Raw genomic sequence first — 57,671 nt, 5'->3', positions numbered from 1 at the left:
ATATGAAAAAACTAATCATCATCAACGGCCCCAATTTAAATTTATTAGGAAAAAGAGAACCTGAAATTTATGGTAGTTTAACTTTTGAAGAATTTTTTAAGGACTTAAAAGAAAAATATCCAACAGTAAGCTTGGAGTATTATCAATCTAATATAGAAGGCGAACTTATTGATAAGTTGCATGAAGTCGGTTTTAGTTATGATGGCGTTATATTAAACGCTGGTGCTTATACGCATACTTCAATAGGTATTGGCGATGCTATAAAAGGTATTTCCACTCCTGTTGTAGAAGTGCATATTTCTAATACGTTTTCTAGAGAAGAATTCCGTCATCAATCTTACATTTCGCCAAATGCTAAAGGTGTTATTTTAGGTTTCGGAATGCCAAGTTATGGGTTAGCTATTCAGAGTTTTTTGTAAAAAAAATTAAGTTTAAATTATAAAACCGTTATGAAGGATTAACAAATATTAAAGCTAGCTTTGTGTTGTATTAAATTTACAACCAATTAGATATGAAGCAAGCTTTACTTATTTTATGTGTAATCTATCCAGCTTTTTTTATTTTAAATGCTCAAGAGAAAGAGAAAGAGAAAGAGAACTCATTTGTAATTAGTGATCAAGTTAATATAAATAATGAGGTTTTACCATTTTCAAACTACTTTTCAGAATATAGATTAAATGATAATTGGGTTGTTCGAGCTGAAAATATTGAAACTAACTTTGGAGGTTTTGGTGAGAGTTACCGTATTAAAGAATTTCCATTATTAGCAAAATATAGCTTTACTGAAAAGTTTAGTGTGCTCTTTGGGCCAACCACAAATTTACTTCTAAAAAATGGAACTGTTGAAGATGTTTCAGCATCAGGAACTCTTGGTGTTCAATATGATTTTACCGAGTCCTTTTTAATGGAAGCTCGGTTTAATTATAATTTAAGCAACGACAGTCCGTTTAAACAAAGTTTACCAAGTACAAACTCACTTTTTAAATTAGGAGCTAAATATAAGTTCTAAAAAAAAGTGCTATTCAATATTTATTGAATAGCACTTTTTATATTTCTAACGTGTAATAACGTTTTGTATTAGATATGAATTACTTCATCATAAGCAGCTGCAACAGCTTCCATAACGGCCTCACTCATTGTTGGGTGTGGATGTATAGTTTTTAATACTTCATGACCTGTAGTTTCTAATTTTCTACCTAAAACAGCCTCTGCAATCATATCGGTAACACCAGTACCAACCATGTGGCAGCCTAACCATTCGCCATATTTAGCATCGAAAATTACTTTTACAAAACCTTCTTTGTTTCCACCAGCACTAGCTTTTCCAGAAGCAGAGAAAGGAAATTTACCAATCTTAACGTCTAAACCTTGTGCTTTAGCTTGCTTTTCAGTTAAACCAACAGATGCAATTTCTGGAGTACAGTAAGTACAACCAGGAATGTTTCCGTAGTCTAGAGCTTCAACATGTTGTCCCGCTAATTTTTCTACACAAAGAATACCTTCAGCAGAAGCAACGTGTGCTAAAGCTGGTCCAGGAGTAATATCGCCAATAGCGAAATATCCAGGAATATTAGTTTGGTAAAAATCGTTTACAATAACTTTATCTCTATCAACAACAATTCCAACATCTTCTAATCCAATGTTTTCAATGTTTGTTTTAATACCAACAGCACTTAAAATAATATCAGCTTCAAGAACTTCTTCGCCTTTACTTGTTTTAACGGTAGCTTTTACACCTTCTCCAGATGTATCAACAGTAGTTACTTCGGCAGAAGTCATTACTTTAATACCTGCTTTTTTGAAAGAACGTTCTACTAATTTAGATACATCTTCATCTTCAACAGGAACAATGTTTGGTAAATATTCTACAATAGTTACATCAGTTCCCATAGAGTTGTAAAAGTATGCGAACTCAACACCAATAGCACCAGAACCAACCACAATCATCTTTTTAGGTTGTTTCTCTAAAGTTAAAGCTTGTCTGTATCCAATTACTTTTTTACCATCTTGTGGTAAATTTGGTAACTCACGAGAGCGAGCTCCTGTAGCAATAATAATATTATCGGCACTATATTCAGTACCTTCAACGTCTACCTTTTTTCCAGGTTTAAGTTTTCCGTAACCGTTAATAACGTCTACTTTATTTTTCTTCAATAAAAACTGAACACCTTTACTCATACCATCAGCAACACCACGGCTACGTTTTACAACAGCATCAAAATCGTGTTCTGCACCTGTTACTTTTAAACCGTAATCTTCAGCATGTTTAAGATATTCAAAAACTTGAGCAGATTTCAATAAGGCTTTAGTTGGGATACAACCCCAGTTTAAGCAAACCCCACCAAGATTTTCTTTTTCAACAATAGCAGTTTTAAAACCTAATTGTGAAGCTCGAATAGCTGTTACATAACCACCTGGGCCACTTCCAAGAACAATAATATCGTATTTACTCATTTGTTAAATTTTAGGTTACGAATTTACAAAATCGAAATGTAATAATGAATTAACTAAGCCTTAAATCGTAAAAAAATACTTTGTTAGCCTTCAGTAGGTTTCATTGTATTAGAAGTTTCAACCAATAACGGAATCTATCAATGTTTTACTACCTTTGCTTTGCAAGTTATTATTTATGAACATACCTAAAACAAGTTACCCACGAATTGTAATAATTGGTGGCGGTTTTGCAGGAGTTGCCTTAGCAAAAAAATTATCGAAGCAAGAAGTACAAGTGGTGCTTTTAGATAAACATAATTACCATACGTTTCAACCGTTGTTATACCAGGTTTCTACGGGTGGACTAGAGCCAGACTCGATTGCATACCCAATACGGAAAATTTTAAAAGATTTTCCAAACTTTCATTTTAGACTAGCAGAAGTTAACGAAATAGATACTACTTGTAATACCATAAAAACTAATATAGGCGATTTAAAGTTTGAATATTTAGTAGTCGCTTCCGGTTCTAAAACCAATTATTTTGGCAATACGGAAATAGAAAAACACAGTATGGCCATGAAAACCATACCGCAATCTTTAGATTTAAGAAGTTTAATTCTCGAAAATTTTGAGGAAGCACTGTTAACAACAGATTTACATGAGCGTATTGCTCTTATGAGCTTTGTAATTGTTGGCGGCGGGCCTACAGGAGTAGAGCTTGCTGGCGCATTAGCCGAAATAAAAAAAGGAATTCTACCTAAAGATTATCCCGATTTAGATACCCGTTTGGCGCAAATAAACATCATTCAATCTGGAGATTGTTTATTAAAAGGTATGAGTGCAAATGCATCTGCGAAAGCTGAAGATTTTCTCGAAAAATTAGGAGTTCATGTCTGGAAAAACGTACGAGTAACAAATTACGATGGCAAAACGGTAACTACAAATTCCGATTTAACTTTCGATACAGCAACCTTAGTTTGGGCAGCAGGTGTAGAAGGAGCTACAATAAAAGGCTTAGACGCTAAAGATTTTGTAACGCGTGGTAACCGTATTTTAGTAAACCAATGCAACCAAGTTAAAGGTTTTGATCATATTTTTGCCATTGGGGATATTGCCTGTATGGTAACAGATGAGTTTCCGCATGGCTTGCCCATGATGGCGCAACCAGCCATACAACAAGGTCAGCAATTGGGAGATAATATTCTTAAACTTATAGAAGAAAAACCCATGAAACCCTTCTCTTATAAAGATAAAGGAGCCATGGCAACTGTTGGTAGAAATAAAGCAGTGGTCGATTTAAAAAACATTAGATTTCAAGGCATTTTTGCTTGGTATGTTTGGATGTTTGTGCATTTGTTTTTTCTCATCGGTTTCCGAAACCGTATGGTTGTTTTTATAAACTGGGTTTACAATTACATACGTTTCGATCGCGAAGCACGCCTAATAATTCGTCCGTTTAAAAAGAAGTTTAAAACCTAAAAGTCCATTTGTGTTTTTATAGATGTTTAAATTGAAAATAGTTTTGGGCGAGTTGCCATGAAAAATGGCAAACAGGCTTTCCGCTATATCTTTTTCTTGTGCTCAAGTAACTTTAGTCTCGCCTTAAAATATAAGGATAACAATAAGTTTAGCACTAAACAGTAAAAAAATAGGCAAGCACAAAAAAAGGATGCCGCATCAATCCTTCTCGCAAGGCATATCCGCAAAAGTGTTTTTAGGTATTTATATTTGTGTGTGTTTGCAAAAGTAAGTTTGTCATGTCGATGCTAGAAACCATCGCATAGGAGTATAAACAATCGTTCAAAGTATTACGGAATTTCTTCTCACATCGAAATGACGTGGGCGATTTGTTTTTATAAGAGGAGAATTTTAAAACTGGGGCGTTTCAATATTCATTATAACACCAAAAAAAGTATTGTATCTTGAGTTCTTTGGACACTAGAATAAATCAAATAAGAGTAAGTTTTTCAAACTGAAATATCTATTTCAATACTCTTCACTATGAATAAATTACCATTACAAATCATCAGTGAAATATTTTCTAGACTTCTCTTCATTAAACTTTTTATCATTATATGTTTTAGATGCACCTTTAGCAATAGATAATGTTTGCCAATCTTTCCCTTTAAAAACTTTTCCTAAAAAAACAATTTGCCCAATATGATAAGAATAATGAGCTAGCTGACGGTTTATGGCTTCGGTAACCGTATGGCCTTCATTTCTAATATAGATAATGCGTTCTAAATCATCAGGTTTTAATGGTTTAATCGCATTAAATAAACAATACCAACCAGCATTCCAATTTTCTAATAATTGGTCTTTGGTTTCGTATGTATCATCAAATTCTCTGTTGCGGTGTCTCCATGGTTTTTCGCCATCTTCAGTTAGAAAGTTTGTCCAGCGACTCAACATATTTCCGGAAATATGTTTTACAATAATAGCTATAGAATTAGCGTCTTCAGCGATTTCATTTTGTAATTCTTCAAACGATAATTGCTCAAAAGTTTTATCTCCTAAACTTTTGTAATATTCAAACTGTTTAAATAATACTTTCTAAATAACTTTCCATGGTATAAAAATAGTTTAGAGCGTGTGAAAAAGCAAATTAAAAGTCTTTATTATAAACATGTATTTTGAATCTTATTTTTCAGGAACAAATGTTAAAGAAACACCATTAATACAATGGCGCATGCCGGTTGTGTTTTTTTGGTCCGTCGTTAAAAACATGACCTAAATGTCCGCCACAAGTGCCACAATGTTCTTCCGTTCTCGCATATCCTAAATCGTAATCGGTAGAAAAATCTACATTACCCTTAATGTCTTGATCAAAACTAGGCCATCCCGATCCAGAGTCAAATTTGTTTTCACTTTTAAACAAAGGCGTTTCGCAAGCTTTACAAACGTAAGTTCCTGCTTTTTTATTATTGTTTAAAGTGCTAGAAAAAGCGCGTTCTGTTCCAGCTTCACGCAATACATAATATTCGGTTGCCGATAACTGGGCTTTCCATTCGGTTTTTGTTTTTGTGATTTCAAAAATTTTCTTTGTTTCCGTTTTTTTCTTTTGTGCTGAGGAGTTGCAACTAAAAACTAAAAATATACTGAGTGCGACTAATATTTTGTTCATTATAAAGGATGTTTCTTATGTTTGTCGAACTAAAGGCATAAAAATAACAAGAGCCTAATTTTTAATAGAGTTAAATTTTTAATGAAAAAGCTATTTTATTCTATTCAAAGTTTGTTAATTTGGATGTGACAAATTAAAGAAAATTGTGTCTAATAACTAAAGATACAGTTTTTGTATTTTTGAGATCAAATAAAACCCAAGAAAATGAAACTAAAAACAACTTTTATATCACTAGGAATTTGTGCCATGATATTTTCGTGTGCAACGAACCCGTTTACCGGAAAAAAAACCCTAGCATTTGTATCTAACGATCAATTGTTTCCAACAGCCTTTGCTCAATACGATCAATTTTTAACGGATAATAATGTTGTAACAGGTACAAAAGATGCCGAAATGATAACTAGAGTAGGGCAGCGTATAGCTGTAGCCGCTGAACGTTGGTTAACAGCAAATGGAAACGCAGGTTATTTAAATGATTATAAATGGGAGTATAATTTAGTAAACGATGAAACCGTAAATGCTTGGTGTATGCCAGGAGGTAAAATTGTATTTTACACAGGTATTTTACCAATTGCGGCAAACGAAACTGGTGTTGCGGCTATTATGGGTCATGAGGTTGCACATGCATTAGCAAACCACGGACAGCAACGTATGAGTGCTGGATATGTACAACAAGGTTTAGCTGTAGCGGGTAATGTAGCTATACAAGATGAACAATCTAGAAATGCTTTTAATCAATATTATGGTGTTGGATCTCAAGTTTTAGGAATGTTACCTTTTAGTAGAAGTCATGAAACAGAAGCAGATAAAATAGGTTTGTATTTAATGGCTGTTGCAGGGTATAACCCAGATGAAGCTGCCGAATTATGGAAACGTATGAAAGCAAACAGTGGAGGAGATGCTCCAGCAGAATTTATGAGTACGCATCCATCAAATGATACTCGAATTAATAACTTAACGCAATGGGCTCCAGACGCAAAAAAGGAAGCTGCGAAATTTGGTGTAACATCGTTTAGAGCGATATAACATTATAATAAAAATATTTGTTTACTTTAGAAGCTGCTAATCAATAGCAGCTTTTTTTATTTAGCTATATTTTATATGATTCAACTTGAAAAAGGGAGTAAAAAACTCTTAAATGCTTGGGCTTTTTACGATTGGGCAAATTCGGTTTATACTTTAACCATTACGTCTTCAATTTTTCCGATATTTTATTCGGCATTATTTCTTTCAGAAGTTAAAATGGTTGAAGCTTTTGGTACCGTTTTTAAAAGTACAGCTTTAATCACTTTTGTTACAGCTTTCACCTTTTTAGTGGTTGCATTTACATCTCCAATATTATCAGGAATAGCTGATTATGTCGGTAATAAAAAGAATTTCTTGAAATTTTTCTGTTATGTTGGTAGCGCGGGTTGTATAGGTTTATATTGGTTTAGTTTAGATCAAATTCACCTTAGTTTATTATTCTATTTTATGGGTTTAATTGGTTATTGGGGAAGTTTGGTGTTTTATAATTCTTACTTACCAGATATTGCGTATCCCGAACAGCAAGATAGCGTTAGTGCTAAAGGTTTTTCTTTGGGATATTTAGGGAGTGTACTTTTGTTGGTGTTTAATTTAGTAATGGTTATGTTTCCTCAGTTTTTCGGGTTTGATTTAAGTATTGCAGAATCTATAAGAGAAACAGGAACAGATGCCGAAATCCAATTAGCTCTAGATACTGTTAAAGATGCCGCATCATTTAAAGCTATGAAAATATCTTTTATTACTGTTGGAGTTTGGTGGGCTTTGTTTAGTCAATATGCTTTTTACTTTTTACCAAAAGGAACTAAATCGGGGCATAAAGTAACTCGAGCTGTTGTTTTTAATGGTTTAAAAGAATTACGAGAAGTATGGAAAGAACTTAAACAGAATTTAAGATTGAAGCGCTATTTATATGCCTTTTTTGTATTTAGTATGTCGGTACAAACTATTATGCTTGTTGCTGTTTATTTTGGTGAAGAAGAAATTTCTTGGGGTACCGATAGTGATAAAACTTTTGGTTTAATTTTTAGTATACTGGTAATTCAGTTAGTTGCAATATTAGGAGCGTTTATAACATCGAAAGCGTCCTCTAAATTTGGAAACATTAAAACATTAATTGCAGTAAATATTATTTGGATGTTTTTGTGTTTTTATGCTTATTTAATGCATACACCAGTTCAATTTTATATAGCTGCTGGTATTGTAGGTTTAGTTATGGGAGGTGTGCAATCTCTTAGTCGATCTACTTATTCTAAGTTTTTACCAGAAACAGAAGATACTACATCGTATTTTAGTTTTTATGATGTTGCCGAGAAAATAGGTATTGTAATAGGTATGGTTATTTTTGCAACTGTCGATCAAATTACCGGAACCATGAGAAATGCAATCTTAGTACTTGTTGTCTTTTTTATTGGCGGAATTATTTTACTTTTTAGAGTTCCACAGGAAAAGAAAAAGATTAATTTAGAAGGTTAAATAATATAAAAACAACATTTTTTTTCTAGTCAATCTCATGTTTTTAGTTTGAAATTTGTATTTACCAAATGCTCTTTAAGTAAAATTTTTATTTCATTTTAGAAGGAACACAATGTGAAGATTTGCTTTTTAAGTTTATTATAGATATTAACGATCCAAGGTATTTAAATTATTATTACTTACAATCATATTAGACCAATTTATAGCTTCATCTAAATTTGTAAATGATTCAAAAGGTTTGTTTAAAAATAGTTTTTCAATTTCAGCATTGCTAAGAGCAACTCGATTTTTAGAGACTACGGCAAAACCAACTAAGTTTTTAATCAAAGAGGTTTTTTTATAAACAGCAGGGTCTACGGCATATGAGTTTAAGCGATGTGCGATGTAAACAAAGCTTCTTGACTTAAAGTATTTACTTGCTATTTCTTCAAGAATATTATTAGAATCCTTGGTAACTGTTTCACCTTCATCAATTATAGAAACTACAAAGTTCTCATAAATATGTATAAATCCAATGGGTATTTTTATGAGGTGTTTCATATCCTTAAGATAGTGAATATTTAAAACATAAAAAAGCTCGAAAAATTAATTTCGAGCTTTTAGTTTTATTCTAAATTAGAATTTATGATTCTGTAGATTTTTCAGCTTTTACAATCGAAATATTTAATTCTTCAGTTTTTGAATCAAGATCAATTTTTATATTATCGCCTTCTTGTAAATGTGATGATACAATTTCTTCAGCTAAAGCATCTTCAACATATTTTTGAATAGCTCTTTTTAAAGGTCTTGCACCATATTGTTTATCGAAACCTTTATCTGCAATATAATCTTTTGCGTTATCGGTTATTGTTAGGTTGTAGCCTAGCAATGTAATACGATCTAAAAGTTTTTCTAACTCAATATCTATAATTTTGTTGATGTCTTCTTTTTCTAAAGCATTGAAAACAACAACATCGTCAATTCTATTTAAAAACTCTGGTGCGAATGATTTTTTCAAAGCATTTTCAATCACACTTTTGGCATTGGCATCTTCTTGCGCTTTTTGCGAAGCAGTTCCAAAACCAATTCCTGTACCAAAATCTTTCAATTTACGAGCTCCAATGTTTGAAGTCATAATGATTATGGTATTTCTAAAATCAATTTTTCGACCTAAAGAATCCGTTAAATACCCATCGTCTAAAACTTGAAGCAACATATTAAACACATCTGGATGCGCCTTTTCAATTTCATCTAAAAGAATAACAGCGTAAGGTTTGCGACGTACTTTTTCGGTAAGTTGGCCTCCTTCTTCATATCCTACGTATCCCGGAGGTGCACCAACTAATCTAGAAATAGCGAATTTTTCCATGTATTCACTCATGTCAATTCTAATAAGCGATTCTTCCGAATCGAATAATTCTCTAGATAATACTTTAGCTAACTGCGTTTTACCAACTCCTGTTTGCCCTAAAAAGATAAATGAGCCAATTGGTTTGTTTGGGTCTTTAAGCCCTGCACGGTTTCTTTGAATGGCCTTTACAACTTTAGCAACAGCATTATCTTGACCAATTACTTTTCCTTTAATAAGGTTTGGTAATTCGGCCAATTTATTAATTTCTGTTTGCGCAATACGATTTACGGGAACACCAGTCATCATAGAAACTACATCGGCAACATTATCTTCTGTTACAACTTCTCTATGTTGTTTGGTATCTTCTTCCCATTTTTCTTGAGCGATAGCTAATTCTTTTTCAAGACGTTTTTCGTCATCTCTTAGTTTCGCAGCTTCTTCGTATTTCTGTTTTTTAACAACTGTATTTTTGGTTTCCTTAACTTCTTCTAGTTTCTTTTCTAATTCTAGAATTTGTTTTGGAACCTCAATATTTGTTATGTGTACGCGAGAACCAGCTTCATCTAAAGCATCGATAGCTTTGTCTGGTAAAAAACGCTCGGTCATGTATCTATTTGTTAATTTTACACAGGCCGCAATAGCTTCTGGTGTATAATCAACATTATGGTGTTCTTCGTATTTACCTTTAATATTATTAAGGATTTCAATAGTTTGTTCTACCGTTGTTGGCTCAACAATTACCTTTTGAAAACGACGTTCTAAGGCGCCATCTTTTTCTATGTACTGTCTGTATTCATCTAAAGTAGTTGCACCAATACATTGTATTTCTCCTCTTGCTAAAGCGGGTTTAAACATGTTGGAAGCATCTAAGCTTCCAGTAGCACCTCCAGCTCCAACAATGGTGTGAATTTCATCTATAAACAAAATAACATCGTCGTTCTTTTCAAGCTCGTTCATAACGGCCTTCATACGCTCTTCAAACTGTCCGCGGTATTTTGTACCTGCTACTAAGCTGGCCAAATCTAAAGTAACCACACGTTTGTTAAATAAAATACGCGATACTTTACGTTTTACAATTCTAAGCGCTAAACCTTCGGCAATGGCAGATTTACCAACACCAGGTTCACCAATTAAAAGGGGATTATTTTTCTTTCTTCTACTTAAAACTTGTGATACACGTTGAATTTCTTCTTCACGACCAACCACAGGATCTAATTTTCCTTCTTCGGCCATAGCCGTTAAATCGCGGCCAAAATTATCCAAAACAGGTGTTTTAGACTTTTTGTTGGTTTTAGCTCCAGTTGGCGCGTTAAAAATGTTTTCTTTAGAAGATTCGTCTTCTATGTTAGAATCATCATCTGGAAATTCAGATTTTGGTTCTATATAACTATCATCGTTTGTAATCATAATTTTAAATTGTTCTTTAACATTGTCGTAGTAAACTTTCAACTTATTTAAAAGTTTTGTAGTTGGATCATTTTCATTTCTTAAAATACAGAGCAGTAAGTGCGCTGTATTTATAGAGGTGCTCTGAAATAATTTAGCTTCTAAAAACGTAGTTTTCAGTGCGCGCTCTGCTTGCCTAGTTAAGTGTAGGTTCTTCTTTTGGTTGGAACCTACTGCTATATTGGGGTTTGCAGGACTTAATATCTCTACTTTACGCCTTAAATGATTTAAATCAATATCTAAAGCGTCTAAAATTTTAATTGCTTTGCCATTACCGTCGCGCAAAAGCCCGAGCATTAGGTGTTCGGTCCCTATAAAATCGTGACCTAAACGTAATGCCTCTTCTTTGCTATAAGCAATAACATCTTTTACTCTTGGGGAAAAATTATCATCCATATTCTTGTCCTTTCTGCATTAAAAATACTAAAACATTTTACCAACGACAAAAACTATACCTTTTTTTGTGTGTAAAATGCTAATTGACGAAAAAAAGGATATTCAATCAAAATTTTCAATTACATACTTATTAACTAAAAAAGGGTTTAAAATTGTTAATAAAAAACATGAAAAAATGATTTTAAAACCCTTAGTATAACTCAAGGATTTGTTATATTAGCATGTTTTGAAAATTACATAAAACTTAATTAAAATATATATGGCAGAAGGAGAAAAACTTATACCAATTAATATTGAAGATGAGATGAAATCGGCTTACATTGATTATTCAATGTCAGTCATTGTGTCACGTGCTTTACCAGATGTAAGAGATGGTTTAAAACCCGTTCATAGACGTGTACTTTATGGTATGCATGAACTGGGTATTAGAGCAAATACAGCACATAAGAAATCGGCAAGAATAGTTGGGGAAGTTTTAGGTAAGTATCACCCACACGGAGATACTTCTGTTTACGATGCAATGGTACGTATGGCTCAAGAGTGGAGTTTACGTTATATGCTTGTAGACGGACAAGGAAACTTTGGATCTATCGATGGAGATAGTCCGGCAGCAATGCGTTATACGGAAGCCCGTATGAAAAAAATATCTGAGGACATGTTGGCAGATATTGATAAAGAAACCGTAGACCATAAGTTGAATTTCGATGATACTTTACAAGAACCTACAGTTTTACCAACACGTATTCCAGGTCTTTTAGTTAATGGAGCATCTGGTATTGCGGTAGGTATGGCAACGAATATGCCTCCACACAATTTAACAGAAGTTGTTAATGGAACAATAGCATATATTGAAAATAGCGATATTGAAATTGACGAACTTATACAACACATTAAAGCTCCAGATTTTCCAACAGGTGGAACTATTTATGGTTACGATGGTGTAAAAGAAGCTTTTCATACTGGTCGTGGACGTATTGTTATGCGTGGAAAAACTAATATTGAAGAGGTACACGGACGTGAATGTATTGTTGTTGACGAGATTCCGTACCAAGTCAATAAGGCAGACATGATTAAGAAAACTGCCGATTTAATTAACGAAAAGAAATTAGAAGGTATTTCGCTTATTCGTGATGAATCTGATAGAAATGGTATGCGTATCGTTTACGTTTTAAAACGTGATGCGATTCCTAATATCGTTTTAAATAAACTTTTTAAATATACAGCATTACAGTCTTCATTTAGTGTAAATAATATTGCATTAGTAAATGGACGTCCACAAATGTTGAACTTAAAAGAGTTAATTCATTATTTCGTAGAGCATAGACATGATGTTGTTGTTAGACGTACTGTTTATGAATTACGTAAAGCGGAAGAACGCGCACATATATTAGAAGGACTAATTATTGCTTCGGATAATATAGATGAAGTTATCAAAATTATCCGTGCATCATCAAATGCAGATGAAGCTAAGAGTAATTTAATTGAACGTTTCGAACTTTCAGAAATACAATCTAAAGCTATTGTTGAGATGCGTTTGCGTCAATTAACAGGTTTAGAGCAAGATAAATTACGTGCTGAGTTTGATGAAATTATGAAAACTATTATCGACCTTAAAGATATTCTAGATCGTAAAGAGCGTAGAATGGATATCATTAAAGAAGAATTAGTAGTAGTTCGTGATAAATATGGAGATGAGCGTCGTTCGGTTATCGAGTATGCGGGTGGCGATTTAAGTATCGAAGATATGATCCCTAATGAAAGTGTAGTAATTACTATATCTCATGCAGGTTATATTAAACGTACCTCTTTAACAGAATACAAAACTCAAAATAGAGGTGGAGTTGGTCAAAAAGCATCAACAACTCGTAATGAAGATTTCTTAGAACATTTATTTGTTGGTACAAACCACCAATACATGTTATTCTTCACTCAAAAAGGAAAATGTTTCTGGATGCGTGTTTACGAAATACCAGAAGGCAGCAAAACATCAAAAGGACGTGCTATTCAAAACCTTGTAAATATTGAGCAAGATGATAAAGTTATGGCTTTTATCTGTACTCAAGATTTAAAAGATGAAGAGTACATTAATAGTCATTACGTGATTATGGCAACTAAAAAGGGTCAAGTTAAAAAGACTTCTTTAGAGCAATATTCTCGTCCAAGAACAAATGGAATTAACGCGATTACAATTAAAGATGATGATGTTTTATTAGAAGCAAAACTTACAACTGGTGAAAGCCAAGTAATGTTAGCATTAAAATCTGGTAAAGCTATTCGTTTTGAAGAGGCTAAAACACGACCAATGGGCCGTGGAGCATCTGGTGTTCGTGGTATTCGTTTACAAGATGAAGAAACTGATGAGGTTATCGGAATGATAGCTGTTGATGATATGGAAAGCAACGTGCTTGTGGTGTCTGAAAACGGTTATGGTAAACGTTCAAGCTTAGAAGATTACAGAATTACCAACCGTGGTGGAAAAGGCGTTAAAACTATTTCTATTACGGAAAAAACAGGTAACTTAGTCTCTATTAAGAATGTAACTGATGAAGATGATTTAATGATTATAAATAGATCCGGTATAGCGATTAGAATGGCTGTTGCTAATTTAAGAGTTATGGGGCGTGCAACTCAAGGGGTTAAATTAATTAATCTTAAAGGAAAAGATTCTATCGCGGCAGTTGCTAAAGTAATGCATGAAGAAGAGGAAATAATAGTTGAAGGAGAGGAATTAGTTGAAGGAGTAGAAGGCGTTGAAAGTATTGAAAACACTGAGGATTCTGAAGATGGCACAACTCTTGATAATAATTTAGACGATAATAACACTGAAATTTAAACTTAATATTATTTAAAATGAAAAAACAATTAATCATAGCTTTAGCCATTTCAATGGGTGCATTTTCATTTGCACAAAAGAAGGAATTGAAGGCCGTTGAAAAAGCTATTAAATCGAGTGATTTTGCAGCAGCAAAAGCAGCAGCAACAACCGCAGAAGGTCTTTTAGGTGCTATGGATGAAAAAACTAAAGCCAAATATTACTATTTATTAGGACAAGCACTTTATGCTAACGGTAAAGGTTCTGATGCAGATGTTGCTTCAGCACTAGAAAACTTAACAAAAGCAGAAGGAACTTATGGAGCGGAAATTACTGATTTAAAACAAACTATTTCTAATGGTTTGTTAACTAAAGCAAATACAGCTTACGAAAAACAAGATTACTCTACTGCTTCAAAGTATTTTGAAAAATCATATAGAGTAAAAGCTAAAGATACAGTTTACTTGTATTATGCGGCTGCAACAGCTGTAAATGTGCAAGAATACGATCGTGCTTTAGTTTTATATGATGAGCTTAAGAGTTTAGGTTACACAGGTATCCAAAAGCAATATTTTGCAACTAATAAGGAAACGGGTGAAGAAGAAATTCTTGATAAAGCAACTCGTGATCTTTACGTAAAAGCAAAGAGCCATATTAAACCGGGTGAGCGTATGACGGAATCTAAAAAACCAGAGATCGTTAAAAACATGGCGCTTATTTATGTAAGCCAAGGTAATGATGATAAGGCTATTGGAGCACTTCAAGAAGCTAGAGCAGAAAGCCCTAATGATATTAATTTAATTTTATCTGAAGCTAATGCGCACTACAAAATGGGGAATATCGAGAAGTTCCAAGAGCTTTTAAGTAAAGCTACAGAATTAGATCCTACTAACCCAGAATTGCAGTATAATTTAGGTGTAATTGCTGCAGAATCAGATCATCCAGTTGAAGCAAAAGCTTATTATGAAAAAGCAATTGAGTTAGATCCTACTTATGTTAATGCTTATATTAATATTTCTGCTCTTGTATTGGCAAGAGAGGAGCCACTTATTACAGAAATGAATGGTTTAGGTAGTTCTAAAAAAGATGATTTACGTTACGATGAATTAAGAGAAGAGCGTCAAAACTTATACAGAGAAGCAGTTCCATTTTTATCTAAAGCATTAGAAATTGATACTGAAAACTTAAGTGCAGCTAAAACTTTAATGAACATCTACAATATTTTAGGTGAATCGGATAAAGCAAAAGGTTTAAAAGCTAAAGTTGAAGCTTTAGAAGGTGCTCAATAAATCACCTTACTTTTATAAAATAAAAAAGGTCGCAATTTGCGACCTTTTTTTATGTTTAAATTCAAAAATGAAAATTAAATTATTTTTTTAATAACACGTAGTTTGTGTGTATGTATATTTCTATCTACATTATAAATCCCTGAATGATCCAAACGATCAATTCTAACTTTTCCATGGGCATGAATGATGTAATTATCTTCCATAATTAAGCCAACGTGAGTAATTACACCTTCACTATTATCAAAGAAAGCTAAATCGCCAGGTTCACTTTCTTCTATAAAACTTAAAGCTTCACCTTGTGTGGCTTGCTGAGATGCATCCCGAAGTAATTTATAGCCATTTAGTTTGTAAACCATTTGCGTAAGGCCAGAGCAATCAATACCAAATGGCGTTTTTCCTCCCCACAGGTAAGGGGCGTTTAAATACGTGAAAGCTGTTTGTATTATTTGTGATTTTGGGTGTCTTCCAGAAATGAGGCCACCATCATAACCATGGTTTAAAACAGATAATCCGTTTAAGCCAGAACCAAAAACAATAGGATGGAGTTGTTCATTTTTATCTTGAATAAATTCAACTAAATCACCAGAAAGTTTTAACGGTTGCATTTTTAAGTCGCTATATTGCTCTTCAGTTATTTCGGCATATTGTTTATTATCTACCCAACCTTCGTACGTATCAAAGGCAATTCTGATTTTACTCCAATTTTTGCGTTGTTCTAAAACTTTAAACAAATCACCATAGATAACTTGCGAAACTAACTCGCTAGCATCCGAGGGTTCAAGTCTTAGTGGTACAATGCTTAAATTACAAATTCCGTATTGCATTAATAAATTATCGTTGTTTAATAATTTAAATAAAATATAATTTTATTTAAATCTCTAGGTTCTTTATTTTTCAATTTTAGTCAATTATTAACTAACTAAATACATTGCTTACTGTTTTTTAGTTACGTTCAATAATTACGGCCGATGCGCCACCGCCTCCATTACAAATTGCTGCGGCACCAATTTTGGCATCGTTTTGTTCTAACACATTTAGTAATGTTATTAAAATTCGAACACCAGAACAGCCTAATGGATGTCCTAAAGAAACCGCGCCACCATTTACATTTACATTAGTATCGGTAAGTCCTAAAATTTTCATGTTTGCTAATCCAACAACCGAAAATGCTTCATTAAATTCAAAGAAATTAACATCTTCAAGTTTCATACCAGCTTTCTTTAAGGCTTTGGGTAATGCTTTTGCAGGAGCAGTAGTAAACCAATCTGGTTCTTGTGCAGCATCGGCATAACCTTTTATAGTGGCTAGAATTTTTAAACCAAGTTCGTTAGCTTTTTCTTTACTCATTAAAATCATTGCTCCGGCACCATCATTTATGGTGGAAGCGTTAGCAGCTGTAACTGTACCTTCTTTACTAAAGGCAGGTCGCAGTTGCGGAATTTTATCCATTTTCACGTTTGTAAACTCTTCATCTTTAGAAAAAATAAGAGGTTCTCCGCGGCGTTGAGGTACTTCAACAGGTATAACTTCATTATCAAATTTCCCTGCTTCCCAAGCTGCTGCAGAACGATTGTACGATTGAATAGCGTAAGCATCTTGATCTTCTCGAGAAAACTCATATTCATTAGCGCAAGTATCGGCACAAACACCCATAGCGTTTTGGCTATAAGAATCTACTAAACCATCTTTTTGTAAACCGTCAATTAATGATGCAGAACCAAATTTGGTGCCCGTTCTAGCATGTAAATAATGAGGAATTAAACTCATGTTTTCCATGCCACCAGCAACAATAATTTCTGCATCGCCAAGCGCAATACTTTGTGCAGCCTGCATAACAGCTTTCATACCCGAAGCGCAAACTTTGTTAATCGTTGTGCATGGAACAGTATTTGGGATACCAGCGTATATGGCAGCCTGTCTTGCCGGAGCTTGACCAGTACCTGCTTGAACTACATTACCCATTAAAACTTCGTCTACCAATTTTGGGTTTAAATTAATTTTATTTAAAGCGCCTTTTATTGCTATAGCTCCTAATTGAGGTGCAGCAATGGTTGATAAACTTCCTAAAAAACTACCTATTGGCGTTCTTACGGCTGAAACGATAACGACTTCTTTGTTCATAATGATCTACTTTGGTTTAGCTTCGAATATATTTTATTAAATTATAAAAAAATAAGAATAGAATAAATTCATTGCGAAAATAACGATTTTTTTAATAATATGCAGAGATGTGTTCATTATAAAACGTGGTGAAAGCCTAATAATTTATTACATTTGAAAATGAAATCATTAACTGAATTTTAATTAAGAATTTAGTTAGAAAATTTACTCGTGAAAGACTTTATAAATAAATTATACCGAAACCATTCTTTAATATATAAAGTACTTTTATATATTACTACTACGTTTTTAATTGTTTATTTGTTTCCTAAAAGCGGGAAATTTAAATATAATTTTGAAAAAGGAAAGCCTTGGCAATCAGAGAATTTATATGCTCCTTTTGATTTTGCTATAAAAAAATCTGAAAATGAAATTGCTCAAGAAAAAGAGGAGCTTATTAATAACGGAACGTTATATTTTACTATTGATAATAGTATTGAGAATAAAGTAAAAACATCTTTTAAGAGTGAGTTTTCTTCTGCTTTTTCTGATACTATTTCGCTTGCCAAGTCTAGTGAATTGTATAAAACGGGAGCCGATATTATTTCCGAACTTTATGCCTTTGGGGTTTTAAATGAAAGTTATAGTTTTTCGGATGAAAAAAGAATTGTTATTCTAGACGAGCGAGTTAAAAAAGAAGAAGGTATTTATTTCGATTTAATTAAACTCGATGAGGTGACTTCGGTAATTGAACGTGTTTTAAAAAAACACCGTTTATCTGCTTATAAAACTGAATTTGTATCGTTATTCTATGATTTGGTTGAGCCTAATTTAACTTTCGATAAATCTTTTACAGATAAGGCTTTACAAGATGAACTTAATAAAATAATTTATGCAAGAGGCAGTATAGAAAAACAAACATTGATTGTAGCAAAAGGAGAGGTTGTACAAGGTGATAAATATGAAATATTAAAGTCTTTACAGTCTGAATACGAATCGCAAGTTTGGAGTAAATCCAACTATTTATGGATTCTATTTGCTTATACTCTTTTGGTGGCTTTAGCATTACTTATGCTGTTATTGTTTTTAATGAAATATAGATTAGATGTGTTTGAAAATAACACGAAAGTTACATTTATATTTTTCAATATATTTTTATTAATATTTTTAACCACATTGGTGGTGAACTATAATTCTAAGTTTATTTACGTCGTTCCAATATGTATTTTACCGCTTGTTTTTAAAGCCTTTTTTGACGCGAGATTGGGTTTGTTTTCTCATGTTATTACCGTATTGCTTTTAGGTTTTGTTGTACCGAATAGCTATGAGTACATGTTTTTACAAATTATTGCAGGAATTGTTACTATTTTAACAGTAAAAGAACTTTATAAACGAGCTAATCTATTTATATCGGTTGGGCAAATTACACTAGTTTATTTTATTGCTTATTTTGCGTTTTTTGTAATTCATGAAGGTACAGTTGAAACTTTAGAATGGCAAACATTTGGATATTTTGTGCTTTGCGGATTAGCTACTCTTTTTGTGCAGCCTTTAATTTATGTTTATGAAAAAGTTTTCGGGTTGGTTTCCGATGTTTCTTTATTGGAGCTTTCGGATACAAATTCTAAGTTATTAAAAGAATTATCGAATAAGGCACCTGGCACGTTTCATCATTCATTAAACGTAGCTAATTTAGCCGAAGCATCCGCGAACGAAATTGGAGCAAATTCCATGTTGGTTAGGGTAGGAGCTTTGTATCATGATATTGGTAAAATGAAGAGCCCAACTTACTTTACCGAAAATCAATCTACAGGCATTAATCCACATGACGAGTTATCATCTAAAGAAAGTGCAAGAATAATTACCGATCACGTTATTGATGGGATAGAAATTGCTAGAAAAAATAATTTACCAGATCGCGTTATAGATTTTATTAGAACGCATCATGGTACAAGCGTAGTTTATTATTTTTATATGCAAGAAAAAAAGGATTTTCCAGAAGAAGTAGTTAATAAATTAGATTTTAGTTACCCTGGTCCAAAACCTTTTAGTAAAGAGACGGCTATTTTAATGATGTGTGATAGTATTGAGGCTGCATCTAAAAGTTTAAAGGAACCAACATCAACAAAAATTGATGCTTTTGTTGAAAATATTATAGATAAACAAATAAGTGAGGGACAATTTTTAAATGCAAACATTACTTTTAAAGAAATTGAATCCATAAAAAAAGTGCTAAAACACAAGCTAGCAAACATTTATCATTTAAGAATTGAATATCCTGAATAATTTTCAAAAAAAAACACAAAAATGTTTGTTAGATCTAAGATGAAATCCTAAATTTGCACCCGCATTAAAATGGTAATGCAGAGTTCTTATTAAATATTACTGGAGAGGTGCCTGAGTGGCCGAAAGGAACGGTTTGCTAAATCGTCGTAGGTGGAAACACTTACCCAGGGTTCGAATCCCTGTCTCTCCGCAAAATATTTCATTATGAAATATAGATAACCAATTCGGGGTGTAGCGTAGCCCGGTTATCGCGCCTCGTTTGGGACGAGGAGGTCGCAGGTTCGAATCCTGCCACCCCGACTAACCTAGAGATAGGGAAGACAAAAACACTGTTAATCGTATGATTTTCAGTGTTTTTTGTTTTATATGATATCGTTTGATATCATATAAAATCAAATAAAAGGTGTGCAATTAGGTGTACACTTTCTTCACAGAATTGTCGTAAATTTAAAGAGCATTTAGAAGCAATTTGACATTTGTTTTTCAAATCAATTTGTTTAACTAAATACCTTTTAAAATGCAAACGAACAAAACATTTTCTATTGTTTTATTTACCAGAAAATCTAGAAGTATAGTAAGTAAACTATCTATCTATGCGCGGATTACCGTTAATGGTAAACGCTCAGAAATCAGCTTAAAAAGAACCGTTTTGACAAAATCATGGGACGCCTCAAAAAGTCGTGGACGCGGTAGTTCTTACTCCTCACGAGTATTGAATAGCTATTTGAATCAAGAGTACAATAGGTTATTGGATTGCCACAAGCAATTATTAGAAGAAGATAAAGTGATCTCATCTAAGACTATAAAATCCCGTTATTTGGGAGATGATAATACCAGAAAAACACTTAATGACTTGTTGTACTATCACAATACAAATATGGTTTCCGTACTTAAACAGGGCACAATGAAAAATTATTATACTACGGAATAGTATTTGCAGAAATTTCTAAATCAAAAATTCAAAACAAACGATATTTATCTAAAACAATTAAACTATCGTTTTATCTGTGATTTTGAACATTACTTACGCAATTATAAAAATGCCCAAAAGAAATTCATGTTAAGCAACAATGGAGTGATGAAACATTTAGAACGTTTTAAGAAAATGATAAATCTAGCTGTAAAGCTGGAATGGATGCTAAAGAACCCATTTAAAAAATTTCAATTGCATTATGATAAGTATGATAGAGCTTATCTAACAGAAAGGGAACTTGAACTATTAGAATGTACACATTATGGAAATGAGCGATTAGAAAGAGTAAAAGACTGTTTTATCTTTTCTTGTTATACAGGTTTGTCATATATCGATGTAAAGGAACTTACAGTTAATCAAATAGTTAGAGGTATAGATAATAACCATTGGATATTTACCAAACGGGAGAAAACAAATGAAACAGTCGAGATACCTGTTCTTCCTCAAGCAATGACCATAATTAATAAGTACAAAGAGGCTATTGAAAATAAAATAAGCAAAACCATGTTACCTTTGTGTTCAAACCAAAAGGCAAAAAGTTACTTAAAAGAAATTGCCAAGGACTGTGGTATACGTAAAAACATTACTTTTCATGTTGCCAGACATACTTTTGCAACTACAGTCATGTTATCAAATGGTGTTCCAATAGAAACAGTATAAAGCTATTAGGGCATGCCAAATTATCAACAACTCAAATCTATGCCAGGGTACTAGAAACAAAAATAAGTCAGGACATACAAAATTTGCTTATAAAGTTTGAAAAGAAAAAGCAAAAAAGAATGGAGCTGGCAGAGTGATGAAAAACGTTTTTAAAAGGATGGATTTAGAGGCTGGCTATTTAAAAATGATTTTTCATGACCGTTCTATATTGAGCGCGGAGAATCCATCATTTTAAAAATGCAGCAAGCTCGCCCAAGCGAGCGCGGTAGAAAAAATTCAAAAAACATTATTTTTTAATTCAGTATATTCTTGTTCAGATACTTTCAACGAGTAAATATTAGAACTAAAAGTCTTTTTGACAAGTTTGAATTTTCCAATGGTGTCTTTGAATTTATGCTTCAGTTTAATTAATTCGGCTTGTTGTTTAAAGTAGGCATTACGATAATATATTAATGCTTCATTCTCTGCTTTAGGAATTGGTTTTGTAATAGTTGATTTTTCCAAAATCAAAGGTTTAGTATCTTCAATGCCTTGAAATAGAAATCTCAACATCTTCTTGGTGGCCTTCAGTTGGGTTTCTTCAACTTGTCTCAAGATTGATATTACTGCATCCAAACGTTTGTTTAAAACGTTTTGAAGAGACGTTCTGTTCATTCCTAAAGTATCATAGGGAGATAGGTTATTATCTTCAAAAAAAGCAATCATAAAATCCAAGGTTTCAGAATAACTTGGACTGATTTTTTTTGAATATTTTTTAAATTTAACAATGGTTTTCTTCTTTAGCCGAATGGTATTAAAATCATCCGTAATTTATGAAATTGTAACAATGAATTACTGGTTTTACTACTTTTATTTTGAAATTTACGCAAAAATAGAGATTGATAATAATAATTTAGAAGTTAATTTATTGATTATCAATAAATTGTGAATTAGTAACATCGCGCAGCGTGTTACCCTCTTGCTATTCCCATTAGTTTAGCGAGTATGCTTTTTAAAAATGTTAAGTTTTGTTAGTTAAATTTAATATCCCCGAAATATGATTTTAAATGAAAATCAGGTTTTTCAGATTTTATATTATTCCAACTAATATAATGTGGTTTAGATAGGTTGTCTCCACATTTGTAAAAATTTGCCTTGGCTTTATTGTTTTTAAAAGATTTTATATTGTTGAATGAAAAGGTGTTTATAGGAATTTTTATAAAAATTTTCCATTTAAAGACTGTCAAACCATTATGTTGTATTCGTTTTATTTTAGTGTTTACTTTTATTAAGTCTATAATTTTAGAATCTAATAACTGTCTGTTATGCCTATCAGGTCCAAAGCCTAGAAGACAAGTTCCTAAGCTATTAAATTCAAAATTATAATAGTTAGCATCTTGTTCAAAAGCAATAAAAAACTCTACGCAGCTATCCTTATAAACAGGACTGTTGTGATTGTGGTATTTCGCAACCATTTCGGGTTCCAAGACATTATATTGTAAGTAAATATTTTTATTGTCGTGCGCCATATAAAAACCAACATTGCGATGCTTATTAGGTTGTTCCCAAGCGTATTGATCGATGTTATGGTAATCAGTCAAGTTTAAAGCCTTTTTTAAGCTTTTTTTCTGTTTGGAAGATTTAGAAATATTAGGGACGGTTAATCTTTTTTTCACGAACTTTTTCTTCTTTTTAAAATGATAAGCAACAAAACTAATTAAATTTAAAGGCTAATTGTAAAAAATATTTTAAAAATTGAGCTTCGTTACCGTAAATATAATTTATATTCAAGGCTTAGAAGTACATTATTTTAAAAAATTAGTAATATTGATGTTTCATTTCTTACTGAAAGTGATTTTTAAATCGCGCTTAGGCCGCAGGAAATATAATTTTTGATAGATATCGATTAATTTTTGATGAGTAAAAAGAAGAAATTATTTTTCGAATAAAAAGATAGTATAAAAGTTTAGTATGGATAAGGAGGAACGCATTGTAGGAATAAAAGATGTGGCGAAAGCCGCTAATGTAGCCTTAGCAACAGTAGATCGTGTAATACATAATCGAGCAGGAGTAAGTCAAAAAACAAAAGATAAGGTTTTAAAGGTTATAGAGAAAATGGGGTATCAGCCCAACGTTATGGCCAGTAATCTATCAAAACGTAAAAAAATTGTTTTAGGCGTTCTATTACCTAATATTTCCGAAGGTTCTGGGTATTGGGAGTTTCCTATGAAGGGAGTTATAAAAGCACAAAAAGAATTAGCGCAATATCGCATCAAAATTAAAACTTTTACCTTTAAACAAAATAATAATGAGGAAATTAGAAAACGAATTCTTGAAGTCATTAATAGCGATATTCAAGGCTTAGTTTTAACATCTAAGTTTGCCGACGAGATAGAGATTTTGTTAGAAGACTGTAAACAAAAGAAGCGTCCGTATGTGTTTATAGATTCTAACGTAAGGAAAATAGATTCGTTATGCAGTATCCAACAACCATTATTTGAAAGTGGCGAACTAGCAGCTCAATTATTCAGTTATTGCTTTAATATAGGTGAAATTTTAATTCTGCATTTAAAGGAAACTATGGATACAGAAGATATTATAGGTTTGAAAGAAAAGGGAATGAATGCCTATCTAAGCGATAAAAATGATAATATAGTAACCAAATCTTTGGTTTTAACCAATTTTACCGAAAATGGTTTTGAAACTGCTCTAAGCCAAACGCTAGAAAATAACCCACAAATTAAAGGTGTTTTTGTACCCAACTCAAAAGTTGCATATATCGCAAAATATTTTGATAACAGGGAAGGTGATAAAATTTACCTAATCGGATATGATTTTTTTAATGATGATATTCAATATCTTGAAAAGGACATTATAGACTTTTTAATCTGTCAACGCCCCGAAGAACAGGGCTATCAAGCTGTTGTTAAATTGTTTGAACATCTAGTGCTTAAAAAGGATGTGGAGAAAGAAATTATCATGCCTTTAGACATCATAACAAAGAAGAATTATAAATATTATTAATAGCTTTTTTAAAAATTAAATTAGGTTAGTATATTTTTTTTTATATTTTTGAGGTACGTTACCGTAATTTAGAAAACTAATTATTAATTAAATAGAAACAAACATGACGCTACAACTATTAGATTGGATTGTAATTATTATATTTTTTTTAATTATGGTAGTTATTGGCGTTTGGGCCCATTATAAAAATAAAGACTCAGATGATTATTTTACGGCAGGAGGGAATTTGCCTTGGTGGTTATCGGGTATTTCACATCATGTATCAGGTTATAGTGGAGCCGTATTTGTTGCCTATGCTGGGTTAGCCTATACAAACGGTTTTTCTATTTATGTTTGGTGGGCGCTAACTGTAGGTATTTCAATTTTAGTTACCGTTAATGTTTTTCCGGTACGTTGGGTGCGATTGCGAAAAAAAATAGGGATTCAATCACCTTTAGAATACCTCTCTATTCGATACGGAGTTAAAACACAGCAGGTTATTGCTTGGAGTGGTGTTATTTTAAAGCTTTTTGATGTTGCTGCTAAATGGGCTGCTATAGCCATTTTACTAAAAGTTTTTACTGGTATTCCTATACTTTATGGCGTACTTTTTTCTGGAGGTATTTCTATTGTTTACATTACAATAGGTGGTTTATGGGCAGTAACCGTAAGCGATTTTATACAGTTCATTGTTCAAATTGGTGCCGGTATTGCCATGTTTTTTGCGGCTACAGCTAAATTGGGTGGTTTAGATTCTGTTTTTACTATTTGGGATCAATTACCAGCTAAAAATAGTGAGCCTTTCGGAGAGCCTTATACTGTCGGTTTTGCCTTAGCTTTCTTGTTTATCAATATGCTAAGCTACAATGGTGGCACATGGAATTTAGCAACCAAATATATTTCTTCACCCAATGAGCAAAACACAAAAAGGGCAGCTATACTTTCGGGTGTTTTATATTTAATCTGGCCTTTAATATTGTTTTTCCCAATGTGGGCAGCACCTATTTTATTGCCAGACTTACAAGACCCTACAGAATCTTACGGACTTCTAACAATTACGCTTTTGCCGAAAGGAATGATAGGTTTGGTGTTAGCATCAATGTTTGCAACTACAATGTCCATGACTTCCAGCGATGCCAATACTATTTCGGCAGTTATAACTAGAGATATATTGCCACTTCACTTTAAGAAGTTTAATGTGGCTAACTCCGTGAACCCGTTAATAGTAGCCCGAAAAGTAACGTTTATTTTTATATTCTTTACCATACTTATAGCGACCCAATACGAATCTTTTGGAGGTATTTTGGGGCTTATTGTAGCGTGGTTTGCTGCTTTAGTAGGGCCTATTGCGGTACCTATGCTATTGGGGATGCTTCCGCTATTCAAAAAAAGTGGATCGACAGCGGCATTGGTTTCTATTTTTGGAGGTTTAATAAGTTTTGCTTCCATTAAAATTTTCTCTTTCACGCTGCCTTTTGCCCTAGAAATCAGTTTGCCTTTAATGGTATCTGTTTTTTTATACGTTGTTTTTGGTTTTATAAATCGAAAAACAATAGTGGCCCCAGAGGTTTTAGAATTGCTAGAGGCTATTGACAAAAAATCTGATAATTAAATTTAGTAATATTGAAATAATACAGAATGAAAGAAATAATTAATTGTGTTGACTGTATTTCGAACGATTTAATTCAAATTGTAATTGATGATGGTTTGTTGGTTTCTAGAAAAGAGTCCGAAATTAAAGAACATGAAACCGTTTTTATTGGTCCTGGTTTGTTAGATATTCAAATTAATGGCTTTTCTGGAGTCGATTTTAATACGTTCCCCATCGTTGAGAACGACTTCTTAAAGGTTGTTAATAATTTATCAAAAGAAGGCGTATTGTCTTTTTTTCCAACAGTCATTACAAATTCAGATACCAATATTATAAATCTTCTAAAAAATATAAATGAACTCTGTTTACAAAACCCTTTAATCGATGCTTACGTTAGTGGTATTCATTTAGAAGGGCCTTTTATTTCGCCAATAAAAGAAGCTTCGGGTGCGCATTCTAAAGACTATATAAAAGCACCGGATTGGGAATTGTTTCAAGCGTTTCAAGAGGCTTCAGGGAATCGAATTAAAATAATTACAATAAGTCCAGAATGGGATAATTCTGCAGATTTTATTAGCAAGTGTACTGCTAATGATATTATAGTTTCTATTGGGCATACTGTGGCAAGTAACGAGCAAATAAATGCTGCTGTTAATGCTGGAGCTAGCATGTCTACACACTTGGGGAATGGTGCACCATTGTCGCTTCATAGAAATTCAAATATTATTTTGGATCAATTAGCGAATAATAATTTAACACCGAGTATTATTGCCGATGGGTTTCATTTGCCTGATAATTTTTTAAACATAGTATTAAATGTTAAAAAATCTAACGTTATTTTAGTTAGCGATTCTACCATGTTTGCCGGTATGGATGCAGGTGTTTATCACGCTCATATTGGTGGAAAAGTAAAATTAGAAAAAGGAGGAAGACTTTCTACTTTTAAGAATGAAAATGTATTGGCCGGTTCTGCCGTTTCTTTGCTAGACTGCGTTAATAAGCTTTTTTCAAGTAATATGCTAAGCTTAGCCAATGCTTGGGCAATGGCTTCTAGAAAGCCTATGTCTATAGTTAATTTGTCTGCTAATACTAATGATTTTGTTTTGTTCAAAATAAAAAATAATGCCATTAAGATTATAAGAGTCGTTAAATCTGGAAAGCAAATTTTTGTAAATGCTTAAAGTTTAAGATTGAAAAAAAATATAAGTAAGTAAATATTATAAAACCAAATATGAAAGAACCCATAAACAACAATTTAACCGCCATCATAATTATAGCGAGTCTATTTTTTATATTCGGTTTTGTAACCTGGATCAATGGAGCATTAATCCCTTTTATGAAAACCATTAATGAACTTACTGACGCACAATCTTACTTGGTCGCGTCGGCATCTTATATTTCATTTGTAGTGATGGCGCTACCAGCCTCTTGGATTTTGAATAAAATTGGCTATAAAAAAGGCATGTCTTTAGGCCTGATAATCATGGCTATTGGCGCCTTAGTTTTTATACCAGCAGCAGAAGCAAGAACATATTGGGTGTTTTTAGCAGGTATTTTTATTCAAGGTATCGGGATGACGCTTTTACAAACCGCAGCCAATCCATACATTACCATATTAGGACCAATAGATAGTGGTGCCAAACGTATCGCTATTATGGGTATTGCGAATAAAGTGGCAGGAGCTTTAGGTTCATTAATATTTGGAGCACTATTGCTATCAGGTATCGATGAGGTAAAAGAAAAGTTAGGTACTGCTTCTTTAGAAGAAAAGGGCGTGCTTTTAGATACAATGGCCGATAGTGTGTTTATGCCTTATTTAGTAATGGCCATTGTTTTGTTTGTTCTGGGGATTTTAATTAGAAAAGCGCCTTTGCCTCATGTGGAAGCCGCCGAAGATGAAGAAACCAAAGCAGGTACCACAGCGAAAACTAGTATTTTTCAGTTTCCTCATTTATGGTTGGGAGTTTTAACGCTCTTTGTTTATGTAGGTGCTGAGGTAATAGCAGGTGATACCATTATAGCTTACGGCATCTCATTAGGTTTTCCGGCAGCCGATGCTAAATTTTTCACGACGTTAACACTCTTCGCTATGGTGTGTACTTATATAGTTGGGGTTATTTTAATACCTAAATATTTAAAACAAGGTACGGCTCTAAAAATAAGCGCCACTTTAGGTATTATTTTTAGTATGTGTATCCTTTCTACAACGGGCTTTACGTCTGTTTTATTTGTTGCTGCCTTAGGGATTTCCAACGCGTTAGTTTGGCCAGCTGTATGGCCACTAACCTTAGCGGGTTTAGGAAAGTTTACTAAAACGGGTTCGGCGTTATTAATTATGGCTATTTCTGGAGGTGCTATTATTCCTCCACTATATGGCAGAATGGTAGATGCTAATAAACAAGAACTCATTACAAACGGACTAAATGAAGTAGATGCTTTGGCAACCGCCTCAACAAATAGTTATTGGATATTAATTCCCTGCTATGTATTAATTCTATTTTTTGCATTATGGGGACACAAATACAAAAGTTGGTCAAAACAATAAAATAAAAAAAATAAGCATGTTAAAGAGTAACACAGACAAAGCAACAGGCTTTGAAAAAAGGTTTGAGAACATAGGAACCATTGTTTTTGAGAACTCAACTATGGCATCAAAGGCTGTAGCTAAAGAAATTGCAGATTTAATAAAAGTTAAACAATCTCAAAAGCAACCTTGTATTTTAGGATTAGCAACAGGAAGTTCACCTAAAGGACTTTATGCAGAGCTAGTACGCTTGCATAAAGAAGAGGGCTTAAGCTTTAAAAATGTAGTATCATTTAATTTAGATGAATACTACCCAATGGAGCCAGATTCTATTAATAGTTACGTGCGCTTCATGAAAGAGCAGTTGTTTAATCATGTTGATATTTTACCAGAAAATTACAATATCCCCGACGGATTATTATCCAAAGAAGCTATTGCAGGTTATTGTGATGCTTACGAGGCAAAAATAGAAGCTTTAGGTGGTATTGATTTGCAAATTTTAGGTATAGGTGGCAATGGGCATATTGGGTTTAATGAATCGGGATCGCTTCAAAACTCAAAAACGCGTTTGGTAGCTCTAGATCATATCACTAGAGTGGCGGCGAGTGGCGATTTTTCCGGCTTAAACAATACACCTCGAACAGCTATCACTTTAGGTGTGAAAAAAATTATGGAAGCCAAGAGAGTGATTTTAATGGCTTGGGGCGAAGGCAAATCTAATATTATAAAAGCCTCTGTAGAAGATACGGTTACCAACTTGGTACCTGCTTCATATTTGCAAGAGCACAACAACGCCACCTTTGTATTGGATAATGCGGCAGCATCAAAACTAACACGTGTAAATAGCCCGTGGTTAGTTGAAAAAATTGTTTGGACCGATAAATTAATTCGCAAAGCCGTTTTAAATTTAGCCTTAGATTTAAAGAAACCTATTTTAATGCTTACTGATGCCGATTATATAGAAAACGGTATGAGTGATTTATTGGCAGATTCCGGTCCCGCTTACGATATTAATATTAGCATATTTAATAAACTTCAAAATACTATCACAGGTTGGCCAGGTGGTAAACCTAATGCAGACGATAGTAAACGTCCAGAACGTGCCGAACCTGCAAAAAAGCGCGTACTTATTTTTAGTCCACATCCCGACGATGATATTATTAGTATGGGCGGTACATTTAAACGTTTGCAAGAACAAGGGCACGAAGTGCATATAGGATACCAAACCTCAGGAAATATTGCTGTAGCCGATGATGAGGCTCTGCGTTTTGCAAGTTTTGTATGTGATTATAACGATAAGTTTGGAATAGAAAATACAGAAGCGAGCGCCATTTATAAAAAAGCGGCTAAGTTTTTAAAGAATAAAAAATCTAGTGAAATTGATACTGCCGAAGTACGTTACATAAAAGGATTGATACGTAAAGGTGAAGCCCGTGCTACATGCCATTTTGTTGGTATTCCAGATGAACAGATACATTTTATGGAATTGCCATTTTATGAAACTGGGGCCATAAAAAAGAACCCAATTGGTATCGCAGATGTTAAAATAACTTCAGATTTAATCGAAAAAATAAAACCACACCAAATATATGCTGCTGGTGATTTAGCCGATCCACATGGCACTCATAAAGTTTGTTTAGATGCTATTTTTGAAGCTGTAAAGCAACTTAAACCTAAAACGTTTATGAAAGATTGCTGGGTATGGCTATACCGAGGCGCATGGCAAGAGTGGGGTATTGATGAAATTGAAATGGCAGTACCAATGGGGCCAGACCAAGTTCTAGAAAAGCGAAAAGGTATTTTTAAACACCAATCTCAAAAAGATGGGGTGGTATTTCAGGGGAATGATAGTCGAGAGTTTTGGCAACGAGCTGAGGATAGAAACCGAGAAACTGCCGATATATATCACCAATTAGGGTTATCGCATTACGCTGCTATGGAGGCTTTTGTACGATGGGAGTATTAAACTAGATATACAATTTTAAAGGGGTACCATTGGTGAATTAATCGGTTTTGCAAACGTTTGCAATTTCACCTTTTATTCTTTACTTTTAAATTTTTATATTGTGCTTTTTTGTGTAAATCAACTATTTATAATAATATTTTGATAAAAAAAATAACATACATTCTTCTTTTAATCGTTTCTCTCGTTAGGGCGCAAGCACCAACAGTTGGGTTACTTTTTTTAGACAACAATGTTTCCGAAGGTTATACGCTATTTACACCAGAAGTAAACTATAGTGTGTATTTAATTAATAACTGTGGTGAAAAGGTAAATGAATGGACTTTTACTGAGTTTCCTGGAGCAACCTGTTATCTTTTAGAAAATGGCACCTTGCTCAGGGCAGGAAGAAATATGTTAGAAATTAGAGATTGGGATAATACAGTGCTATGGAATTATGAAATGAATGCCAATGGGTTAAATCAACATCATGATATTGAGCCGCTTCCAAATGGAAATATTTTATGCATCGTTAGAGATAGCTATTCTAATACAGAGATTATTGCTCAAGGAAAAGATCCTCTTAAAGTTGATCAAGTTATTGACTTAGATAAAATAGTTGAATTAAAACCTATTGGAACTAACCAAGCTGAAATTGTTTGGGAATGGAAATTTATAGACCATATCATTCAAGATTATGATAGTTCAAAAGCGAATTTTGGTGTTATTGAAAATCATCCCGAACGTATTGATATAAACTATGTAGATTCTAATATTGAAAGTTTGGATAGAGGTTATACGCATGTAAATGGGATTGATTATAATGCAAATCTTGATCAAATTATTATCTCTGCACGAAATTTAAATGAAATTTATATTATTGATCACAGTACCACAACTGCTGAGGCTGCGGGACATACTGGAGGTTATTCAAATCTTGGAGGCGATTTGTTGTGGAGGTGGGGTAACTCTAGAGTTTACAAACAAGGAGGAGTTGAAGATCAAAAACTATTTTCGCAACATGATGTAAAATGGGTAGAACCTGGGTATTTGGATGAAGGTAAAATATCTGTTTTTAGCAATGGTAGTGATCAAACTAGAGTTTACAGCACAGTACATTTATTAAATACTGAGATGTCTGGTACTACGTATACTAAAGAGAATAATACATTTAAACCATTAGATTTTAACTGGTCGTGGAGTGGTGATATATTAGAAAACCCCATGTACGAAACAATAAAATCTGGAGCACATAGCCTTCCAAATGGGAATTTTATAATCTGTCAAAGTTCTTTAGGGCAGGTATCTGAAATTACAAAAGCTGGTGAGCACGTATGGACTTATAAAAATCCATCTGGGAATAGTATATTTAATCAATTTGATAATATTTCTCAAAATTTCAACCCCATATTTAGAGCCGAAAAATACCCTAGTAATTATATAGGGCTTTCTGGCAAAGACTTAACACCAAAGGGACTTATTGAAAATGAAAATTCTTTTTCTAGCGTTTGTGCAACTTTAAGCGTAGCTCAAATTGAAATCGATAATATTAGGGTAATCAATCCGGTTACTGGTCATGTTCTAAAATTCAACCAGAAAATAGAACTCGATGCATTAAGAATAATGGATATAAATGGGAGAGTTGTATTCTCATCTAAAAATTTCTCGAATGATCATGTGTTAATAAATACCCAATCAGGTTTTTATTTTATTGAATTTGAAAAAGAAAAAATTATCAAACGAATAAAAATTATAGTCAAATGATTTTTTTTTAATCATTAAAAACCATATCACCGTTGAACTCATTTTGCAAAAGTCATTCATGTTCTTAGTCTAATGCGCTTCAATATATAATATGGTTACAAGTAGTTAATAGGGGGTAAACAGATGAAAATCAATACTCTGAAGCTCCTAGAAAACTACCAAACCTTTCAATATATCAATTTTATAGATTTCTTAAATTCTTCATTAAAAAAATTCAATTATTCAATTTATAGTATCAATAAATTCACATTTCACAATCGTTTGCATTATTTAATACTTTAATTATATCGAAAAAGCGATATTTATGAATTATTGCCACAGTTTGTTGATTTTATCGTGTTAAATGTTAAGATTATTGTTAAAATATTTTATGCAAACGTTTGCATTGAATCTAATTTTAGTTATATTTGAAAAACTAATTCTCATTAACAAATTTTAATTCATGAAAAAACTAACAAAAAAACCTTTTCTCGGTTTATGGAAATGGAAGAGTAAAACAATTTTGGCGTTGCTTGCTATTTGTTTCTCTACAGCTCATATGTATTCTCAGAATATGACTGTTTCCGGTAAGATCACCGATGAAATAACAGGAGAGTCTTTGTTTGGAGTAAATATTATTCTAAAAGGCTCAATTAGAGGCGTATCATCAGATATGAGTGGTGTTTACAGCATAGGGGATGTTTCTCCTAACGATGTTTTACTGTTCACATATTTAGGATATGTTGATATGGAACTTAAAATTGGTAGCGAAAAAGAAATTAACGTCGCTTTATCTCCCGCCGTTGATGAACTTGATGAGTTGGTAATAGTTGGTTATGGCGTTAAAAAGAAAAGAAATTTAACGGGTTCTATAGTTTCTATAAGTAGTGACGATATTAGCGAATCTAATTTACAAGATCCTATATCTGCAATACAAGGTCGAGCTGCTGGAGTTCAAGTTGTTTCTAATTCAGGTGCTCCAGGAGGAGGGATGTCTATAAAGGTGAGAGGGAATTCGTCTTTAAACTCTGGAAATACACCGCTTTATGTTGTTGATGGTGTTCCAATAGAATCCAATTCCTTATCAACTTTAAATGGTACAGAAAATTTTGGTTTAAATCCGTTAGCAGATATTAACCCAAATGATATTCAATCTATTGAGATATTGAAAGATGCAGCGTCTACAGCCATTTATGGTTCCCGAGCTGCAAACGGTGTAGTTTTAATAACCACGAAACGTGGAAAATCGGGTAAAGCACAAGTAGATGTTAATATTTCGACCGGGATTAGTAGTTTAACACGTAAATTAAGTGTTTTAAACGCGAGCCAATATAGGGATGCGGTTATTGATTCTTATAGAAATATGGATAACCCAACCCAGCCTAATGCTATTGTTATCGATTCTCTAAACCCTAGAAATAGTGGAGATGTAGATTGGCAAGATGAAGTGCTTAGAATTGCACCTCAGCATAAAATAGATTTTGCCGTACGTGGTGGAACAGATGATGTTAAGTATTCGTGGAGTTCTTCTTTTTTAGATCAGGATGGAATTATTTTAAATTCAAATTACCAAAGAGTTACGTCTCGTTTAAATGTTGATTTTAAAGTTTCGGACAAATTTACTTTTGGTCAAAGTATATCTTATACAAATGGCGTTAATAAACGAATTAATGCTGCGGGTGCTAATAACCTAAGTATTATTAGAGAATTATTAGTGCGTCCTCCAACTTTTGCAATATATCTGCCAGATGGCTCATATAACGGGTATCAATTTGGAAGAAGAAATCCAGTTGGTTTAGCAGAGCTTGCCACAAACCTTAATAAAAGTAATCGTATAATAGGAAATCAATATGTTGAATATAATATTGTAGAAGGACTAAAGCTGCGTAGTAACGTTAATTTAGATTATGTTTCTATGAAAGAAGATAAATTTCTTCCTTCTACGCTAGATTATCGAGCAGGTTACAATAGCGGTGAGGTTCGTGCTATAAATAATTTAACTTGGGGTAATGAAACCTTTTTAACATTGGATAAACAGTTTGGAGAAAATCATAATTTTGGAGCTCTAGCCGGTATGAGTTTTCAAAATTGGCAATATGAAAGAACGGGATTAGATGGTATGTTCTTTTCTAGCGATAATATAACAACCTTAAATGGAGCAGGAACTATTTCTAATCAAGATGTAAACATTACAACAGAACATTCATTACTATCTTATTTTGGAAGACTGTCTTATGATTATAAAGGGAAATATTTGTTTGAAGCAAACCTTCGTGCAGATGGCTCTTCAAGGTTTGGTGAAGATAAAAGATTTGGGTATTTTCCATCGGCTTCTTTAGCGTGGCGTTTTTCAGACGAAAATTTCTTTAAGAATATAGAAGTTGTAAATGATGCCAAAATACGTTTAAGTGTTGGGCAAACAGGTAATGAGTCTATTGGTAACTATACCGCACAAGGAGAGTTTGCTGTTGGTGCGAATTATTTAGATTTTTCTGGAGCTGCGCCATCAGTAATGCCAAACTCTGGTTTATCATGGGAAACAACAACACAATATAATGCTGGTTTAGATTTGTCTTTCTTAAAAAATAGAATAACATTCAATGCAGATGTATATTTAAAAGTTACCGAAGATTTACTTTATAATGTTCCAATACCAAGAACAACAGGGTTTTCTTATGTAACGCAAAACATTGGGAGTATTGAAAATAAAGGAATAGAATTATCGCTTAACTCACGTAATTTAGTTGGTGAATTTAAATGGGATACTGGATTTAATATCAGTTCTAACCGCAACCAAATTACAGAGCTACCTGAAGATTTATTAACAAATGGTTTTATTCAAAACGGTAGCTACCATATTTTACAAGAAGGCAGTCCAATAGGAACGTTTTATGGTTGGAAATTTAATGGTGTTTACTCACGAGATGAAGACAACGTTAATCAAGTTACCAACGGTGCTTTAGGTGCTGTGTTTGAAGGTGGAGATCCTATTTGGGAAGATGTCGATGGTAATAACATTATTGATAATAATGACAGACAAGTTATTGGAGATGCTACTCCAGATTTCTTTGGAGGGATTACAAATAACTTCTCTTATAAAGGCATTAGTTTAGGTGTGTTTTTTCAGTTTTCTTACGGAAACGATATATATAGTGAGATAAATCATCAACGAAATTCTATTGTAAGGTATAACAACTTATCTACAGATGCATTAAATAGATGGAGAGAACAAGGTGATGTTACAGATTTTCCAAAGCCTGTTCAAGACGATCCTTTACAATCGGATAGTAGAATTCAAAGCCGTTGGGTTGAAGATGGATCTTATATAAAACTTAAAAATATAAATTTAAAGTATAATTTTCCTGATGCTGTAGTGTCTAATCTAGGCCTAAGAAAGGTGGAAGTTTACGCTTCTGCACTTAATGTTATTACTTGGACAAAATATACAGGTTTCGATCCTGATGTTAATTCTTATAGTGGTTTAAGAGAAGGTGTAGACGAGGGGTCTTACCCGCAAAGTCGTACCATCATGTTAGGTTTAAATATTGGATTTTAAAATAAAAATATTATGAAATACATAAAAAATATTATAGGAATAGGGCTTCTTGCTTGTCTTGCGGTATCCTGTTCAGAACAAGTTTTAGAAAAGGATCCAGTAAGTAGTTTTTCTGGTCAAGGATTTTATCAAACATCTAGTGATGCTCAGGCCGGTGTTTATGGTATTTATGATGCATTACAATCTACATTCCGAGTTAACTTTTCTTATTGGGGAGAGGGGCGTGCCGATGCAGTAAATACGAATCATTCTGGAAATCCATTAGCGTTACAACAAAACACACTTAGTCAAGATATTTCATCTGCTAGTTGGAATAATATTTATGAAACTATTAGTCGTGCAAATTACGCTATTAAATATATACCAGGTGTCTTTGCTGGTGAAAGTGAATTTAGCTTACAGCTTATTGCTCAAGCTAGAGCCTTAAGAGCAATCTCTTATTTCTATGCTGTTAGAGTATGGGGAGATGTTCCATTAATTACCGAACCTTACGAAAGTGTTGATCAACAATTTTTTATTTCAAAAACAGATCAAGAATTAGTGCTTGATCAAATTGTTGAAGATTTAATTTTTGCAAGTGAAAACTGTAGAGATAATTTTGGTGGAGATAATACTAGAATTCTATTAACTAAAGGTGCAGCTCACGCATTCCTTACACAAGTGTACATGTGGAGAAATGAATATGCAAATGCTGTTGAATCTGCTGAAAAAGTAATAGACAACAGTTTGTATTCATTAGTACCTATAAACGATTGGTCTAGAATATTTACTTCAGGATACTCTAATGAAAGCATTTTTGAAGTAGGCTATAATGATGTGCAAACCAATTCTTTACGTGTTTTATATGCTATTGGTGCTGATAGTGATTATTTTCCAAGTGAATCTTTTAGAGATACGTTTGAAGATGACGATTTAAGAAAAGATCTTATTTGGGATACTACAGAAGAGAATCCACGAAAAATATGGAAATTCTTTGGAGAAGGTTTTAGCGACGAAAGTGCAGACCCATCGGCTAATAATATTGTTCTTGTGAGGTTAGCAGACATTATGCTTTTAAAAGCAGAAGCTCATAATAAATTAAATGAAACCACTGAGGCTCTAGATTTATTAAATACTATAAGAAAAAGAGCAGGTATTACAGAACTAACGCTAGCCGATGCAAACGGCTTGTATGGCGATTTAGAATCTGCAATATTGCATGAAAGATTAATAGAATTATCTTTTGAAGGACATCGTTGGTTCGATTTAGTTCGTACCGGAAAAGCTATAAGCACCATGAATCCAATTAACGGATTAAGTGACGAGGCAAATCTTGTTTGGCCTATTCATGAAGATGCGATAAATAGAAATCCTAGCTTAGAACAGAATGATTTTTATAAATAATCTGAAGAAACATTATTGTTCAATAAAATTTAAACTCAAAAAAAATGAAAAATAATAAACCAATTTTATATGTTACTATGGCAGTTTTATTTGCTGGCGTAACAAGTTTGTTTCACAGTTGTGAAATTCAAGAGAATTTTTCATATCAGAATTCAAACTCTAATGCTTCGTTAGGTGTAAATGCTTGGGAATATATACAAGCAACAGACTCTTTAAGTCTCTTTGAAGAAGCTATAAAACTTACAAACACAGAAAGTTTATACGAGTCTAGTGCTAACAAAACATTTATAGCGCCTTCAAACCTGGCATTTGAAGAGTATCTCGAGGATAACGCATATGCAGATTTGTCTGAAGTGCCAGTGCCAATTTTGCGTAATACTATAAAATATCATGTGGTAAATGCTACAGTGTCTTTTGATGATCCAAATATTTCAGAAAGCAATAATCCGTTGCCATACATGAGTGAAAATGGTCAAACCATTTTTTTATCACGAACTAGTGGTTATATGGGGTTAGTAAATGAAGGCACCAATAAACAATGGAGCATTTTTACTTCCAACTTAAAAGCAACCAACGGTGTTATTCATATTTTACCATCTATAGTTTATTTTTCAGCACGTTCTACAAGTGTAGAGGGGCCTGACGATATAGTAAGAGATACTATATTTCCAATAGCAGATACTTATGTTAATGGTGGAAGCAATTCTGGACGTAATTATGGTGCTGATGTACGTATGAGATTAAAAAATGTGACTGGTAGTGGAGGTTATGATAGAAAGGTTTTTCTAATGTATAACCTAGAAGATTTTACAAAAGAAGGAGTTATAGTCGATTTAAAACTTGAATTAGCGGTAAGTTTTACAGCCGCAAAAGGAATTGATGTAGATGTTTATAATGTAGAAGACACCTCATGGACGGAAATGGGATTAACTTTTGATAATGCTAACTTTCCTACCACCGAACCTATATCTACAATAACATCATCAAAAGTAGATAAATTTGAATTTGATATCATTGATTATTATAACGGTTTAGATCAAAATGGGCTTATTTCGCTTATGGTAGATCAAGAAGCTGGTAAAGATGAAACCGATGAGTTCCATTCTAAAGAAAATACTGGCGGATTCTTTGCGCCTATGTTAATTGCACGATATGCTTCTGGAGGTACAACTTTAATAATCGAAAAAAACACAGGGTTTATTGTGAATAGTGGAGAAGCTTATGCTTTAAACAACGATGTTTTAGAAGTTTCTGGATCTATACCGGCCGATGTTAGTTTTACAATTCAACAAGCACCACTAAACGGTTGGTTAATTAGAGGTGCAAGTGTTTTACAAGTTGGAGAAACTTTTACACAAGAAGATATTGATGCCATGAATGTGGTTTACATAAATAACGGTACAGGAACTGAAGATACTATTATAGTTGATGGAAAAGATAAAGCTGGAGCAACTTTAGATGCTTTCAATATAAATATAACAGTGCAATAGTGCTAGTAGCCTAACAAATGAAAATTAATAGCCCTATGCATTATATAGTAATAATATTATTAGCCATTAGCTCTTGCAGTTCACCCAAGGATGAAGTTATTCAACCCATTGAACCCATAACGCGAATCATTAATTTTTCGGGTTATGAATGGATAGTAAGGACTTCCGATGATGCTAAACAAGGCCCAGGTCCTAATTTGTTTTCAGATTCAGAAGATAATGTTTGGGTGGATGATGAAGGTCGATTACACTTAAAAATTGTACAAAAAGGCGGTTATTGGTACTGTTCAGGAGTCACACTACGTCTATCTCAAGGTTACAAAAAGTATGTTTTTTATGTAGCGAGTAGAGTAGACCAATTGGATGAAAATGTGGTGGGCGGACTTTTTACGTATAAAAACGATAATGAAGAGATCGATATAGAGTTTTCTAAATGGTCTCAGTCTGAAAATCAGGACTCTCAATTTGCTATTCAGCCTTCAGATAATGTGGGTAATAAAACGCGTTACGATTTAAATTTGAAAAGCGACTTATCAACGCATTTCTTTGATTGGAAATCCAGTAGTATTGAGTTTGCGAGTTATCAAGGACATACTTTAGAACCCAATGCAGAAGATGTAATTAGTACTTGGACTTACACAGGAAGCGATATTCCGCCGCTTAATAATGAAAAATTAAAATTAAATTTATGGTTATTTAGAGGGAATGCCCCAACAAATAATCTACCCGCAGAAATGATTATAGATCGTGTAGAAATACTGTAAGTTTTATAATTATTGAATTAGTCTGCAATTATATAAATTCTGGTTGGTTTTAGCTTACCGGCCAGAATTTTTCTAACCTAACATGAAGCACCTACGCTGTGTTTTAATAATAATTTTTAATAAAGAAATGCTAGATTTTACACAGAATATAAACGTTCTTTCTAACAAGGCCACAACAGGTATTGCTGCAGGAAAAGCAGTTGAAGCGTGTATCGTTAAATTACAAAAAACAAAAGAAAAGATACGGATAGTATTTGCAGCAGCACCATCTCAAGATTCTATGCTCGAGTACTTAACACAATCGAAATTGATTGTATGGAATAAGATAGTCGCGTTTCATATGGATGAATATATAGGGCTAGAACCTAATTCACCACAATTATTTTCTTCTTATTTAGAAAAAAACATTTTTTCAAAAGTGCCTTTACATAAAAACATAATTAATGTGAATAATAATGTATCAGAAGAGATAAAAAGGTATACCAATTTGTTAGAAGAAGGACCTATTGATATTGTTTGTTTAGGGATAGGAGAGAATGGGCATTTGGCCTTTAATGATCCGCATGTAGCCGATTTTAATGATCCGGAAATAGTAAAAGTCGTAGAGTTAGATGATGCATGTCGTATACAACAAGTTAATGACGGTTGTTTTGAGTCTTTTGAAAAAGTGCCTCAAAATGCAATAACATTAACCATACCTACGCTATTAAAAGGTAAACATTTGTTTTGTGTAGTTTTAGGAGCAAAAAAGAGTGAAGCTGTTAAAAATGCCCTTACTGAACCTTTAGGCACATCTTGTCCTGCGTCTATTTTAACAACGCATGCCGATTGTAATTACTATTTCGATAAAGCAGCCTATAAAGGCATAGAATCTTTAGAAAACGCATAAAATTGTAGATTAAGATATGATGAATTATAAAAATATTTTTAAATTCTTATTACTAGTAACTTTGATGTTTGCTAACACTGTAAATATCACAGCGCAAACAATAGCTTCTGCGGAAGATTTTAAAGTCAAAGGGTTTCATTTGGATCTTCGGATACAGGTAATGACTCCACAGGCGCTTAAAACTTTAGCGAATGAGCTTTCAGAAATGGGTATTAATACCTTAATTATGGAATGGGAAGGCACATACCCATATGAAAAACATGCGGTGATTTCCAACGAATATTCATATACTCGAGAAGAAGTAAAAGATTTTATTACCTACTGCGATGGCTTAGGAATTAAAGTAATTCCGTTACAACAAAGTTTGGGGCATGTGGAATACATTTTAAGAAACCCTAGATATAGCAACTTAAAAGAAGATCGAAAAGATATTTCTCAATTATGCCCTATGGAGGCCATGGAAAGTAAAGCGCTTTTTAAAGATTTATTTTCAGATTTGGTAGAAACTCATAATTCAGACTATATTCATATCGGAGGAGATGAAACTTATTTACTTGGGCATTGTGAAAAATGTCAAGTAAAGGTGAAGGAAGAAGGTAAATCTAAATTATTTGTAGATTACATGAAGATGATAACCGAACTGGTAATAGAGTTAGGGAAAAAGCCCGTAATGTGGGCCGATATTATTTTAAAGCACCCTGAAGCCGCAGCCGAATTACCTAAAGAAACCATTTTTATAGATTGGAATTACGGATGGAAAATTAACCATTTTGGAGATATTCCAAAACTTCAGGAAATTGGATTCGAATTTTGGGGAGCACCAGCCATTAGATGTCATCCTGATAATTGGTATGTAACAGATTGGACAACGCATTTCAAAAACCAAAAAGAATTTATTCCGTATGCAAGAGAGGCTGGGTATGAAGGCATGATTATAACTTCATGGTCTACTACAGGTGTTTATGGCTTTACTTGGGATGTTGGTTATGATGTTATAGATATGGTACAAATAAGAAACACATATCCACTATCGGCTTTTCGTATTTTAATAGCGAGTTATACTAAGGCTTTAAATATGAAAGAAGCTTTAAACCCTGAAGATTTTGTTACTGAATATGCCAAAACAAGGTTTGGTTTGAATAAAAAAGATACTTCAGTTTTATGGCATTTTTTATCAGCAGAACCAGAACTTATAAGTAATGGAAAACCTACTAAGAGTGAAAATATCGCTGAGGTTAAAACCAAATATAATGTGCTTAGAGAAGCATTATTGAAATTAAAACCAAAACGAAACGAAGCAGAATTAAATCAATTTAAATTAATGGCCGATTTAAGGGTACATTATCTAGATTTTAAGGAAGTGGAGTATAAATATAATGCGCCTAGTTTTGTGAGGTCTCAATCACCTGTTTTGCTTAAAGCACTAGATACTATTTTAGCAGATGCAAAAGCGTTGAATAAAAGATTTATTGCGCTGAATAAAGGATTTCTTTATGATTCAGAATTAGAAGAACAAAATGAATTACGAGTGCAAGCAGTTCATGTACTTTATGATCGATTGGCTAAATTGAAATAAATACAAACATTATTTATAAATAATATAATTCACTGAAACTATAACGTTGCTTGCATAGATTTTCAAAGCTGTTTTCAAGGTTGTAGTTTCAGATATTATAGATTCGTTTTCTTCTATTAGATGAATTTATACTTTAGTAGAAACTTCTTCAGTAATCTTTATTTCATGTTTTCTAAAAATTTGAATTCCATTTACAATTTCGTAATTCTAAATTAGAATCGATTCTCTAGTTTTAAAATAACCTTCAAGTATTTCGCCCACATTTTACATTTTCTTCGTAACTAAGGTTACTTGTAAATACTATTAAAAATTTCCCAAAAGTACAATACGCATCCATCATTTTATTTTGATGAATTTCCTCAATTTTATTTTCTGTTTTAAGTTCGTGTTTAAGATTGAAACATCTTAAAATTATAGCTGTTTTTTGGAGAATATTATTCCGTGGAATACCTCTAAAACAACCTTTTTTTTAATCAAAAAACGTAATAAGTTCTATAATTTAAAAAATAGAACATGGCTATGCAATTGGCTTATGTTAGGTTGTTCATGCCACAGTTTATGGGTGGTAAGTATAATTGTACGAATATGTCTCCCCTAATTTCAGAATAAATCAACACTCGTAATTATTGATAACAGTAAGTTTACAAAACGATAACAGAGATGTTATTTGCTTTGAAATATTTAGTAGTGCGTAAGGCTTAATCTTTAATAGAAAGAAGCTTCTTAATTAATTCACTTTTAAACAGAATAAGATGATGAAAACTTACAAATTAAAAAGAAGGAATCCAGAAGTTCATCAAGCGAAGATGATGTCGTAGAAGAACCTGTTATTATTGAAAATCCCATTATTTAGTCTCACCTCAAAGTTAATAGTATGTATAATAAGTATAGAAATTCCAGTAAATATTATGAGAAATTTGAATAAAAGTAAGCGTAGTTGTATTGTTTTAGCTCTTGTATTGTCTTGCTTTTTTGCTTGTAAAAAAGAGAACAAGTGGGAGGGAGTTTGTGTAACCCTTCACGATATTGGGACGGTGTCTATGAATCCGGTTAAAAATAATATACTAAAATATGAAGTTCTTGTAAGCACAGAAAAAGAACTGGATGTTTACATTAAATACTGGATTGATAGAAAAGGTGATTTGGATAGCATAAATGAAAAACAATTTTACTACAGCCAAGTTTCAAAAAACAAAAAGGAGCATCAAATTCTTTTAATGAACCTGAAACAAAATACGGCGTATAATTACGTTGTAGTGGCTCAAAATGATAATTGTAAAAGTTATAGTGACGAAAAAGAGTTCAAAACAAATTCCATTCCTTACTATTTGCCTTTTAACCATCCCAAAACGGATAGTACTCTAGTAAAAAATGTGTTTAAGGGGTACATGTCGAGCCATTCTTTAGATATTCCAGGTTATTTATTTCTTATAGATAATGACATGGATTTGGTATGGTATCATGAAGTGCCTAGAAGTATCAAAGTGGCAAATTGGACAGATCAAAATACCGTTCTAACCATATTAAGTGTAAATGCAACCAAATATACCAGAGGGGAAGAAATTGCTGAATTTGATTTAAAAGGTAATATTCTTTTTAGAACCCAAAAAGGCGCAAAAGGCGACAAAGGTTTAGATAAAATTCTGCATCATGAAATTAGGCATGATAATGATAACAACATCATGGCGCTAACGTATGAGGAGGGGGGTTACGACTTAACTTCTGTAGGAGGAACGGCTGAAGAACTCATTATTGGAGATGGTATTATCATTATTGATAAAGAAGGAAATAAAGTTTGGGAGTGGTCTGTGTTTGATGTGATGGACCCTGTTACATATCCTGGTATCATGGATAAAAGGAAAGATTGGTTTCATGCAAATTCTTTATGGCAAGATGAAAACGGAGATTTCTTAATCTCTTTTAGAACCACTAATCAAGTATGGAAAATAGATGGAGAATCTGGAGAACTGATATGGAAACTAGGCGGTGAAGATGGCGATTTTAATTTACCCGATAGTTTGAAGTTTTATGGGCAACATGCGGCGCATATCAATAGTCAAGGAGATCTTATGCTGTTAGATAACGGCCTTAGCGATTCTATTCCAAAGGTAAAATCATTCACCATTGATGAAACAAACATGACCGCAACGCCTCAAATTAATTTTGCGATGCCTAAAGAATTTTATTCAGGAGTAAAAGGCTGTGCTTATCTCATAGACAACGAGTACGTTATGTTTTGCTCATCCGATAAAAGGAGAGTGTACTATTTTGATTTAGATGGAAACTATTTAGGACAACTAGAAACAAGTTACAAATTGTATAGAGCAGAATATATGGATGAAATGTATGATAGTAGTGAATACGTAAAATAAAACTAATAAATAATAATAAAATAAAAAGAGGAATCGAGATACTAACATCTCAACAAAATAGAGGTAATCTCTAGTATAATGTAAAAATAATCAAATGTTTAACTAACTTAATTCAATGTCTATTTATGAAAATTAAATCAATTAAAAATTGTTTTCTTCTAAGAAATCAGTTTTTTAAGCTTCTTATGAGAACGTTCATTTTCTTATGCTGCTTTTCGGTATTTAGTATAACGCCGAAGAAATTAACATCCCAAAATGCAAAAATCGCAGTTAATAATGATAAATTTATCTATCCAGAAGCTTTAACTGGCACTTCTAAAGTAAATGAGAATTCTAAACAAGAACTTCAAGTTTCTGGTGTTGTCGTAGATGTTAATGGCCAACCGTTGCCAGGAGCAAATATTGTAGAAAAAGGTACGGCAAATGGAACTCAAACCGATTTTGATGGTAATTTTAGTTTAAACCTTAAAAGTAAAGATGCTGTATTAGTTGTTTCTTTTGTAGGATTTACTACTCAAGAAGTTTCAGTAGAAGGGAAAACGCAATTGAATATTAAGCTTATCGAGAATGCCACAAGTTTAAATGAGGTGGTTGTTGTTGGGTATGGATCTCAAAAGAAATCTGACCTTACCGGTGCTGTTGCTCAAATTTCAGCAGACGATTTTGAAAGTCAACCCATGACGTCTGTAGATCAAGCCTTACAAGGTCGATTAGCTGGTGTGCAAGTAACTCAAAATAATGGTGTTCCTGGAAGCGGATTTAAAATTCGTGTAAGAGGTTCAGGCTCATTTGGAAACAACGATCCGCTTTATGTTATCGATGGTTTTATTGGTGCAAGTACAGCAAATTTAGCACCTGAAGATATTGAAACGATTAGTGTTTTAAAAGATGCCAGTGCTACAGCAATTTATGGTAATAGAGCTTCTGGAGGTGTTGTAATTATAACAACTAAAAGAGGTAAGGAAGGCAAAAATACAGTAGAGGTTAATTCTTTCGTTTCTATAGGAGATCCAATAGGTGAATTTGATGTTTTAAATGGAGCTGATTTTGCTGAATTAGTTAATAGAAAAAATATTGAACAAGGTGGTTCTGCTGCGTATTCAGATGAAGAAATAGCAGCATTACAAGCTAATGGAGGAACTAACTGGCAAGATGAAATTTTTCAAACAGCAATTACAAACAATTACCAGTTAGCTTTTAGCGGTGGTGGACCAAGTGTTTCATATTACGTATCTGCTAATCATTCAAAACAGGAAGGTTTAATAAAACATACAAAATACGAGCGATTTGGTTTTAGAGCTAATATTGATGCCAAAATTAATGATAAGTTAGACGTAGATTTTAGCGTGTTTGCTACCAGTGATACACGCGAAAATGGCACAAATAGTGTGTCTGCATTTGGTGCAGGAAACCTAATGGCTGTAGCTTTAACATTCGATCCAACAACGCCTGTTTATGATACTAATGGCGATTATAACCTGTTTACAATTAATAATGTCGCTAATCAAGGGCAAAACCCACTGTTTTTAGCAAGTGTTGCAGATCGTACAACTTATGGTAAATATTTACAGTCGAGAATAGCTTTAAACTATAAAATCGCAAATAACTTAGACTTAAATGTATCTTTAGGAGCAAGCAGTAGTTATAGTAATTATAGAGAATATGTAGATGCACGTATTCAGAATGGAAACACAGCAACTAGCGACGTAGGTGATGGCCTTTCTTACCAAAATACGAATAGATTGACGTATGCTAATACTTTTAATGATAAGCATAATGTATCTGCCGATTTTATATTTGAACAGTCTCAATACGAAGGACGTTCAACTAGTGCTTATGCTGAAAATTTTCCAAACTCTAACGTAGGATCAGATAATTTAGGCTTAGGATCTAACCAAAGAGTGGAGTCTGGTGCCAGTAAAAGTAGTTTAGAATCTTACATAGGAAGAGTAACTTATGGTTTTGATGATCGTTATTTATTATCAGGATCTATAAGAGCAGATAAGTCTAGTAAATTTTTAAATGATCAAACGGGAATATTCCCTTCATTCTCATTAGGTTGGAACATTTCAAATGAAGATTTTTTCGGAGATAATATCATCAGTAACCTTAAGTTTAGAGGTGGTTGGGGGGTAACCGGTAGTGATAGAGTAGATACTCAAGCTGCTCATGCATTTCTAACAACTGGTGGTAATAATTATGTTTTTGGTGGAAATCTAGATTCTAGTATCGTTATCGGTATTGCGCCTTCAGAAAAAGCGGCAAATCCAAATTTAACTTGGGAAGAAACGAAACAAACCAATATAGGTTTAGATTATGCTTTCTTGAATGGAAAAATTAGTGGGTCATTTGATTATTATAATAAAAAGACAGAAGGTTTATTAATGAGAAGAAACTTGCCTAACTATACAGGTTCAACTTACCAATGGGTAAATGCAGCTGCAGTAGAAAATAAAGGTTTTGAATTCTCTATCAACGCATATCCTGTAACAACTAAAGATTTTTCTTGGGAAATTGGAGCTAATTTTTCAACAAACAAGAATAAAGTATTAGAGTTGGTTGATGGCTTAGATCAAATTGAACTTGGTGGCGATTACAATTCATTCTCAGGTGCTGTTACCATTGTTAAAGTAGGCGAAGCATTAGGTTCTTTTTATGGTTATGAGTACACTGGACCAGACCCAACTACAGGCGATGCTACTTATAAAGATCTTAATGGAGATAACATTATAGATGCTGAAAACGATAGAGCAATCATGGGGAATGGAAATCCTGATTTTGTTTTTGGTGTTAATAATAACGTTACTTATAAAGGTTTAGAATTAAACATATTCGTACAATCTTTACAAGGAAATGAAATTTATAACGCTATAGGAACTAGTACTTACGGATGGGGTGCTATATCTAGACATTCTACTAATCCGAATAGTTTAAACTCTTGGACACCAACAAATACAGACACTAATGTTCCGAGATTAAATAGTACGGTTAAGCCTATTTCTACATTTTCTATAGAAGACGGTTCTTTTATTAGGTTGAAAAACATAAGCTTAGGTTATAATTTACCGTCTGAAACATTAAAAAACATTGGTATATCTTCAGCTAAAGTTTATGTAAGTGGTCAAAACTTATTGACTTGGACAGATTACAGTGGTTTCGATCCTGAAGTATCAAGTGGTGGTGGAAGTGATATTGACCCTGGAGTTGATAATGGTGTATTCCCAAATACAAAAACAGTAACTGTGGGGATTAATGTTAATTTTTAAATAAAACACAATGAAAAATAATAAAATATTTAAAACTAGTTTTTTAGTATTGGTTGCAGCTGGTACATTTATATTAAATGGATGCCAATCTCTTGAGCCAGATACCGACGGTACATTAACGGCTGATAACTTTTTCCAAACAGAGGGCGATTTAGATGCAGCTGTAACTGCTCAATACAATTCTCTACTATCATTTGCTACTTATGTTCATGGTCAGATACCTTATTTTGGAGGTGACGATTTAACAACATGGGGTGCAGGTAATAAAGATAATTTCAGACAATACGATCAATTTAATCCAGATGCTGATAATGGTAATGTGAAAGCGCAAAACTGGAATCCTTGGTGGAAAATGGTATTAACAACCAATACCGTATTAGACCACTACCAAAAAGTAAGTGCGTCTCAAGAAAAATTAGATAATGCTGCGGGTCAAGCACATTTTCTTCGCGGATTAGCTTATTTCTTTTTAGTAAGAACCTACGGTGAAGTTCCATTATTAAATTCTACAGCCGTTACAGGGCGTGAAGAGAAAGCTTCTTTTGAAGCTATATACGATCAAATTATATCAGACTTTACTATAGCTAAAACTTTACTTCCTGCATCATGGGGCGATGAGCCAGGTAGACCAACAAAATGGGCTGCTCAATCATACCTTGCTCATGTTTACTTAACAAGTGCTGGATTTCCTTTAAAAAACACAGCTAATTACGCTTTAGCTGCTGCCGAGGCAAAAAATGTAATAGATAATGGGCCGTATGCATTGGTAAATAATTTTGCCGATTTATGGAACGATCCAACAACTCAAAATAATTCAGAAAGTGTTTTTGCAATAAACTTATGCTTCAGCTGTGGCGGTTGGACCTTTGGAAATTGGAAATCTGTTGGTTCTACAAGTGCCGAAGAAACAGGATGGCAAGATTTCTTTACTGAAATTGGATTTTTTAATGGTTTCCCAGAAGGGCCTAGAAAAGATGCAACCTTTACTACAGAATTTCCTGTTGAAGGTGGCGGAACGCTTACATGGCAAGAAAGTTTACATAAGCACCCTTATTTTGCAAAATGGAAGGGCACACTTATTGACGGAAAGTTTAGTTATGATGGTGGCGGACCAGACTTAAACGCTTATTTAATGCGTTATTCTGAATTATTATTAACACACGCCGAGGCAACCATTATGTCTACAGGACCTACTAATTCTGAAGGATTAGAGAGTTTAAATAAAGTTAAAAGAAGAGCTGCAGGAAAGCCTGTAAACGTTGCCGATCCATCGGTAGATGTTACTAGTGCTACGCAAGCAGATGTTGTTGATGAGCGTGCATGGGAGTTGGCTGGTGAATATTCTAGATGGTTTGATATGGTTAGAACCGAAATTATCGCAGAAGTAGCAGCTAATAAAGATGCGCTAGATTTACCGGTAATTGGTACAATCGATGAAACTAAGCCGTGGGCTTTAATACCTTCTTCAGAAGCAGATTTAAATCCAAACTTAGGGAACTAAGAAATAATTAATTAATAGCAAGAAAAAGCCTCAAGAATATTTTTCTTGAGGCTTTTTTATGATTTTTTTTGAACTGATCACTTTTAAACGTTTTACCCTTTTCGCAATACTTTATAACATTTCAGTATAAACCTTTTACTTTGAGTATAGGTTTTATCAAAATACAGGATTAAGGTAAATATGCTTCAAATTCAACATAATCAAACAGGCCATAATTATCTTGGCTAGGTATATGGTCTCCTATAAACTTTAAGTTTTCAACACTACAAAAAATAGTAAAAGGGTATTCGGCTCCGTAATTAAGGCTTAATCTGTTCATTTCTGTATTATCAATATACCAAACAACTTCATATTTATCATTTTTCAGAAGTAATTCAATGTCTAAAGTGTACCATTGGTTTCTTTTTATTTTTTTAGGAATGGATTGAAACGGAAGTGCCTGCGAAGTCATATATGCTATAACATCGTCTGGTGCTGCATTTAAACTTTGCCTAACGACTGTAGAACCGTAACCTATTTCAAAATCCAATTCATGCTTGTCATCATGGTATATAAAGGCGCCTATACTGGCCATATCTCCAACGCCTAGTTCGGGCACAAAAACACGCCAAGTATATTTCCCCACGTTATATGTTTTATCTACAGTTCTTACTTTAGGTCTGTCCCAGGTATTAGCTCTTGCAGTCATCATTAATTCGCCCTTATTTATTTCGTAATTGATTAAACCCTTCATGTTTTGAGAGCCATCAATCCAACTGGTCATAGTATTGAAATCCCAACGGGTAATATTCTCTTTTTTATTTGTTTTTTCTGAAATTTTATTTGTTTTACCCTTTAATACGGAAGAACAATTTGATAAGGTGATAACCATAAAAGTGATGGATAGCAACGTTTTATTTGTTTTTTGAAACATTTTTTATAATCGGTTGAATTCGTTTTAGAAGCTTAAACGAGGTAAGGCATCCATTAACAATGAATGCCTTACCTTTTTATTTTGATGTATGATTTAATAGATTTTAGGAGAGGATTAGTTTAGGCATTTTCCTGCTGTAAAATCTATTTTTAAATGGTCTTCTTTAATGTCAACTTTATAGTTTTTGTCTGGTGATAGGTTTTCGCAAGAGCTGTCTGCCAGAATTTTTATGTGGTTGTCCCAACTTCCTTCTGGTGATTTTAAAAGAATAAATTGTACAGTGCTGTTTTTAGGTAGAAGCCTGTGGCCCGTGTAAATACCGTCGTAATCATAGTCGGTTAAGGTAACGCCATTCGCGTGCCAATGTTCTTTAGCTCCAGAATGTGAGTTTGTAAATGTACCAGCTAGTGTTAGGAACTCACGGCCTCCTTGAATGTCTTTAAAATAAGGTGAGTCATTCATGTTTACGTTAAATACCACATCAACATAATCGGGGTTGCTTGAGCCTTGGATAAAATAAGGCGAGTTTTCCCAGTTAGCTTTAACCGTTTCTAGGTTTTGTTGAAACCTTATAAAATTTTTATTTTCATTTTTAGTCCAACCTACTTCAGCATAAGCTGCGATTCTTGGAAAAACTTGTCTGTAAAGATCTGATACTTTAGGAATCCATTCGCTCCACATTTGGCAACCAAGTCCGATAACATTCTTTTCTAAATCGGTATCAATGCCTTCCGGAATAGGATTAAACCCATAAGCTTTATCAAGTGATATTGAGTTAAAATCATAATCAAGATAAGTGTAACTGTGTGTAGAATTTACAACTTCGTGCCCTTTATTAATAGCGGATAGCATAAGTTCTCGGCTACCTTTCCAAAAATGAACAATAGCACTTTCTGCAAGTTTTTGGTTGTTCTCTTCTTTTTCTTCACCTTCTCGCCATTGGTGTAAATTTTCACCTAAAATATCATTCCATCCCATCATTCTATAACCTTTACTTTCAATAAAGTTTGAGACTTTATTTGTAAATGAAATTTGTACATCTGAAAATGTATTCAAATTGTTTTCAGCCATGTAATCACTAATGTCTTTATTATTTTTCCATTGACCAAACTTCACTTCATCACCTCCAATATGCACAATTTTACTCGGGAATAAATTGATAACTTCTTGTAAAACGTCTTCTATAAAAGTGTACACTCTGTCGTTGGTAACGTTGTAAATATTAGGCAAAATGCCAAAAGTACCAGGTACTTCTATAGGTTCGTCTAAAGTGCCTAGCCAAGGGTAAGCTGCAATGGCTGCCGAAGCATGCCCTGGCATTTCAATTTCAGGAATAATAGTGATGTGCTTGGTTTGCGCATAAGTAATAACTTCTTTAATTTCTTCTTGCGTATAAAAACCAGAATGAGGTTCACGGGTTCTTTTATCGCTTTTAACACCATTTATTTGAGTGTTGTTTCTAATGCTTCCAACTTCAGTTAATAGCGGGTATTTTTTAATTTCAATACGCCAACCTTGATCATCAGTTAAGTGCCAATGAAATATATTGATTTTTAATTTAGCCATTTGGTCTAGCATATCAAAAACAACTTGTTTGCCTTTAAAATGTCTAGATTCGTCTAACATAAAGGCACGCCATTTAAAAGCAGGATTATCTTCAATTGAAACACAAGGAATTAATAATTTGCCCTTTTTTGTTATGGTTTGTAATTGCATTAAAGTCTGCAAAGCATAAAATATACCGGCAGGTTTCGCTGCTGAAATTTCAATTTTATTACTGTTAATTTCTAGATTGTAACCTTCGTTTCCGAGGTCTTTATATTTATTTTTAACTAACAATAATTCAATATTTGCATGTTTTGACTCCTCTACGTTTATATTTAATGTGCTCATTAATTTTTGTAGGGTTTCAAACTCGTTTTTTAAACCAGCATCGTAACTTACTTTAAGTTTTTTTAGTTCTAAAGTAGCGTCATGCACTTTAACATTATTAGGGTAGGGAATTAAGTTTAATTGCGCCGAAACTTGTATGCTTAATAAACAAAACAGACTGCTTAGTATTAGTATTTTTTTCTTTAGATATGTCATTATTTTTGATTTTTTATAGTTTAACATCGTGGTAATTTTTTTTAGTAAATTTTGTTGGTCTTAGTTTTAAAGAAGTAGAGCCTGAAATTAAAAGAGCTTGAGAGCTCAAGTTTTCTGTCTTTTAATTTAGAATTTATTTCAAATTATAATCATATTTTTATAGCCGTTTGGCATGTGGGAATTTAGATGTAAAAGTAATTTAATACAAGGTTTAAAATGAGGTAATTATTATTCAAAAAGGTTAGATGTATTAGTATTTATGCATTCTAGTTCCATATCATTACTCATATTCTTACTTTTAGTAAGTAAAAATGTTTATCTAAAATAAATTTAATATTTGTCTTAATCTTTGTTTGATAATCGATAAGAAATACCCAAATTCGTAGAAAAATTTTGACATGAAAAAGCTCTATTTATTTATTTGTTTTAATTTACTCATAAATAGCTTATCTGGTCAAAATGAAATTTCTTTTTTTCATATTTCTCCCGAAATAGATAACGGATATCGAACTATTAAACATACCGTTCAAGATTCTTTAGGTTATATATGGATGTCTCAAAGTAAAGGCGTTTTAAAATATGATGGTTACGAGTTTTGGTTTCATTCCATGGATTCTATTTTTAACGGTACAAATATCAATGATGAAATAAAAAAGGTTTTATTGGATACCGAAGGCAATCTTTTAGTACTTTCCTCTAAAGGTTTATTGGCTCGAAAGGAGCGAAACGGACGTTATTCTCAGTTAAATAAATCTTTTTCTAAAACAGGTAAGGATGTTTCTATAAAAAACATATTTGTAAGAAAACAGCAAATATATGTTACCGATTTTTTTAACACGCTCTATTTATTAGATAGCAAAAGCTTAGAGCTTAACTATGTTTTATCTGTTACAGAGCCTGTGTATTATGGCGTAAACATCATAGACTTAGAAGTTGATGACGCGAATAGGGTGTACTTAAGTTTAAATAATGGTAAGTTACTGCAATACGCTAACAATAAATTAAGTGAGTTAAAGGCAGATTTCAATAGCCAACCAGGAGTGATGTATTTAAGTCTGGATAAAAATAATGATCTCTGGATTGGTACCAAATTTATGGGGCTATTTAAATATGATTTAGCTGAAAATAAATTTAAACAACTTTCATATTTTAGAGACGGGATAGACGTTTTGAAAGAAGATATGATTCTGTCTCTTTTTTGCGATAATAATGGGGTTATTTGGGCTGGTTCTGATGGGCAAGGCTTGTATAAAATTAATCCTAAAAACGAAGAAATAATGCTTTATAGGCATTCTCCTCTCGATAAATCATCTTTAAGTACTAATTCTATAATTGATATCAATCAGGATTCTTATAAAAACTTGTGGGTTATTTCAAATTTTGGAGATATTAATATACTGGTAAATACACCTAACGAAATATTTCATCATAATGGTTTAATAGAAAATACTTCCGCACGTGTATTATCTGTTTTGAAAGATACACATGCTAATATTTGGATTGGAACCGATGGAAAAGGATTAACTAAAAGAAATTTAAAAACAGGGCAGGAAAAGCAGTTTTTAGTTAATAATAAGGATTTAGAAGGGGCTTATGTACAATCAATAACAGAGGATGATAATGGAAATGTTTGGGTTGGTACTTACAAAAACGGTTTATGGTTTTATGATTTCCAGAAAGAAGAAATTTCAAAAATGCCTGTTTTAGATGCTAAAGGAAAACATGCGATAGATATTTTAACAACCTTTAAAGATTCAAAGGGTAGAATTTGGGTAGGCTCCGAGATTGCTTTATTTGTATATAATTCTAAAAAAGAAAAAATAGCATCATTTCCTTTTTGGAAAAATGGGCTTGATGGTGATTTAATTCGATCTATTGTAGAAGATGATAATAAAAAACTTTGGATGGGTATTGATGGTGGTGGACTTTTTATGTTAAATGAAACTGAAAATCTCAACAATTCAACATTTCAAAAGTTTTCGTACACAAACAATGAAAGTGATTATTACTCCATTGTTTCTATGGTATCAGATACTAAGGGTAACCTTTGGCTAATAGATTTGCACGGGGCAATTCATATATTTAATACTAAAAGTAAATTATATAAGGAATTTAATAATACCCAATTAATTAACGATATTTCGTTTCATAGTATTTTAATGGAGCATCCAGAAAGTTTGTGGTTAGGTGCTAGTAGTGGGTTATGGAATTTGAATGTAAAAGACTCAAGTCTTGTGAAATACACAAAAGCCGATGGTTTTTTTAGTGACTATTATGTAGAAAGAAGTGCTTATAAAGACGCAGCAGGCTTTTTATATTTTGGAGGGCTGAATGGAGTAGATGGTTTCGATCCTGAAAAAATATCTAAAGTATCAACCAAATCGCATCTGTATATAAACGCGATTGAAATTTTAAATAAGCCAGCATCATTAATAATCCCAGATCAGGTTGAGAAAGGTATTGAAAACACGAAAGCAATTGAGTTAAAAAATAATCAATCTTCATTTTCATTTAAGTTTTCTGTGGTAGGCACCGTGTTAAATGCAAAATATTTATATAAATATAGATTAAAGGGATTTGATGATGAATGGAAGTTTACCAAGAAAAACCGGATAGCGTCATACACTAATATTCCTTGGGGTGAATACGATTTTGAGGTGGAAGCAGCCACAGTAAATGAGAATTTGAATATTCCTGTAAAATCGATTAAAATTGTTATTAATCCGCCACTTTGGATGCATCCGTTAGCCTTTTTGCTCTATTTTGTTGTTTTTTGTGCCGTAGCTTATGGTATTTATAAATGGTATTTGTTGAGAAAAAACCTTTTTAGTCAAAAAATTAAAAACGAACAAGAATCGAAAATTTATTACGAGAAAATGAATTTTTTCTCCAAAATGTCTCACGAAATACAAACGCCATTAACCCTTATTATGGGGCCTATTGGAGATATCTTGAAAAAGCCACAAGTAGAAAAGGACGCCGTATTAAACCAACGACTTAGAGTTATTTTTAATAACGCGAAAAGATTATCTCGAATTGCCAATTTGTTAACCACGGTTAGAAATAAAGAAATTGGGCAATTAAAATTAAGAGTCTTTAAAAAGGATATCATTAAAGAGGTTAAAGAAATTGCAGATTCATTTCAAGAGCAAGCGCGTTTTAAAAGAATCGATTTTGAAATAAATAATTTTATTGAAGCGTATAAACTGTGGTTTGATAGTGATTTATTGGAACACATGATTTACAACCTACTGTCAAATGCTTTTAAATATACACCATCAGAAGGGCGTGTTGTAATATCAACAGGTTTAGATGAAGCTATAGGAATGTTTGAGATTTCGGTTAACGATACAGGCTATGGTATCCCAAAAAAGGAATATGATGATATTTTTAGACTATTCTATAGAGCGAAAAAAACAAGTAATAAAATTGGTATGGGTATTGGTTTGGCTTTTGTGAAAGAGCTGGTTAGTCTGCATAAAGGCGAGATTAATGTAAAATCGAAAAAAGGTAAAGGGTCTACTTTTACTATTGTATTACCGCTAAATGGAGCTAAATATTCTGATGATGAAAAGATTGAAGGTTTAGATGAAGCCATTACTAATTCAACTTCAGATAATAATACTTTAGAAAGCACGACTAAAAAGATAGATTCAAAAAAAGACTCCATACTTATTATTGAAGATAATTATGAAATGCAACATTTTTTATGTGAAGTTTTTAATGAAAACTATAACGTTTATTCTGGTTACAATGGGAAAGAAGGTGTTGAAATTGTAAAGCAAAAATTGCCAGATATTATTATTTCAGATATTTCTATGCCTGTTATGGATGGTTTGGAAATGTGTGAAATTATACAAAAAGACAATGATGTGTCTCATATTCCAATTATATTTTTAACAGCGAAAAATTCAACGGCGCATAAATTAAAAGGTTTAAAATATGGTGCTATAGAATTTATGAGTAAACCGTTTGATATAAATGAGTTGCATTTAAAGGTAAATAGTATTTTGGCTCAAAATAAAAGAATATCCTCAAAAGCAAGTTTACAATATTTAAGCACGCCAGAGCATATTCCGGAAAAATCTAAAGATTCTATTTTCTTAGAAAATTTGATTTCTAGTTTAAATTCAAAATTAGAAGATGCCGATTTTAAACTCGAAAGTCTATCGAGTATTATGGGGATGAGTTATTCTAATATATATCGAAATTGTCAAAAATTAACAGGAAAAACAATTACTGAATTATTTCGATTATTACGCTTAAAAAGAGCTGCAGTTTTAATGGTTCAAAATAAATATAATGTATCTGAAGCGTGTTTTGCTGTCGGTTTTAATGATACAAGATACTTTTCAAAATGTTTTAAAGATCAATTTAAAATGACTCCAACAGTTTTTAAAAAGGAAGCAGAAAATATTGATTTAGAAGCATTTTTAACAAAATATGAATTGTTTAAAGCGAATTAATTACAGTTTTTATTATATCTCCTTTTAAATCTTTTTTTATAATGTTATTTTCTAAAACAAGAATCGGCAAATGTTTACAGGGATTAAAAATTTATGACTATTAAATTTTTAATCCCTTTTTTTGAAATACTCCTAAATTCTTCTAGGGTTGCTGTGTCGTTATAATAAAAAGTATTCTAGGCTATTTTAATCAAAATTTTCGGGGTTTTACGAATATGACGGTATGTTTTGGAAAATATTTCATCCTATTTTTTATCGATGTTTAATAGATTTGAGCTTTACAAATAAAGGTAAAACAAACCAACCTTATAAAAGCATCTATGAAAACATCATCAACTCAAACTTCTAAAAATAACAACTTAGTTCCTATTATAATTATAGCCAGTTTATTTTTCATATTTGGTTTTGTTACATGGATTAATGGGGCGTTAATTCCTTTTATGAAAACCATTAATGGGTTAACGGATGCACAATCATATTTTGTGGCATCGGCATCATATATCTCATTTGTGGTTATGGCATTACCCGCTTCTTGGATTTTAAATAAAATAGGCTATAAAAAAGGGATGTCTTTAGGATTAATAATTATGGCTATTGGTGCTTTAGTTTTTATTCCAGCAGCTGAAGCAAGAACGTATTGGGTGTTTTTAATAGGTATTTTTATTCAAGGTGTCGGAATGACTTTATTACAAACGGCAGCCAATCCATATATTACCATTTTAGGTCCTATTGAAAGTGGAGCAAAACGTATTGCTATAATGGGGATTGCTAATAAAACAGCTGGTGCTTTAGGCTCCATCATATTTGGTGCTTTATTGCTTTCAGGAATTGACGAAGTAAATGAAAAACTAAGCACGGTATCAATAGAAGAAAAAGGAGTCCTTTTAGATACCATGGCAGACAGTGTTTTTATGCCTTATTTAGTAATGGCTATTGTACTTGCTGTGTTAGGATTGTTAATTAGAAAAGCGCCATTACCACAGGTAGAGGCCGAAGAAATAGAAGAGGCTAAAGAAGGAGCTACATCAAAAACAAGTATTTTCCAATTCCCACATTTATGGTTGGGTGTTTTAACGCTATTTGTTTATGTAGGGGCCGAAGTTATAGCAGGAGACACCATTATTGCCTATGGAATATCATTAGGGTTTCCAGCTGCCGATGCTAAGTTTTTTACCACTTTAACTTTGTTCGCTATGGTTTGTACTTATGCCATAGGTGTTATTTTAATTCCTAAATATTTAAAACAAGGCACAGCGCTTAAAATAAGTGCGACTTT

General features: G+C 33.0%; 36 protein-coding genes, 2 tRNA genes and 2 pseudogenes (1 of these 40 only partly in view). 29 read left to right on the top strand and 11 right to left on the bottom strand.

Translation table 11 applies throughout. The features are described from left to right. Nucleotides 1–2 precede the first annotated feature (2 nt). Together aroQ and GQR97_RS17915 are read left to right on the top strand one after the other, a co-directional pair. Nucleotides 3–419 carry a type II 3-dehydroquinate dehydratase gene (aroQ, locus tag GQR97_RS17920; RefSeq protein ID WP_158850911.1) on the top strand — a complete coding sequence of 139 codons (417 nt, stop codon included), beginning with the start codon at nt 3–5 and terminating at the stop codon, nt 417–419. Nucleotides 420–511: 92 nt separating this feature from the next. Then, the gene (locus GQR97_RS17915; protein ID WP_158850909.1) at nt 512–1,009 is read left to right on the top strand and encodes an outer membrane protein; all 498 of its coding nucleotides are present in this window, start codon (nt 512–514) and stop codon (nt 1,007–1,009) included. A gap of 68 nt (nt 1,010–1,077) precedes the next feature. Here the strand turns inward: GQR97_RS17915 and lpdA are convergent, their stop codons facing one another. Beyond that, complete coding sequence (gene lpdA / locus GQR97_RS17910; RefSeq protein WP_158850907.1) at nt 1,078–2,454, bottom strand: dihydrolipoyl dehydrogenase; 1,377 nt, start codon at nt 2,452–2,454, stop codon at nt 1,078–1,080. Between the two features lie 175 nt (nt 2,455–2,629). Between lpdA and GQR97_RS17905 the strand changes: the two genes are divergently transcribed. Continuing rightward, the gene (locus tag GQR97_RS17905; protein ID WP_158850905.1) at nt 2,630–3,913 is read left to right on the top strand and encodes an NAD(P)/FAD-dependent oxidoreductase; all 1,284 of its coding nucleotides are present in this window, start codon (nt 2,630–2,632) and stop codon (nt 3,911–3,913) included. Nucleotides 3,914–4,450: 537 nt separating this feature from the next. Here the strand turns inward: GQR97_RS17905 and GQR97_RS17900 are convergent. Together GQR97_RS17900 and msrB are read right to left on the bottom strand one after the other, a co-directional pair. Then, nucleotides 4,451–4,921, bottom strand: a pseudogene (locus GQR97_RS17900) (DUF1572 family protein); the annotation flags it as partial. A 153-nt stretch (nt 4,922–5,074) separates the two neighbouring features. Then, nucleotides 5,075–5,558, bottom strand: a pseudogene (msrB, locus tag GQR97_RS17895) (peptide-methionine (R)-S-oxide reductase MsrB). 204 nt (nt 5,559–5,762) lie between these two features. On the opposite strand from msrB, the gene GQR97_RS17890 reads away from it, so the two are divergent. Then, nucleotides 5,763–6,584, top strand: a complete 822-nt coding sequence (locus tag GQR97_RS17890; protein WP_158850903.1) for a M48 family metallopeptidase — start codon at nt 5,763–5,765, stop codon at nt 6,582–6,584. Between the two features lie 75 nt (nt 6,585–6,659). Beyond that, nucleotides 6,660–8,057: an MFS transporter gene (locus GQR97_RS17885; protein WP_158850901.1), complete on the top strand. Its 1,398-nt coding sequence runs from the start codon at nt 6,660–6,662 to the stop codon at nt 8,055–8,057. A 147-nt stretch (nt 8,058–8,204) separates the two neighbouring features. On the opposite strand, the gene GQR97_RS17880 is transcribed toward GQR97_RS17885, so the two are convergent. Further along, nucleotides 8,205–8,597: a hypothetical protein gene (locus tag GQR97_RS17880; protein ID WP_158850899.1), complete on the bottom strand. Its 393-nt coding sequence runs from the start codon at nt 8,595–8,597 to the stop codon at nt 8,205–8,207. Between the two features lie 82 nt (nt 8,598–8,679). Next, on the bottom strand, nt 8,680–11,229 hold the full coding sequence (locus tag GQR97_RS17875; RefSeq protein ID WP_158850897.1) for an ATP-dependent Clp protease ATP-binding subunit: 2,550 nt from the start codon (nt 11,227–11,229) through the stop codon (nt 8,680–8,682). Nucleotides 11,230–11,488: 259 nt separating this feature from the next. Here GQR97_RS17875 and gyrA point away from each other — a divergent pair, with 259 nt between their 5' ends. Next, nucleotides 11,489–14,062: a DNA gyrase subunit A gene (gene gyrA / locus GQR97_RS17870; protein WP_158850895.1), complete on the top strand. Its 2,574-nt coding sequence runs from the start codon at nt 11,489–11,491 to the stop codon at nt 14,060–14,062. Between the two features lie 17 nt (nt 14,063–14,079). Continuing rightward, entirely contained in the window at nt 14,080–15,330 is a 1,251-nt protein-coding gene (locus GQR97_RS17865) for a tetratricopeptide repeat protein (RefSeq protein ID WP_158850893.1), read from the top strand. Between the two features lie 74 nt (nt 15,331–15,404). Here GQR97_RS17865 and GQR97_RS17860 read toward each other — a convergent pair whose 3' ends face one another. Both GQR97_RS17860 and GQR97_RS17855 read right to left on the bottom strand, forming a co-directional pair. Continuing rightward, on the bottom strand, nt 15,405–16,154 hold the full coding sequence (locus tag GQR97_RS17860; RefSeq protein WP_158850891.1) for a C40 family peptidase: 750 nt from the start codon (nt 16,152–16,154) through the stop codon (nt 15,405–15,407). 118 nt (nt 16,155–16,272) lie between these two features. Further along, entirely contained in the window at nt 16,273–17,451 is a 1,179-nt protein-coding gene (locus GQR97_RS17855) for an acetyl-CoA C-acyltransferase (protein ID WP_158850889.1), read from the bottom strand. Between the two features lie 210 nt (nt 17,452–17,661). Here GQR97_RS17855 and GQR97_RS17850 point away from each other — a divergent pair, with 210 nt between their 5' ends. The 5 genes from GQR97_RS17850 (at nt 17,662) to GQR97_RS19905 (ending at nt 21,349) form a co-directional block, all read left to right on the top strand. Next, the gene (locus GQR97_RS17850) at nt 17,662–19,716 is read left to right on the top strand and encodes an HD family phosphohydrolase (RefSeq protein ID WP_158850887.1); all 2,055 of its coding nucleotides are present in this window, start codon (nt 17,662–17,664) and stop codon (nt 19,714–19,716) included. A gap of 101 nt (nt 19,717–19,817) precedes the next feature. Further along, nucleotides 19,818–19,906 (top strand) — tRNA-Ser (locus tag GQR97_RS17845). Between the two features lie 35 nt (nt 19,907–19,941). Then, nucleotides 19,942–20,016 (top strand) — tRNA-Pro (locus tag GQR97_RS17840). A gap of 217 nt (nt 20,017–20,233) precedes the next feature. After that, the gene (locus tag GQR97_RS19910; protein ID WP_317164081.1) at nt 20,234–20,647 is read left to right on the top strand and encodes an Arm DNA-binding domain-containing protein; all 414 of its coding nucleotides are present in this window, start codon (nt 20,234–20,236) and stop codon (nt 20,645–20,647) included. Between the two features lie 3 nt (nt 20,648–20,650). Further along, the gene (locus GQR97_RS19905) at nt 20,651–21,349 is read left to right on the top strand and encodes a site-specific integrase (RefSeq protein WP_317164080.1); all 699 of its coding nucleotides are present in this window, start codon (nt 20,651–20,653) and stop codon (nt 21,347–21,349) included. A gap of 276 nt (nt 21,350–21,625) precedes the next feature. Here GQR97_RS19905 and GQR97_RS17830 read toward each other — a convergent pair whose 3' ends face one another. After that, on the bottom strand, nt 21,626–22,087 hold the full coding sequence (locus tag GQR97_RS17830; RefSeq protein ID WP_317164138.1) for a BfmA/BtgA family mobilization protein: 462 nt from the start codon (nt 22,085–22,087) through the stop codon (nt 21,626–21,628). Between the two features lie 272 nt (nt 22,088–22,359). Next, nucleotides 22,360–23,004 (bottom strand): carbohydrate-binding family 9-like protein, encoded by a 645-nt coding sequence (locus tag GQR97_RS17825; RefSeq protein ID WP_158850883.1) that lies wholly within the window; start codon nt 23,002–23,004, stop codon nt 22,360–22,362. A 295-nt stretch (nt 23,005–23,299) separates the two neighbouring features. Between GQR97_RS17825 and GQR97_RS17820 the strand changes: the two genes are divergently transcribed. The 15 genes from GQR97_RS17820 (at nt 23,300) to GQR97_RS17750 (ending at nt 48,928) form a co-directional block, all read left to right on the top strand. Continuing rightward, complete coding sequence (locus tag GQR97_RS17820) at nt 23,300–24,352, top strand: LacI family DNA-binding transcriptional regulator (RefSeq protein ID WP_158850881.1); 1,053 nt, start codon at nt 23,300–23,302, stop codon at nt 24,350–24,352. Nucleotides 24,353–24,455: 103 nt separating this feature from the next. Then, nucleotides 24,456–25,943 carry a sodium:solute symporter family protein gene (locus GQR97_RS17815; protein WP_158850879.1) on the top strand — a complete coding sequence of 496 codons (1,488 nt, stop codon included), beginning with the start codon at nt 24,456–24,458 and terminating at the stop codon, nt 25,941–25,943. 26 nt (nt 25,944–25,969) lie between these two features. Then, complete coding sequence (locus GQR97_RS17810) at nt 25,970–27,103, top strand: N-acetylglucosamine-6-phosphate deacetylase (protein ID WP_158850877.1); 1,134 nt, start codon at nt 25,970–25,972, stop codon at nt 27,101–27,103. Between the two features lie 50 nt (nt 27,104–27,153). Further along, the gene (locus GQR97_RS17805) at nt 27,154–28,467 is read left to right on the top strand and encodes a sugar MFS transporter (RefSeq protein WP_158850875.1); all 1,314 of its coding nucleotides are present in this window, start codon (nt 27,154–27,156) and stop codon (nt 28,465–28,467) included. A 16-nt stretch (nt 28,468–28,483) separates the two neighbouring features. Beyond that, nucleotides 28,484–30,412, top strand: coding sequence for a glucosamine-6-phosphate deaminase (gene nagB / locus GQR97_RS17800; RefSeq protein WP_158850873.1), 1,929 nt, complete (start codon nt 28,484–28,486; stop codon nt 30,410–30,412). 138 nt (nt 30,413–30,550) lie between these two features. Further along, entirely contained in the window at nt 30,551–32,152 is a 1,602-nt protein-coding gene (locus GQR97_RS17795; protein ID WP_158850871.1) for an aryl-sulfate sulfotransferase, read from the top strand. A gap of 442 nt (nt 32,153–32,594) precedes the next feature. Beyond that, on the top strand, nt 32,595–35,687 hold the full coding sequence (locus tag GQR97_RS17790; protein ID WP_158850869.1) for a SusC/RagA family TonB-linked outer membrane protein: 3,093 nt from the start codon (nt 32,595–32,597) through the stop codon (nt 35,685–35,687). A 12-nt stretch (nt 35,688–35,699) separates the two neighbouring features. Next, a complete protein-coding gene (locus GQR97_RS17785; protein ID WP_158850867.1) occupies nt 35,700–37,070 on the top strand; it encodes a RagB/SusD family nutrient uptake outer membrane protein in 1,371 nt (456 codons plus the stop codon). A 44-nt stretch (nt 37,071–37,114) separates the two neighbouring features. After that, the gene (locus GQR97_RS17780) at nt 37,115–38,560 is read left to right on the top strand and encodes a DNRLRE domain-containing protein (protein ID WP_158850865.1); all 1,446 of its coding nucleotides are present in this window, start codon (nt 37,115–37,117) and stop codon (nt 38,558–38,560) included. A gap of 17 nt (nt 38,561–38,577) precedes the next feature. After that, nucleotides 38,578–39,324: a glycoside hydrolase family 16 protein gene (locus GQR97_RS17775; RefSeq protein ID WP_158850863.1), complete on the top strand. Its 747-nt coding sequence runs from the start codon at nt 38,578–38,580 to the stop codon at nt 39,322–39,324. Nucleotides 39,325–39,406: 82 nt separating this feature from the next. Then, nucleotides 39,407–40,213, top strand: coding sequence for a 6-phosphogluconolactonase (locus GQR97_RS17770; RefSeq protein WP_199269883.1), 807 nt, complete (start codon nt 39,407–39,409; stop codon nt 40,211–40,213). 16 nt (nt 40,214–40,229) lie between these two features. Further along, complete coding sequence (locus GQR97_RS17765; RefSeq protein ID WP_199269882.1) at nt 40,230–41,789, top strand: family 20 glycosylhydrolase; 1,560 nt, start codon at nt 40,230–40,232, stop codon at nt 41,787–41,789. 908 nt (nt 41,790–42,697) lie between these two features. Next, nucleotides 42,698–44,161: an aryl-sulfate sulfotransferase gene (locus tag GQR97_RS17760; protein WP_158850861.1), complete on the top strand. Its 1,464-nt coding sequence runs from the start codon at nt 42,698–42,700 to the stop codon at nt 44,159–44,161. A 185-nt stretch (nt 44,162–44,346) separates the two neighbouring features. Further along, nucleotides 44,347–47,427 (top strand): SusC/RagA family TonB-linked outer membrane protein, encoded by a 3,081-nt coding sequence (locus GQR97_RS17755; RefSeq protein WP_158850859.1) that lies wholly within the window; start codon nt 44,347–44,349, stop codon nt 47,425–47,427. Nucleotides 47,428–47,437: 10 nt separating this feature from the next. Continuing rightward, nucleotides 47,438–48,928 carry a RagB/SusD family nutrient uptake outer membrane protein gene (locus GQR97_RS17750; RefSeq protein WP_158850857.1) on the top strand — a complete coding sequence of 497 codons (1,491 nt, stop codon included), beginning with the start codon at nt 47,438–47,440 and terminating at the stop codon, nt 48,926–48,928. A gap of 169 nt (nt 48,929–49,097) precedes the next feature. On the opposite strand, the gene GQR97_RS17745 is transcribed toward GQR97_RS17750, so the two are convergent. Next, complete coding sequence (locus GQR97_RS17745) at nt 49,098–49,841, bottom strand: hypothetical protein (RefSeq protein WP_233267567.1); 744 nt, start codon at nt 49,839–49,841, stop codon at nt 49,098–49,100. A 114-nt stretch (nt 49,842–49,955) separates the two neighbouring features. Beyond that, nucleotides 49,956–51,929, bottom strand: coding sequence for a beta-N-acetylhexosaminidase (locus GQR97_RS17740; protein ID WP_158850855.1), 1,974 nt, complete (start codon nt 51,927–51,929; stop codon nt 49,956–49,958). Between the two features lie 398 nt (nt 51,930–52,327). On the opposite strand from GQR97_RS17740, the gene GQR97_RS17735 reads away from it, so the two are divergent. After that, nucleotides 52,328–56,395, top strand: coding sequence for a response regulator (locus tag GQR97_RS17735; protein ID WP_158850853.1), 4,068 nt, complete (start codon nt 52,328–52,330; stop codon nt 56,393–56,395). A gap of 320 nt (nt 56,396–56,715) precedes the next feature. Then, nucleotides 56,716–57,671: the 5' portion of a sugar MFS transporter gene (locus GQR97_RS17730; protein WP_158850851.1), read on the top strand. It continues 373 nt past the right edge of the window; only the first 956 of its 1,329 coding nucleotides appear in the window; it begins with the start codon at nt 56,716–56,718; its stop codon lies beyond the right edge, outside the window.

The sequence above is a fragment of the Algibacter sp. L1A34 genome, assembly GCF_009796805.1.
Taxonomy (GTDB): domain Bacteria; phylum Bacteroidota; class Bacteroidia; order Flavobacteriales; family Flavobacteriaceae; genus Algibacter.
Note: the sequence above shows the minus strand (reverse complement) of the source record. Positions and strands in the feature narration are given on the sequence as shown.

Excerpts from the sequence above, each read along its gene's own strand:
- GQR97_RS17790 (WP_158850869.1), top strand. The coding sequence starts at position 32,595 with ATGAAAAAACTAACAAAAAAACCTTTTCTCGGTTTATGGAAATGGAAG.
- GQR97_RS17740 (WP_158850855.1), bottom strand. The coding sequence starts at position 51,929 with ATGACATATCTAAAGAAAAAAATACTAATACTAAGCAGTCTGTTTTGT.
- GQR97_RS17820 (WP_158850881.1), top strand. The coding sequence starts at position 23,300 with ATGGATAAGGAGGAACGCATTGTAGGAATAAAAGATGTGGCGAAAGCC.
- GQR97_RS17745 (WP_233267567.1), bottom strand. The coding sequence starts at position 49,841 with ATGTTTCAAAAAACAAATAAAACGTTGCTATCCATCACTTTTATGGTT.
- GQR97_RS17855 (WP_158850889.1), bottom strand. The coding sequence starts at position 17,451 with ATGAACAAAGAAGTCGTTATCGTTTCAGCCGTAAGAACGCCAATAGGT.
- GQR97_RS17780 (WP_158850865.1), top strand. The coding sequence starts at position 37,115 with ATGAAAAATAATAAACCAATTTTATATGTTACTATGGCAGTTTTATTT.
- GQR97_RS17865 (WP_158850893.1), top strand. The coding sequence starts at position 14,080 with ATGAAAAAACAATTAATCATAGCTTTAGCCATTTCAATGGGTGCATTT.
- GQR97_RS17915 (WP_158850909.1), top strand. The coding sequence starts at position 512 with ATGAAGCAAGCTTTACTTATTTTATGTGTAATCTATCCAGCTTTTTTT.
- GQR97_RS17885 (WP_158850901.1), top strand. The coding sequence starts at position 6,660 with ATGATTCAACTTGAAAAAGGGAGTAAAAAACTCTTAAATGCTTGGGCT.
- GQR97_RS17815 (WP_158850879.1), top strand. The coding sequence starts at position 24,456 with ATGACGCTACAACTATTAGATTGGATTGTAATTATTATATTTTTTTTA.
- GQR97_RS17890 (WP_158850903.1), top strand. The coding sequence starts at position 5,763 with ATGAAACTAAAAACAACTTTTATATCACTAGGAATTTGTGCCATGATA.
- GQR97_RS17775 (WP_158850863.1), top strand. The coding sequence starts at position 38,578 with ATGAAAATTAATAGCCCTATGCATTATATAGTAATAATATTATTAGCC.
- lpdA (WP_158850907.1), bottom strand. The coding sequence starts at position 2,454 with ATGAGTAAATACGATATTATTGTTCTTGGAAGTGGCCCAGGTGGTTAT.
- GQR97_RS17810 (WP_158850877.1), top strand. The coding sequence starts at position 25,970 with ATGAAAGAAATAATTAATTGTGTTGACTGTATTTCGAACGATTTAATT.
- nagB (WP_158850873.1), top strand. The coding sequence starts at position 28,484 with ATGTTAAAGAGTAACACAGACAAAGCAACAGGCTTTGAAAAAAGGTTT.
- GQR97_RS17880 (WP_158850899.1), bottom strand. The coding sequence starts at position 8,597 with ATGAAACACCTCATAAAAATACCCATTGGATTTATACATATTTATGAG.
- GQR97_RS17770 (WP_199269883.1), top strand. The coding sequence starts at position 39,407 with ATGAAGCACCTACGCTGTGTTTTAATAATAATTTTTAATAAAGAAATG.
- GQR97_RS17755 (WP_158850859.1), top strand. The coding sequence starts at position 44,347 with ATGAGAACGTTCATTTTCTTATGCTGCTTTTCGGTATTTAGTATAACG.
- aroQ (WP_158850911.1), top strand. The coding sequence starts at position 3 with ATGAAAAAACTAATCATCATCAACGGCCCCAATTTAAATTTATTAGGA.
- GQR97_RS17875 (WP_158850897.1), bottom strand. The coding sequence starts at position 11,229 with ATGGATGATAATTTTTCCCCAAGAGTAAAAGATGTTATTGCTTATAGC.
- GQR97_RS17860 (WP_158850891.1), bottom strand. The coding sequence starts at position 16,154 with ATGCAATACGGAATTTGTAATTTAAGCATTGTACCACTAAGACTTGAA.
- GQR97_RS17735 (WP_158850853.1), top strand. The coding sequence starts at position 52,328 with ATGAAAAAGCTCTATTTATTTATTTGTTTTAATTTACTCATAAATAGC.
- GQR97_RS17905 (WP_158850905.1), top strand. The coding sequence starts at position 2,630 with ATGAACATACCTAAAACAAGTTACCCACGAATTGTAATAATTGGTGGC.
- GQR97_RS17760 (WP_158850861.1), top strand. The coding sequence starts at position 42,698 with ATGAGAAATTTGAATAAAAGTAAGCGTAGTTGTATTGTTTTAGCTCTT.
- GQR97_RS17750 (WP_158850857.1), top strand. The coding sequence starts at position 47,438 with ATGAAAAATAATAAAATATTTAAAACTAGTTTTTTAGTATTGGTTGCA.
- GQR97_RS17765 (WP_199269882.1), top strand. The coding sequence starts at position 40,230 with ATGATGAATTATAAAAATATTTTTAAATTCTTATTACTAGTAACTTTG.
- GQR97_RS19910 (WP_317164081.1), top strand. The coding sequence starts at position 20,234 with ATGCAAACGAACAAAACATTTTCTATTGTTTTATTTACCAGAAAATCT.
- GQR97_RS17805 (WP_158850875.1), top strand. The coding sequence starts at position 27,154 with ATGAAAGAACCCATAAACAACAATTTAACCGCCATCATAATTATAGCG.
- gyrA (WP_158850895.1), top strand. The coding sequence starts at position 11,489 with ATGGCAGAAGGAGAAAAACTTATACCAATTAATATTGAAGATGAGATG.
- GQR97_RS17785 (WP_158850867.1), top strand. The coding sequence starts at position 35,700 with ATGAAATACATAAAAAATATTATAGGAATAGGGCTTCTTGCTTGTCTT.